The sequence below is a fragment of the Spirulina subsalsa FACHB-351 genome, from assembly GCF_026130165.1.
GTDB classification, from domain to species: Bacteria; Cyanobacteriota; Cyanobacteriia; order Cyanobacteriales; family Spirulinaceae; genus Spirulina_A; species Spirulina_A subsalsa_A.
This window is the reverse complement of record NZ_JAIHOM010000008.1, coordinates 1-57,671: the sequence shown is the minus strand read 5'-3', so window position 1 is coordinate 57,671 and position 57,671 is coordinate 1. Positions and strand designations below refer to the sequence as shown.

The window sequence follows — 57,671 nt, the reverse complement described above, 5'->3', positions numbered from 1 at the left end:
AAAATCATCGAGCGAAAAGATTGGGGGGATTGAGTCGCCCACATCGGCAACAATTTCCCCGTCCAAGAATGACCTAAAATATGGGCATTGTCCCAGCCTAAATGAGTCATTAAGCCCTGTAAATCTTGGATAATTTGGGCGAATTGATAACCCGTTTTTGGCTTTTCACTGTCCCCATGTCCCCGCAAATCTGGCGCGATGATATGATAGTGGGAGGGTAAGGCATCCGCTAAGGACGACCACACCCCACCATGATCCGCTAAACCATGAAGTAATAACAGGGGTTCTGTCCCTTTTTTCCACTCCAAATAGGATAGATTAATGTCTCCGAGTGATACCGTTTGACGAGTGGACACGCCCTTTTCTCCCTTTGTGGTGAATAATGATCTATGGTCTTTTATTTACCACAAATCGAGATTTTTGAAAAACTAATTCAACAAATCTATATACTTTTGGGTGACAGTATCTAACGTAAATTGATTTAACCAATTGATATCAAATTTTTTGGAGTTTCCCGTCAAGACTTCTACAATGGCTTGAGCCATCTTTCCCGCATCTCCTACCGGAACTAAGTGACCATATTTCCCATGATTTAAAATTTCTCTGGGTCCACTGTGACAGTCGGTAGAGACAACCGGAGTCCCACAGGTCATTGCCTCAACTAAAACATTACCAAATCCTTCACAATTGGAGGATAGGACAAAAACTTTAGCTTGTTTCATATAGGCATAGGGATTATCTGTAAAGCCCAAAAGATCCACATCATGGGTGAGGTTGAGGGCTTGTACTAATTTCTCTAACTCCCTTCTCATTTCTCCCTCTCCCAAAATAACTAATCGACAGGAGATTTGTTCTTTAACTTTGGCAAAAGCACGAATTAATGTGAAAAAGTCTTTGTGGGGGATTAAGCGACCAACTCCTAGAATAACAGGGGGTTGATCTATTTCAAACCAAGGATGTTGGATCATTTGTTGTTGTTTTTCAAAAATCTCTGGGGTAATTACGGGGTTATAAATAACCCGTATTTTCTCCAAGGGAAATTTAGCCATTTGAGCTAAATTGTTAGCGACTCCGTAGGATGGAGCGACAACGGCATTTGCCCAAGGATAGAACCACTGCATTAATAATTTAGGCTGATCAGGAGTTAAGCCTAAATGAGCTAAGGGATGTTGTAAAAAAGGGGGAGTTTTTTGTTGAGATAGATCACTATGAAGACCGAGAATAATTTTAGTTTTAACGTGGTAAAGACTCTTAGCTAAAACAGAAATTGGGTCATTGTAGGACATAAAGGAGAATAGCGCATCTGGATTTTTTTCTCGCAAATATTGCCCAAGCACTTGAATAGCTTGACGTAATCGAGGTTTTTTTAAATCGACCAGATTCACAGATGGAGGAATCTGGGACATAAACGATCCGACGGATCGAATCAAGACGAGATCAATCTGATTTTTTTGCTGAGATAAACTATAGCTTAAGTTTAAGACTAATCGTTGTACTCCACCACAGTTAAAGTTAGGTAGAAAAAAGCTAATAGTTTTAGAAAGATTTGTCATGATGAACACCGATATAAAGGTAGACTATTTGTCAGACCCAGACGTTCAAAACAGAACAGAATCAATTTCTCTTATTTGGAGAGATCAGAGAGATTTTTCTGGCAAAAATACCTGCTCTCCTCTTCCTTCCGTGGTTAATACGCTCAAAATTAGTTTAGCGAAACCGTTATGGACAATCCCCGACCTAAAGGCGCGGGGCTTCTCGGCAGGGAGCTAAATGATTGGGCAAAAACATGACTTTGCGTAGTTGTGGCTGTCGTAGCGGGGTGAGGGCATTGGGGAAACTTTCAAGAACCTAGAATTGGGCGATCGCAATAGCTTCCTTAACCCAGTAGGGGAAACTTCTCTACTCCCCCCAAGGAGCAATAATCTGGGGAGCAATAATCTGGTATCAGCTCGGGAAAGTGTTTCTCTCTCCCTCAAGATCAACAGAGAACGCGCTAGGGTCTTCACTCATTGTAATAGCTACAGAACAGATGTCCAGTCCCCATCTCCTATCCTCCTTAGTTCATTTTGCCCAGGTTCTTCCCCAATTGCCGCTAGGGGCATGACGCTATCACCATTGATCATTGATAATTAAGCCATGATCTTTGATTTCTCCTGCGCAATGACTCACCTTCCCTCCCATCTGATTACTCCCACTCCTACCCCCCCACCGCATCAGGAGTTAATGGCGCAATTGAGTTTGATGATGCGATCGCGTTATCCCCTCATTTATATCCTCTCCGTCGAAGAAGACCCCGTAGAACAACTCTTAGCACAAGTCGCCCGACAATCCATCCCCCCCCGTGAAGTGCTGATTTGGGATATTGTCCGAGGCTGGAATGATAATAGCAGTAACCGCAACTCCGTTATGGGCGCCCTCGAACGCATCCGACGGCAAGATGTAGCCAATGCTAGTATTTTTGTACTAAAAGACTTACACTTTATCCTACGCTACCCCACCAATCCCCAAAACGCCCCCGTAGTAAGAGAATTGAAGAACCTCGCTGCCGACCTCAAACGCACCCGCCACACCCTCATTTTACTCAGTCATACCCTAGAAATTCCCACGGAACTCGCCGAAGAAATCACCGTTGTAGACTTCCCCCTGCCCGACAGTCCAGAAATTATTCAGTTAATTGATAGCGTGGTGGCTCCCGAACGTCTCAAGATGTCTGAATTGGCCAAGGAACAGCTGGTCAAGGCTTGTCAAGGCCTCAGCCGGGTGAGGATTCAAAGAGTGCTGGCTAAGGCCTTAGCGGCCAAGGAACAGGTCAATGAAACCGATATTGATGGCATCCTAGAAGAAAAAAAACAGGCTATCCGTCAAACCGGGATGCTGGAATTTTTCACCTCCCAAGAATCCCTTAAAAGTGTGGGGGGTTTAGAAAACTTAAAACAATGGGTGCGAATGCGCAAAGATGCCTTTAGCGAAGAAGCAAGACGTTATGGCATTCCCAATCCCAAAGGGGTGTTATTAGTGGGGATTCAAGGCACGGGAAAATCCCTCTCGGCCAAAACCATCGCCCATGAGTGGCGTTTACCCTTGCTGCGACTGGACACCGGGCGACTGTTTGGGGGATTAGTGGGGGAAAGTGAAAGTCGGGTGCGGCAGATGATTCAAATTAGCGAGGCGATCGCCCCTTGTGTCCTCTGGATTGATGAAATTGACAAAGCTTTTGGCAATATTACCAGTGGCTCCGACGGCGATTCCGGCACCTCTCGGCGGGTGTTTGGCTCCCTGATTACTTGGATGCAGGAAAAAACCGCCCCGGTGTTCATTGTCTCCACAGCCAATAATGTGCGCATCCTCCCAGCTGAGTTGTTGCGCAAAGGTCGTTTTGATGAGATATTTTTCCTCAATTTACCCACCGAAAAGGAACGAGTGGAGATTTTTCGCGTTCACCTGCGCCGTTTACGTCCTTCTAGGGTGCGGGAGTATAATATTCCCTTACTGGCAAAACAAACTAAAGATTTTAGTGGGGCGGAAATCGAACAGGTGATCTTTGATGCCATGCACTACGCTTTCGCCACCATTGTGAATGGACAACGGAGAGACTTCACCACCAACGATATATTACGCGCTGTAGAGGAAACGGTTCCCTTGGCGGCGATCGCCCGAGAACAAATTGAGGATTTAAAATACTGGGCCGCCGAAGCGGGCGCGCGCACCGCTTCCCATGATACTGAACTCTCCGAAGCCCTACGCAGTTATATGTTAAAGCGAGGTTTAGATGAGTTGGAAGAATAGGCTGTGGAAGGCACTGTAACTGTGAACTCGCGCTTGGGAGAGGGAAGCGAGTTTGTTCTCCAATTTCCCCAAAATCTGCCTGCGAAAAACTGGCATTTCCAGCCATAGCTCAAGGCTATGGACTGGAGATTGTGCTACTGCGTAATATATACCCCAATACCATTATGAACCCGAGCCGCCGTCACCGGGGAACGATCCACTAACTGACCCCCAATATAGAGCGAGGTAGAACTCCCTCCGTCTAGGTTAAGTGCGTCTGTCATGCCTAACTGTTGGGCCAGTCGCGCTAATTCGGGCAGGGTGGGACCCCGGCCGCCTGTGCGGTTGTGGATGGCGGCGATAATCAGCTTTCCTTGGGCTGTCATGCCAATGAGACTCCGAGAAGCGGCCTGTTGGTTAAAGGCGGCACTAAACCGCTCTGCTTCACCATTGAGGACAATTTGCCGATTTTGTAACAAGAGGGGACCCGCGCCGATAATTTGGGGATAGTTGGCAAAGGTGGCGGGTACGGTTTCACTTTCTAGCGTCACGGTAAGGCCGGGGCGGAGAATTTGGGGATTCACGGCCCGACCGCGAATGGTGAGCAGGTAGCCATCCCGGGGGATGGGGAAGGGGGTTTGATTGACAGGGCCGCCGTTGTATTGTTGGGTAATACTATTGTTCTGGACTAAAACAATGATTTCGTTATCGGTCAGGGGGGTGTAACTGTTGCCCCATTCGGGAGTATAACGGGCTAGTCCGGCCTGTACATAGCCACTGTTAAGGTAGGGGATATTGAGACGTTGGCGATCGCCTGTGACCAAGGTTTCCCGTAAGTACAACCGCCCGATATTTACGTTCCCCCGGTCATCCCAAGCAATCACCCCCCGGTTCAAAATTGGCCCAGAAAACCACTTACCATCCCGTCGAATCGCCCCCAAGGGTAAACGATTATCCCGGTTAAAAAAGCCTCCGTTAATCGCCGCAAACGCCTGCCATTGTCGCCCCATGGTAATCAAGGGATCTGTACCAATCATGGAGGGCGGATTCCCCCAAATAGGACGCAGCGCAATTTTAGGATTCCGAGCATCAAATTCCAATGCAGAGATGGGAAAACGACTCTCTGCCAAGGGAATATAAGTCTGTCGCCACCGGATGCCAGGCGCCCAAACAATATCACGTTCCACTAAGCCCTCTGGGGTGACATTGACAATTAAACGGTTTGGTTGGGAGAGAGACGATAGATTAACCTGATGATTGGCAGGCAGGTTAATAAATAGTCTACCCCGTCGCCCATCTGTGCCTTCTACCTTAGACAGCAAGGGCTTAATTTCCGGTGGAGGAGGTGTCGTGCCGTTTCCTTGGGTGGTGAGGATATTTTGCAGTTTATCAAACAGGTTTTTAGGCTGTTCTTCCTCGGTGGGAGTCTCATGACGCGCTTGGATGCTCCCTTCTAACATAATCACCGCTTCTGTGGGGTTTTGGCTCATTTGCCAGAAGGTGGGACGATCTAACTGCACGATGATTTGTTTGCGATCGCCCTGTTCCACTTCTTGAATGTCCTGCACTTGGGCCGGTGGAAAGGTCAGGTTTAGGGTATTGCCTTGGGTTTGGCTGGTACTATTGACCTGATTAAGAATCTCGGTAATGTCCAAGTAACGATAGGCATTGAGGAGCGTCGCATTGAGGGTGAGGGGGTTAGATCCCCTGTGGCTAAACCAGGCGACAGGCTGTTTAGTGGGATCTTCTGTACTGAGCAATTCTACCCCTAACACCTGCCACACAGCCATATCACTTAAAGCGGTGTGTAGGGTATGGCCATCTTGCCACTGTATCCAAGGGGCAGTAAAGGTTCTACCGTTTAAGGTCAGTTGTTCCCCTTGCTGGGTGATGGATAAGTTGGCAGGAGGGGCGATGGGGGGTAAGGGAGAGGGGAGAACCTCTGCACTGTTCACCGTTTGGGCAAGGAGAGGCGGGTGTTTAAGGATGGGATGCCCGAATAGAACCGTAACGGTGAAGACAAGACACCCTAATAGCCAAAGGGGGGCGCGCTGGGAAAACAGAGAAGACAAGATTTTTCTAGGCATAGACGAGAAAAATAGGTTTCAGATTGAGGACGATTTCTCTAGCTTAAGGTTGCAGGTGAAGATGATGGATTGAGTTTTATTCTAATACAAAAGAACTGTCTTAAGTCTTTCCCAACTTTTTCACACTCTATTACAAAATGTTCACACTTTGCTGAAATAATGGAAAAGTAACAGTTTGTTACAGTCCTCGTTATCACCATGACAGAGGATTTTACTTCTCTTGCTCACGTCATGATTCAACAAGGGTTATCGGTCATGGGTTATGGGTAATAGAGGTGTGAACGCTGATCCTTCACCATTGAAGCATACATGAAAAGAATCCTTGTGATTGAAGACGAACAACATCTTTGTAAACAAATTGCGACGATTTTACAAGCTGAAGGTTTTGATGTCATTCGTACAACTTCCGCCGCAGAGGGAATTGACTTCGCTCGTCAACAAAGTCCAGACTTAATTGTTTGTGATATTCTGATGCCAGACCTGAGTGGCTATGATGTGTTAAATGCTCTACAAGCGGATATCAATACGGCTATGATTCCCTTTGTTTTTCTGTCGGCAAAAGCGAATCATTCGGATATTCGGGAAGGGATGAATTTAGGGGCAGATGATTATTTGACGAAGCCTTTTAGTGCGCAGGAACTTTTAGAGGCTATTGCAGCACGTTTGAAGAAGCAAGAAAAACTGGTGAATCGGGTGCAAGTTTTATGTCAGCAACTCAAAAATTTAGAGTCCCTGATTGAGGCAAAAGAAAACCTACTCGAAAATTTAACTCAAGAGTTACGTCGTCCTTTATCTAATGTGAATATGGCGATTATGATGCTTGAAGCTAACAGTCCTCAAGAGCGACGGCAATATTATTTACAGATTCTAAAGGATGAGTTTGAGCGAGAAATTACTATCCTCAATCAGGCGACTGAATTACGCCGATTACTTTCTCCTGAAAATATTAAGTTACTCCATCAATTTAACTTATTAAATAAGCAATGGTAGGTCTAAATTGATCGGTGGGGGTAATTCATGAATTACCCCTATGATAGGGTTTTGGATGATTTAAAATTCTAAGTTTTGGGCTTTTTTTCGTACCCAGTCCCACACCAGTTCAATGACTCGTTGATTTTCTCCCACTTGAATATGACCCTTTAGAGTCATTCCTGACCGTAGTTTTGGCTCACTATTCTGTTCTGGCTGGCTGTTATAATGGGAATTTAAATTGCTCTGGGAATCTAAATTTTCCCAATCTAAACTTAATCTCACAGGAAAATGTTCAAATGGGGATAATTCATTGGGGGGCAAACGATCTGCGCCAATTTGTTCTACTTTTGCCCTGAATTGTAAGTTTTTTCGGGCGAAGGGTTGGGAGTCTAATTGTAAACGAACGGGTTGATTTTCTTGCAACTGGGCAACGTCTTGAGTTCTGACTTTCAATTGTACCATAAAACCGTCTTGGGGGACAACTTTTCCTAATATTTTTTGGGGGTTAATGATTTGACCTGTATTGACTGATTTTAGGTCAAAAATTACGCCAGAAATGGGAGCATAGAGGGTATGGTGTTCCAGTTGCTGTGTGAGGGTGTTTTGCTGTTGGCTGAGGATGGCTAAACGCTGATGATTGGCTAACATGGTTTGGGTAAGATAGCGGTCAATTTCGGCGATTCTTTTGCTATTATCAGCGATACGATCTAAATAGGCTGTCTGCCACTGGCTGATTAGGTTTTGGGCTTGACTTTGGGATTGTGCGATCGCCAACTGGATACTTTTCCCCTGATCTTGCAGTTGTTTTAGCCGATTTTGCTGGTATTCCGCCCCCTGCATCTGTTGTAAAAAAGCTTGTTCTCGTTGGTTTCTCTGCCGCAAAAACTCCTGTTGCAGTGCGCGTACTTTTTGCTGTTGTTGTTCATACTGAAAGGAAGAAATAACACCATCTGCGAGTAAAGATTCCCTCTGACGTAAAACCTCTTCTTCCTGATTAATTTGACGCTGTAACGCTTGTAACACCTCACGATTATTATTTGATGTTCGCCGCAATTGTGCCGTTTCCTGTTCCAATTTTTGATAGGTTTCAGCCTGTTGGCGACGGTTTTGTTGTAATTGTTCTTGCAGTTGAGCAATCGCCAGTTGAATCGTTTGTTTTTGGGTTCTAAAATTGGTATCATGGACTTGTAGTCGCAAACGATCAATCGGGGGCAAATTATCCCCGCCTTGTTGGCGTAATAGTTGCTGATAGAGTTGATTTTCCGAGACTAAAAGGGCGCGATCTTGAATTAAAGGAATCAGTTGTGGGGGTAATTTAAGATCAACTATTTTGGCTTTTGTCTCCTCGGGGGAAAGATTTTGTTGCGCGAGTTGATAAAATTGGTTTTGGGCTTGTAATGACAGCATTTGTTGTTCAATTGCTGTTAACTCTGCTACAATTTGCCGATCGTCAAACTTAATTAAAATCTGTCCTGCTTCGACGGTATCCCCTTCTTGAACATGGATAGTACTAATCATCCCTGTGATGGGAGTTTGTAAGTCTTGGATAGGGGTTTTTGTTTGAATTTCTCCCGGTGCAGAAACCACTTCCTCAACAGTCGCCAAAGATGACCAAGTTATTATAAAAGCGAGAATTGTAATAAGGGTTAAAATCCCATAAGAAATGCTACGAGGAAAGCTCAATGGTTGAGTTAAAAAGGGTTGATTGACTGCATCTTCCCCTATTGTATTATCCCACAAGTTGAGGTTTGTTTGCAATTTCCACTGTTGTACTCGCCCTTTATAAGTCCAGATTAACATTAAACCTGTAGCTGTACTGACTAAGCTAATCCATAACCATTGATGTGTTGTGTGGAATGATTGCTGATTCTGGGAAAATTCTGGTGACGGGGTGGGATTGGCTATGGTTTTTGTTCCCTCAGTGATTAACTCGGGAGGAGTGATATTAAAATCAGAGGGGAGACTATTTGAGATAGTCACTATGCTCTGTTGTAAATATTCTACATTGTTTATCTGGCTGAGGAGCAAGGATACTGGAGCGGACATAGTTTCCTCCTGTTAGGAAATAATCAACAGTGTAGGGTGGGTTAAATATAACCCAGCTAAACTTGCACCCAGATATTGAACAATGACGCACCAGTTATATAGTATCTCAATCCCTTGGATAAAATATCTCGGACAAAATCTAACTACATTTAAACCTAAACGTTGAACACCGACACACCATCTATACAGTCTCCCCATCCACTGGATAGGATATCCCAGATAAAACCTAGCTACATTTAAACCTAGATACTGAACATTGACACACCATCTATACAGTCTCCCCATCCACTGGATAGGATACCCCAGATAAAACCTAGCTACATTTAAATCTAGATACTGAACATTGACACACCATCTATACAGTCTCCCCATCCACTGGATAGGATACCCCAGATAAAACCTAGCTACATTTAAATCTAGATACTGAACACCGACACACCATACACACAGTCTCCCCATCCAATCGATAGGATACCCCAGATAAAATCTAGCTACATTTAAACCTAGATGTGGATAACTTAAACACCCTACGAAAAATTCCATCTCGTTTCCCCATTCTATATATAGCGTTTCCAAATCATTGATCAACTCTCAGAGAAGTTTCTCATAATACTTCAAGCTCCTTATAACCCTTGTATACTATTCCCTATTCCCTGTTCCCTATTCCCTTATTCCCTGTTCCCTATTCCCTATTCCCTATTCCCTGTTCCCTTGTGGATTACAAAACTCAAATAGAAACGCTATAACTTAAGGCAAACTTTTAGTAGAATTGGATTGCAGTAAAACTTTAAAAGAATTCCCTCCTCGTGGTATTTCCTCAATAACTGCCCCATAATCCATCACTAAGATTCTATCGGTGTGCTGCAAACAGTCTGCATAGCGAGAAACCAGAATAACTGTCATCTTCGGGTAAAAATAGCGCAGATTGTGCATAATTTCCGTCAGTTCCTCTGGTACAATAGCCTGGGTAACTTGATCTAAAATTAAGAGACTAGGATTTTGCAGTAAACAACGAGTTAAAATGATTTTTTGCTGTTCCGCTTCTGAGGGAAGTAACCCATTTTTGCCTAAGAGGGTGTCATACTGTTGTGGCAATGTCATCACCCAAGGATGGAGTCGGGTGATTTGGCAAATTTCCTCAATTTGTTCTAAGTTCATTGGGGGTTGAAAGGGAGCTAGGTTTTCGGCTATGGTGTGGGGAAGGATGGGCAATTCTTGGGACGCAATGGCAATATGATGGTGTAATAATTGGGGGTTCATTTGGTTAATATTTCGCCCATCCCAGAGAATTTGACCTGTTGGGCAAGGACGGGCTAAACTGAGAAGTTGAATGAGGGTGGTTTTGCCTGCACCACTTTTCCCTGTAATGCCTAACCATTCTCCTGCACGAAGGGTAAAGTTAATCGGTTGTTGTTTCGGATAAAGGTCGATAAAGTGGGGGAGGATGATATTTTTAAGTTGTAGGCTATGGTGAAGGGTAGAAAGGGGAGATTTGCCGGAGTTTAAGCTGAGGGGAGAGGAGGAAATTGTGGTGTCTTGAATAGATTGCCATGGGAGTCCATTTTTTAGCCATTGATACCCCACTGCTATCCCTTGGCTGAGGGCAATAAAGAGGGATTGACTAATCAACCCAAAGGCTATAAATTGTCCTAGGCTGAGTTGTTGGGTCACTACGAGATGAGAACCTACCCAGAGGATAACTCCCACTGTAATTTGACCGATACTTTGATAAAGTTTGAGGTGTTGGCTTAGGGTATAATCTAAGTTCTGTTGTAGGTTTAATTGTTGTCGCCACGAGAGGGAGAGTTGTTGCTGGATTGTCTGCTGTAGGGTATCCCGTTGGTGGAGAGAAGGGGGGAGTATTTGCAGGCTGAGTAATGACTGAATCCAGTTTTGCTGGAATTGTTGTTCTCCGTTGCTTTGGGTGTCTATAGACTGCCGCGCTACACTGAAGAGAAAGCTACTCAACAACAAGCAGAATAATAAACTAAATAAAACGATTAGGGTCAGAAAAATGCTATAGAAGCTGAGGAGAATTACCCCCAGCAGGCAAAAACTGCTGTTGAGGAGGAGGGGGATTAACTCACTATCCAGAAAAGAGGTTATAAGTGACACTCTTTTCCCATTATATAATACCTCACCTAATTTGTTTTTGTCAAGGGGAGATTGAAAAAAATCTGAAAAATGCTGAAACAGAAAGCGGAGAATTTTCTGATTGATTTTATGGGCAAAGGCGCGCCAAATTTTTAGGTTAATCTGATTAATAGTGATCTGACCGATGATGAGGAAAAGGAGGAGGATGGCTAAACTGTTGAGGGCAGCAAGCCGTTGTTGAAAAAAGACTTGATCAATGAGGATTTGTAGGATAATGGGGGGACTGAGGGAAAAAAGGGTGCTGATGAGACTGAGTGAGAGCAGGAGGAAAAAGGGGGTAAAATGCTGTTGAATTTGCTGACCGAGTAACTGTTTTAATGAACCTAAAGGGGAGGGATGGGAGGGGGACTCTAAAGAGAGGATTTGCTGGTGTCGTTGCTGTTTCCAGTTACTTTGAAACTCTTGGGGGGAATACTCTAATAAACCAACGGGAGGAACAGCCAGAGTAATGGTGGCTCCGACTTGATAGAGAACGGCCAGGTGATCTCCCCAATAGAGGAGCGCGGGGGGTTTGAGGTGGGGGAGGGGGGAGTGGGAGGGGGTGAGGAGAGTGGGGGTAAGGCCGAGACGTTGGGCGATCGCACGATAGAAAGACCAAGACAGATCCCGACGTTGGGACGCGGCCTCTAGCACCCGCTTTAAGGGTTCTCGGGGACAGGCTACCCCGAAATAATCGGCTACCATTTCAAAACAGGCGATCGCATTTTCCACCGCCCCCCCGGTACTACTGACGAAGGGATAGGAGGGGCGAGGGGGAGTCAAGGGCAAGGGAAAATTCAATAAACGCACCTCCCCTTCCGATACAAGTCCCCCCATTTCCAAGGGGAGGGGAAGGTCAGAATAGGGGGTGTAACGATCTGTTAACGAGGCCACCGCTCCCCCCGTGACAAACCAACTCCCCTCGGGAGCTAAATCCGAAAAAACATGGGGAGGACAGTGGTAGACCAAGGTTTGAGGGGAAATTTGCCCCACAAACTCCGCCAACGTGAGAGGGGAAAGTTCTTCCGACTGCCAATAGTGCCGTAAACACCAATACACCTCCCCCTCCCTCACCTGTTGCTGGAAATACGCCGCAAAGGGGGGATATTGGGAGAAGAGGGGGAAAAAGGCATCCGGGGGTATAGCGAGGGTCAAAACGGCAGTCGTTGCGATCGCCTCTTCATACCTTACCCCTCCCCAAAGCTCCAACCACCCCCAACAACACCCCCGTTGCTGTACCCTTAACGGAACCGATTGCTCCGTGAGGGGATCATGACCACAGAGTTGGATTGTCCCTTGGTAGAGAATTTGTATAAAATGGGGATCAATAAAATCCCCTTCCCCATAGGATTGAACCCGACAAACCGCCGCTAAACCGTCCAAGATTGGCATTGGCAAGCGGTCAAAAGGGGGAAGACGGCTTAAAAAGGGGACAATTTCAGCAGAAGACACCATGAGCATCTAAGGAATGAGAACAGTTTAAGCAGTAGATCCCTGCACTACCTTCTCTCCTCCGACCTCAAAACCCCCGAACCGGAAAAGTCATTAATTTTTCGCCTTCAGTCGCTTAGTCACCTGCTTAATCAGCCCACTCAGGAGAGCGCCGGCCATTAAAATCCCAATAGCTGGGGTAAACACAGGTTCCCAGAGACTGTACCAAAGCTCCCACCCCAAAGGGATTCCCGTGGATTTTCCCAATAAGGCGATCGCAAACCAAAAAAACGCCGCCAAGACTAGAAAAATATCCAACACTAACAAGCGGTCAATCCAATCCATCCATTGCTCAAACCGTTCTTTCATAAAAATCCTGTGATCCTCTATGGCCTTATTTGAGCTTAAGAAGGGGAGAGGCAAAAGGCAAGAGGGATATCTAGGGCTTGCTGAATAACTGTGGGGCTAGGGAATAGGGAATAGGGAATAGGGAATAGGGAATAGGGAATAGGGAATGGGGAATAATTATCAATTGTCAATTATCAATTATCAATTCCCCCGCTCCCCCTCTCCCCCGCTCCCCTGCCCCCCTGCTCCCCTGCTCCCCTGCTCTCCTATTCCCACATCCTTAGTGTTTACGGATCACAGTCCCCATCACTCCCAGCGCGACCAATCCTAACAACAGAGACGGTTCCGGTACCGATTTAGACACCAGAGGAGTCACCGGATTCTCGATGGTTCCATTGTCCGTATCTGCATAAAAGCGTAACGTCCCCGTAAAACCCTGATCCCAAAACAGAGACAACGACCCGAACACATCTCCCACCGAAATATCAATGGGAGTCCCATATTCAAACACCGTGGGATCTTGACCCGAAATCGGTTGAAACGTCCACCCATTAGCAGATCCCGGAGTCCCGGGGAACGTCGGCCAGTGAGTATCAAAGACCGTATTTCCGGGGACACCATGAATGGTTAACGAGGCAATGCTGGCCCCAGTATTCGTAAAATTCCAAGGAATGCCGAAGGTGGTACTTCCCACAAAAGACAAAGACCAATCCCGACCAAAAGCCCCCCCGGCATTGTATCCCGTCGTTCCCCAGATTTGGGTTTCCGATCCCCCTCCCAACCAGTTCACCGTGATTTCCATGCCGTTCATATCAGCGCCTCCCGTAGAGAAGGAGCTTAACACCGTTTGACCCAGCACCGGACCGGAACCCGTCAAGGCGATCGCACCAGTTGCCGTCAGACCAAACAGGAGTTTTTGCAGGGAGTAGAAAGACATCATTAGCTGAAAGTCCCAAAACGAAAGAGTTGATTTATCAGGAGGAGAACATTCTGTCAACCGTCCTTTCTCTACTCTTATCATGAAAATTTTGCCAAAATATCCCATTTCTCGGTAAAATTTCCCAGCTTTACCAAATCTTCACAAAATACCCCTTACAGCCTGTTTATCCCTTCAGGCCGTCTCGAAATTTCTTAACTGTTCTAAATTTTTGTGAATAATTCTTGCTTTAAAAAAAGCTTAAATTTACAATGAACTCCCCAACTTAGGAGAAAATATCAAAATTGGTTCATTGTGGAAATTCTACAACTCTTCTATTTTTTTCTTAATCTTCTCTAGTTCTATAGCGTTTCCATTTGAGTTTTGTAATCCACTTAACATTTACATAAGTAAAATAACGAGGTATTTTCATGACAGATCAACATCATTTTGAAACCCTACAAATTCATGCCGGACAAGAACCCGCCCCCGGAACAAATGCCCGAGCCGTTCCCATTTATCAAACCACATCTTACGTCTTTAATGATGCCGATCATGGGGCTAAACTCTTTGCGCTACAGGAGTTTGGCAACATTTACACCCGCATTATGAACCCCACAACCGATGTGTTTGAAAAACGTATCGCCGCCCTAGAGGGGGGAGTCGCCGCCCTAGCCACAGCCAGTGGACAAGCCGCGCAATTTTTGGCGATTAATAATCTAGCCCAAGCCGGAGATAATATTGTTTCCACCAGTTTCTTATATGGGGGAACCTATAATCAATTTAAAGTCGCCTTACCCCGTTTAGGAATTGGGGTAAAATTCGTCGATGGGGATGATCTCAAAGACTTTGAAGCGGCCATTGACGACAAAACCAAAGCCCTTTATGTCGAAACAATGGGCAATCCTCAATTTAACGTCCCCGATTTTAAAGGCCTCTCTCAACTCGCCCATCAACATGGGATTCCCCTAGTCGTAGATAATACCTTTGGTTGTGGTGGGTATCTCTGCCGTCCCATTGAATACGGGGCGGATATTGTCGTGGAATCAGCCACCAAATGGATTGGGGGACATGGAACCTCCATCGGTGGGGTAATTGTTGATTCAGGCCACTTTAACTGGGGGAATGGCAAATTCCCCATGTTTACCGACCCCGCACCGGGCTACCATAACTTAAACTTCCAAGAAGTTTTTGGACCCGAGGGACCCTTTGGGAATATTGCCTTTATTATTCGCGCTCGGGTCGAAGGATTACGAGATTTGGGGCCTTGTTTAAGTCCCTTTAATGCCTTTTTACTCCTACAAGGATTAGAAACCCTTTCCTTGCGCGTAGACCGTCATGTAAGCAATGCCTTAGCCTTAGCTCAGTGGTTAGAATCCCATCCGAAAGTGGAATGGGTGAGTTATTTAGGCCTGACCAGTCATCCCTACCATGAACGGGCGAAACAGTACCTAAAACGGGGGTTTGGCTGCGCGCTCACCTTTGGCATTAAAGGGGGTGTGGAAGCGGGACGCAAGTTTATTAATGGAGTCCAGTTAGCCAGTCATTTAGCCAATGTCGGGGATGCCAAAACCTTGGTCATTCATCCAGCTTCCACCACCCACCAACAGTTAAGCGAAACCGAACAGTTATCGGCCGGGGTGAAACCCGAATTAATCCGGGTTTCAGTGGGTTTAGAGCATATTGACGACATTAAGGCGGATTTTGACCAAGCCTTTTCCGCTTAGGTCTTCCGGACGCAGCTGCGCCCAGAACCGTGAAGGAGGGAGAAAAGCTAGAGAGAAATCGCTAAGATAAATTAGCAGGTTGAATGATCCTCCCTGTTCCTTGCTTTTCGCCCCATTGTGCCGATTGCGTTCTACTCCAGCCCATGAATTATCAACAGCTAATCTCTCCCCAAACCCAGTTTTATCGTTCCTCCCACCCTTTTCCCTTGGTGTTAGGGGGAGAGTTGCCCGAGGTACAGGTGGCCTATCGCACCTGGGGCCGTTTGAACGAGTCGCGGGACAATGGGGTGTTGATTTGCCATGCCTTCACGGGCTGGGCGGATTTAGAGGCGTGGTGGCAGCCTTTGCTGGGGCCCGGGAAAGCGTTAGACCCGACCCAAGATTTCTTGATTTGTAGCAATATTTTGGGCAGTTGTTACGGCACAACGGGGCCGACTTCCCTGAATCCTAAAACGGGAAAACCCTATGGGGTAGACTTCCCGGAAATTACGGTGCGGGATATGGTGCATTTGCAGGCGCGTTTGTTGGAGGAGTTGGGGGTGCGATCGCTCCGTTTGGTTATTGGGGGATCTTTGGGGGGGATGCAGGTGTTAGAATGGGCGGCCTGTTATCCCGACTGGGTAAAGGCGATCGCACCTATTGCCGCCTCCGGTCGCCATTCCGCTTGGTGTATTGGCTGGAGTGAAGCCCAACGTCAAGCCATTTATACCGATCCCCTCTGGCAAGAGGGGCATTATTCCCCCGCTGCACCCCCGAAACAGGGTTTAAAAGTAGCCCGGATGATTGCCATGAGTACCTATCGTTCTTGGGGGAATTACTCCATCCGCTTTGCCCGGAACGAACAAGGGGAAGAATTTGCGATCGCCCATTATCTCAAATACCAAGGCGATAAATTAGTAGAACGCTTTGATGCCAACACCTACATCGCCCTCAGTCACGCCATGGATCAGCACAACTTAGCCCGTCCTGACCAAGACTATGAAACCGTCTTACAGAGCATCCCCCATCCCACCCTAATCGTCGGCATTGATTCCGATATCCTTTACCCCCCCGTAGAACAACAAGAACTCGCCGAACTCATCCCCAACGCCCAACTCGCTTGGCTGCACTCCCCCCACGGCCACGATGCCTTTTTAATTAACATGGACGAACTCAATCAGTTAGTCCTCACCTTTCGCCAGAGCCTACACACCAATTCCATCTTTCCCTCCCCTTGTTACCCTTGAGCAACTAACAACTCCCACCAGCAAAACAATGAGTCTTAAGTCCATTGAATTTGGCAACTATAAAGCTTTTTATCACCCAACAAATGGTGGAGTTGTACAAACAAGATGAACTTGATGATTTTTTGCAAAAAAGAGATGAATATTTAAAATCAAAAGAACAACAATTTGTAGAAAAATTGGGGATTAAGTTTATTTGCTCTAACTAACGTCAGTTTGGCTTAACCCGAACTGACGTTAATCATCAATTATCAATTATCAATTATCAATTCCCTGAGCAATTATTGAGTCTTAACGATTGGGAGGATATCAACCCCGTTGACCCGTCACAATATAAGACACACGCTGGCCGATATTCGTGGCATGGTCTGCCATACGTTCCAGATGACGAATCACTAAGCCTAACAGTAAAATCGGCTCTACCACCCCTTGCACATCCTTGGCGTGGGCTAATTGGTCATAAAGCTTATCGTAAGCATCATCCACCACATCATCCATCCGCTTAACATTCTTGCCAGCCGTTGCGTCCAACTCCGCCAAGGCCTCCAAACTGGCCGCTAACATTAACTGCGCTTGTTGGGACATTTCGGCAATTTCCGGCAGACAATCATGGCGACTGTAGGGAAATAACTTAATGGCAAACTCCGCTAAATCTTGGGCATAGTCCCCAATACGTTCCAAATCCCGCACCAAGTGCATAAAGGCACTTAAAAGGCGCAAATCTTGAGCCACTGGGCGCTGAAGCGTCATAAATCGCGCACAATCTAACTCAATCTGGCGATAATATTGGTCAATTTGGGGTTCAAGTTGGTTAATCGCCTTGAGTGCATCTAGATTTTGCTCAAATAGGGCTTGGTGACTAAGCCGAAAGGATTGTTCTACTAATGCTCCCATGCGCAGCACTTCCTGTCCTAAACTCTGAAGAGAACGTTCAAAGTGAGTGGGGGTATGGGCTGCGTCATAGGTGGAAGAAGTAAGGGAAAAGAGTGTCATCTTAACAGGGGCTGGGTGATGGGATATGCTGCTATAGTGCTACGTTTAAACAAGGGAATCAGAAAAACCACGAAACAAAACGGCTGAGTCCAAAATAATCTTCTAGATGTTATATACTAAAGTTCCTCTGTTTTTAATGTTCCCTTCAACAATCTGGTGATGAACACAGATTTGATCCTGCACGGCCAAAGACCAAATCAAGATCACAAGAGCAAATAACGTCTACAACACTTAACGCCTAAGACTCTGTGATAACAAGGGAAGATTAAGATTTAATGAACGTTTGGTAATTTAATTTGTAACCATGCTCCCCTTGTCTCAGGATGATTGCGTGCTGTAATGGTTCCTCCATGAGCCTCAATAATCTGTTGAACAATGGATAGTCCCAGACCACTCCCTTTACGGAACATTGGAGAATTTCCCCTGTCCTCCTCTGAGGTAGAACGTTCTGATGAGGAACGTTGTCGAGAAGGATCCCCACGATAAAGTCGCTCGAAAACATGGGCAATGTCCGACTCTAGGAAACCTGGACCAGAGTCTATTACATTAATTGTAATCCAAGAATCGGGGTCAGAGCAGTGGCTGAGGGTAGATTGATTGACTTGGACTTGAATGGTTGTGTTGGGGGGGCTATGTTTAATGCTGTTGTCGAAAATATTCAGGAAAACTTGGGTCAGACGGGCAGAATCGGCGTAGAGTTCTAAGGTGGCATCTCCTTGATAGGAGAGGGTGAGTTGTTTGGGTTGGCTGAGGGGTTCGAGACTGTGCCAAACGGAGTCAAGGAGGGGTTTAAGGCGAACAGTTTCCCGGTTCAGGGTTTGGTGGGGGTTGGTTTGTAGTTTACTAATTTCGAGACAGTCTTGAATCAGGGAAATCAGACGGTCAATTTCTTTGAGCATCTTCTCGACCCAAGTTTTCTCCGGTGGGTTGAGGCGACTTTGTAGGGCTTCGGCGACTAAACTAATGGAGGTGAGGGGGGTGCGGAGTTCGTGGGTGAGGTCTGAAAAGGCGCGATCGCGTGCTTGGGTTAAATCCACCATAAACTGTTGATCTTCCAAGAAGACAATCACCTGACCATCTTGGATGGGTAATGTAGAGGCTCGAATCGCCAGACTGTAAGCATAGGTTTGGGAGGCCGGTTGAGGGGAAGATAAACTAGACCGGGTAGACAAAACCGAACCACTGGGGAGGTGGGTGGTTTTAAACACCCATTCCTGACTTTGGGGGTGTTGACTTCGACGGGTTTCTTGGATCATTTGATCCAGTTCGTAGGAACGGACTAATTCTAACAATAACCGCAATTGATCCGGTCGCCAGCGTTCAATGCGCAACATCTGACGGGCTGTACTGTTGCACCATTGGAGTTGGTTGGAGGGGTCAATTTGTAAGTAACCAATGGGCGATCGCTCCAACACCCGTTTCCACATCTCTAACTCCCTCTCCACCTGCTGTTGATGCTGCACCAACAAGTTAATCGCTCGTCTTAAACGAGACACCAACGCTAACGAAGACTCCTCATTAAACCGACGGGGAAACAACCCCAACATCTGCCGAACTTGTCGGTTAAAGCGATATCGCCTTAACTCACATACACCCAGACCTAGCACCAACCCCGAAACAAATACCAACAGATTCATTAACGTTAAGTGCCATTGATTGACCCTAAGCCACTACCCGAAACGATAGCCAAAACCTCGCACCGTCACAATATATTTCGGTTTACTCGGGTCTTGTTCCAGTTTCTCCCGTAACCAACGAATATGGACATCTACCGTTTTCGTATCTCCCATAAAATCCATCCCCCAAACTTGATCAATTAACTGTTCTCGTGACCAAACTCGCCGAGGATAACTCATAAATAATTCCAACAAACGGAACTCTTTCGGGGAAAGATTGACCTCCTCCCCCCCCACCGTCACCCGACATTCCTCGGGATAAAGCAGAATGTCCTTAAACTGAAGGACAGCATTTTGTACCGTGGCTGCAAAGCGTTGACGACGCAACAAAGCACGACAACGAGCCACTAACTCCCGCATACTAAAAGGTTTTGTTAAATAGTCATCCGCCCCTACTTCTAAGCCTAAAACCCGATCCGTTTCACTCGCCTTCGCACTCAGAATTAAAATCGGAATCGTACTCCCTTGATAGCGCAACAGACGACACAAATCTAAGCCATTGACTTGCGGTAACATCAAGTCCAACACAATCAAATCGAATAATGGAGCGTGGGAATCTGCCTCTTGTAATAAATTTAGGGCAGTCCGTCCATCAATCGCAGTGACTACATCATAGCCTTGTTCCTTAAGCGCCAAAACGACCATTTCGCGAATTAACTCTTCGTCTTCCACAACCAGAATTCGAGTAACGTAGGTCAATTCTGACTCGGAAGGACTTTTTGGTATATCAAGCGACAGCATAAAATAGAAAAATTTGCAGGTCTACGCCAACATATACACTATAACAGGGGGCTTTGACCTAAAAATCCCTTAGTATTTAAACTTAACGCTTGTTTGGCTTCCGTTTTTTCCTTACAATAAAACAAGTCATTTGTCAATCAACATAAAGATATATCACAATTTCCCCCAACTTGACAAAATTTCAGGAATCAGCAGGGCTGCTCTTGAGGGAGGGGAGAAGACTTATCTGGTAAGCCCTACGATGAAGACTTTCCTCCATGTCAGTTATTACAGCATTTTCTGGTTGTGGAATCTCCTGTTTTTAATGGTAGTTTATTTGGGAATTTTCCCGCTTATTGGAGTTTCACTCATTGCCGCGATTGTAGCCGGAGAAATTGAACCGGAGTTTCTAATTGCTTTACTAGCAATTCTCCTGACTCCTCCCCTTTGTACCTTGATTGGTTTGCTGAAGTTTCAGCGTCGTCCTTTGGAATTGATGCGGCTTTTTTATGGGGTAGAAGCACCAATTTTTACCTTAGCGATCTTACGGCTTTTTACCCTACGAGAACTCACCGGAGCGAGTTATTTAATCGTGGGGAGTCTTGGCATTTGCATGATAGCCTTTGGGGTAGAACTTTTAGTGGGCTATTTAGGTCAATCGGACTCTAAATCGACTCTCGTTACACGACAGAGAAAAATCCTCGCAATGGCTCAAGTCGCCCTTCATAGTTTGATGTTATTAATCGGGCTATATTTTGGTGCAGTTTTATTCTTTTATGCGGTTCCAGTAGCTGGACAGTTAATTATTGAGTTCTTCTCGTTTCGGTGGGTTTCTGCTTTATGGTATGAGTTAACGCACTACTTTTTCTCAACGCTCTGGTATATTGCTTTCTTTTCCCTCTTTTTTGTCCTCAGTACAACCTTATTTGTTTTAGTGCCTTCTAGTTTTACGGCACTTTATATCCATTCAGGACAGCGCATTTTACGCGCTTTTTCGGCACAGTATGGTAAGAAGCGCACCCTCTCGATTACATTGGGAATATTAACGACTTGGTTTGTTCTGTTCTTTTCGCTCCAGAATCAACCCCAACTGAAAGCTTTTGAACTGTTAGATCAACCTGTTACTAATAATGCGGATCGTCAAGAGATTATCAATCAGTCTCCAGCGATCAAAAAAGGCTTATTAAATGCCTACTTACAAGCCTATCGTTATTTGGGCAATGCTCAAGACAATGATGGAATAAAAGTCTTGTATAGCAATGTATTTAGCTTACCTGAACCTCTGTTAGATGGACTGCAAGCGGTTCATAATCAATTACTCTCTCCTTTTCTCTATCAAGGCAGTCCAAGGGATGAGGAAAAGGCGGCTAAACTTTATGCCCAAGTGTTTGATACTTCTATCCAAAAAGGAGAGCAGGCCGCCATTATTAAAGCTTTACAATCTACGGCAATGATTGATGAAGCAAAAGCGGGGGTTTTGAATATTAATCAACACCGGGTTTTGTTAGAAAAACAAGCGGTTACGGTGAAGGAAGAGGGAGATTGGGCAGAGGTTGAGTTATATGAAGTCTATCAAAATGTGACCAATGATGTGGAGGAAATTTTCTATTCGTTTACGCTGCCTGAAAGTGCGGTTTTAACTGGAATTTGGCTAGGAGACACAGAGAATTTAGATCAACGTTTTCCCTTCCAAGTGTCCCCAAGGGGAGCAGCCCAACGGGTTTATAATGCTCAAGTGCAACGGGTGAATCCGGTTGATCCAGCTTTGTTAGAACAGGTGGGAACAAGACATTATCGGTTACGGGCTTTTCCCATTCCTGAAAAACGGCAAACTTGGGAAACAGAACCTGTTGAGCGTCCTTTAAAAATGCACCTCTGGTTAACCTATCGGGTGATGAATCAAGAGGCCGGATGGGCGCTGCCGAAGTTAGGGGAAAAACGCAATATTTTCTGGACGAAGAAGACGGAACGATGGCGGAATGGAGAACGGGTTAAGGGGTTTGATCAAGATTGGTTAGAGGGGTTTTTGCCTGCTTCTGCTCAGGGGGTTAAACAATCTCATCAAGGGACGTTAAATGGTTATACGGTGACAGCAAAACCTTTAAGTGAGGGGGATTATGTATTACCCCAAGGACAGCATTTTGCGGTGATTTTAGATAGTTCTTACAGTATGGAAAGCCAACGTCAGGCGATTAATAAAACCTTAGACTGGCTGAAGAAAGAAGGGTTTACGGATGGGAGGTTAGAAAATAATGAGGCGGATTTATATTTGACGGCAACGGCGGAAGAAGAGCCTCAATCTTTCACGAAATGGCAGGATTTTAACCTGAACAAACAGGTTTTTTACGGCACGTTGCAACTGGATGAAATGCTGGCACAATTTAAGGCGTTAGCGGGCAATAAACCTTACGACGGGGTGATTGTTTTAACCGATGAGGGGAGTTATGAGTTGGCGAAAGATCAGGAAACGGTTCCGGTGATGAATGCACCGTTATGGGTGGTACATTTAGGGGGGTTTCCCGAGGCCTATGAGGATGGGGTATTACAGGAGATTCAGCGCAGTGGGGGAGGTGTAGCCCAGACGCTGCCGGAAGTTTTGCAACGGATGGCGACGACGGGGAAGTTGGGGGAGGATACCATTGCGGTGGTGGATGGCTACGCTTGGCAAAAAACAACGACGCTGGCAGAAGATAGTGAGACGGGATTTATGCCGTTAGCGGCGAGAATGTTGATTAAGGAGTTGACGAAAGGCTTTACTGCGCCGACGGTTGAGGATTTGGATGGGGTTCATGCGATCGCTAAAGAAACGGCCATTGTTACGCCCTACTCTTCCATGATTGTCTTAGTCAACGATGAGCAACGTCAAGCCCTACGGGAAGCGGAAGCATCAGAAGATCGTTTTGAACGCCAGGTGGAAGATGGCAACCAAACCCTTGATAAACCTAACAATCCTCTCCAGTCTAATCCGAGTGTAGGGGTTCCCGAGGGCAGGATGGCGATCGCACTCACCCTTGTCCTCCTCTTCTTTTTCCTCAAACGCCGCCCTCATTGATGCTCTTGAGACAGCCCCTGAAACCCCCAGTTAGGGGCTGTCTAGGAATCAATCTTACTTTTGTGGCCGCCATGAAAGCGAATGCCAATAAATACATCATATAAAAAGCCCCAGAAGTCCTTGCCCCCTTGGAAAATGCCTAAACAGAGGGGACTGCCTTTAGACTCTAATAAGGGCTTAGTGGCAGCATAGGCGGCCTGATATTTGTACCAAGGAATAGAAGGCCAAAGATGATGGACTAGATGGTAATTTTGCCCCATAATCAGCAAATTTAACAACGGACTGGCATAAACCCGGGCATTTTTCCAACGGTTGCGTTCTTGAAAGGGACGATGGGGTAAATAGTCGAAAAATAGTCCTAATGCTACCCCTACTACTAAGGCCGGGACAAACCAGTAATTGACAATATATTCAAAAAAACCGTATTGCAGGGACAGCCAAATAATCCCCCCAAAGACTAAACGACTCAGAAACCATTCTAATAACTCATAGTTCCGCCAGAGACGACGCTGGAAGAAAAACACCTCATGGTAGAAAAAGCGGGGGGCAATTAACCATAAAGGGCCACCTGTCGAAACAAAATGGTCTGGGTCGTTTTTGGGGTCGTTTACATGGGCATGATGTTGCAGGTGAACCCTTGTGAAGACGGGGAAGGCAAAACCTAAAATCAGGGCGCTGATATGTCCTAAGGTGGCATTGACCATCCGATTGGCGTGGGCTCCGTTGTGGGAGGCATCGTGAATGACTGAACCGGAGAGGTGTAACGCCAGTACATTGAAACTAAAACACACCCAATGCCACCATCCCCAAGTGTAGTATCCCAACGCTGAACAGGCCAACAGGCCGACGGCGGCAATACACATCCAAACATCTGGGTTCATTCCCCCCGGTGGCTTCAAAAATTCCTTGGGGACTGTTTGCAGAGGCTTTTCTACAGCCTGCATCGTGGCTCTTGCTCCTAAATTTCTAAAGTTTTATTGCGTATTTTAAGATAGATTGCGTACCCAAGGGAAATGTCTTTGCATTTCCCAATCAATGAACGGGTTAAGTTCAAGTTAAGTTAATCATGAGGGGAAAGTAGGATGGCAGCATGGCAAGGGTTTATTTTCGATGTGGATGGGACTCTAGCGGAAACGGAACGGGAGGGGCATCGTGTGGCGTTCAATCAGGCGTTTCGGGGGGCGGGTCTGGATTGGGATTGGTCGGTGGAGTTGTATGGTCAATTATTAACGGTGGCGGGGGGAAAGGAGCGCATTCGTTACTATTTAGAGCGGTTTCGCCCGGAGGAGGAGCGGAGTGAGGTGTTCATCCGCCAATTGCATGGGCAGAAAACGGAGTATTACCGACAGTTGTTAAAAGAGGGGGCGATTCCTCTGCGTCCGGGGGTGGGACGGTTGTTAGGGGAAGCGCAACAACAGGGGATTCGATTGGCGATCGCAACTACTAGCGCTTATGATAATGCGATCGCCCTCCTAGAACAACATCTCGATCCCCAAATCTTTGAAGTTATCGCCGCCGGAGACATAGTAGCGGCTAAAAAACCTGCCCCAGACATTTATCACTATGTCCTCCAGAAAATGGAGTTATCCCCCCGAGAATGCCTCGTTTTTGAAGACTCAGAACAAGGGGTAAAAGCCGCTAGCCAAGCCGGATTACAAACCCTTGTCACCGTGAATGACTACACCCAAAACCATGACTTTACAGGGGCTTGGCTGGTGGTAAACCATCTCGGGGAACCGGAACACCCTCTCACTGTTCTACAGGGCCATTGGCCCGCCCCCTATATTAACGTTGAGATGTTATTCCAAATTTCTCCCAAAGGGTAACAGGGCAATAATCATCAACTTAAAATGTTGTTTGGCAAATGGCAACCCGATAATTGTAATCGCCAAAATTAGCCCATGAATTAGGTGGACAAGGGCAATTTCCCAGCCGAAGAAGATTAACCAAATGACATTAAAAATTGTCGTCAGTGTACTATTAGCTTTCTCGTCCTCGACAATTTTTCGCCCAAAAGGGGTAAAGGTGGCAATGCCCAGTTTAACTGCTTGTAAGCCAAACGGAATGCCAATAATGGTCAAGCAAATAGTCAAACCCCCCACAATATAGCCCACACCACTGATAAAACCACCAAAAACAAGCCAGATAATATTACCCAGTAAACTCATGGAACTTTTTCCTCCTCGTTGCTAGAAAATGGTCTATTTGTACGGAAGCTTAACGAACTTTTGGTCAATTTTCTAGTCCAGCTTTACCGAGTCCTTTTCTCCCAATGAAGGAAACAGGTAGCCGCCAGCCCCATCTAGGTGGGGCTTGCTGAATAACTCGGGGAGCGGGGGAGCAGGGGAGCAGGGGAGCGGGGGAGCAGGGGAGAGGGGGAGCAGGGGAGAAATTCCCTATTCCCTATTCCCTATTCCCCTGTTGAGTCTAGCGTTGGTTTTTTTCAGCAAGCCCCACTTAAGTGCGATCGCGCTACTCAAAATTGCTTGGGAACGGTTTGGGAGGGTGTCAATTCTCTATCACTTCAAAGGATTGCACTTCAAACACCGGGCCAATCATGGCGAAGGTCATAATATCCCCTCGTACTTCCCCCTTGAGTTTCACTTTTAAGCCCTCTTGACACAGTTCAGAAGGGGCATTGCGCAGTTCATAGGTTTCCCCGGTGTCTGCGACGAAGGCCCAAGCGCCGGGACCCATGCCGCGATATTCAATTCTGCCTGTGGTTTGCATAGTCATGTTGGGGGGTAGAGGAAGATTTTGACACTCCTGGGCCCAAAGGCGTGAGGATTCTTAGATCAATAAATTTTCGGTAGGATAGGACAAGCGGTGAGATTTGGGGGGGCGGCTTCAATCTCGACTTGTTCATGACCGGATAGGGTTAAAAGTTCTTTGACTGCTAATTCGGCGCGATCGCCTGCTTGGACTAAAACCCCCTCCTGACAGGCGCTCGCGATCATATGATGTAGGGTTTCTTGGGCCGCCTGACTTTGCAGTTGTGGCCCCACATCTGGCCCAAGACTTAAAAACCCTCGACTATAATCATAGACCCGTGAACGGTTGACATCAATCTTACTATCTAAAATCACAGGAGCGGGCAAGGTGACAATCACCCTATCATTTTCCACCCGAATATCCTCCGCCGTCAGTTGGCTGAGATCCACCCCCGCTTTCACTTCCCCATAGGCCACATAGAGCAGCCTTGTAGTACCTAGGGTAACGCCCAAAATTTGCCGACTTTGCTGGGCGGGAACTACCGTTTCCATCGCATACACTGCCGTTGTTAACTCACTGGCATTGCGCAATTTTTCAATCAGAATGTTAGAAATATCAATTTCTGGTTCTGTTTTTTGGAATGAGAGGAATTTTCCCACCTCATTCACTAAACGGCTGCCAGACTGCCAAACTGTCACCGTTAAAATAACTAAAAAAATATTAATCCCCGCCTTGCCTAAACTGAGCAGCAATTTTTGAGGTAAACGAGTGGGAGGGCTAGGAGTAGTGTTCATGGTGTATCTAAGGGTAAGTTTGGGCTTGAAGTTCAAATCATCACATTTGGGCGGTAATTCCTCAATGGGCAATGATGCCAGATAGCCACTATTTTAAGACTTTTCTTAATTATGAATGTGCGATCGCAAAACTTCAAACGGTATCTTGCCGACCATTGCTATTCCCGGAGCGTTCCGTTAGGCATATAAGTCTGGGAGTCCAGTTCGTAGTTGCGCTTTAGCGCTAAATCGGGAGCAGGGGAGGGGCTGTCGGTTCTTCCTTACAACCAGTTCGTAGTTGCGCTTTAGCGCTAAATCGGGAGCAGGGGAGAGGCTGTCGGTTCTTCCTTACAACGTAAATTCTGCAAATTCGTCAGAATGATGATTCATTTCTACCGCTTCTAGTTTAAATTCTGGACTGTGAATAAAGTCCCTAAAATTGACTTGAGGATTTTGTTGTAAAATATTTAATAAACTCATAAAATCGCGGACTAATTCACGAGGGGTAAAAAGCTTATCTGCTCCTAAGCGATTGGTCACTTCTTGTTTAAAATCTTCAATTTCGGCTGTGCTTAATGGGCTTTGATATTTAAAATGTTGGGCATGAACTTCTATCAAGCGTTGCAAGAGTTGGGAGAGTTGTTCAGAGGTGAGGGGTTCTAGTTCTATCACTGGACCAGAATAGTCTTGTAAACCGTCTTGGTGAAAGCGACTTTTAGCTAAACGGGTTCGCCATGCCTCATCACTATATAACCCCCGTCGTTTATCTTCTATGAGTTGGGGAGTTCCGCCGACAATTACGCCTAAATATTCCGCTTTCCCCTGCATGGTGTCATTAAACATGGCCAAGAGTCGATCATAGTTCCCTTGCCGAGAACGGCTATGAGAGATTTTATAGAGATGAATGGCTTCATCTAACAGGATTATTAAGCCTTTATAGCCGATATCTGAAGCAAATTTAGCCCAAAGTTTTAGGTAATCATACCAAGTTTCATCGTCAATAATCACCCGCACATCTAAGGCGGTTCTGGCTTCGGTTTTGCTGCTAAATTCCCCTCGTAACCACTTTAAAGCACTGTCTTGTTTATCTTGATTATCTTCCCGATAGCCCCGCCAATAGGCAATAATAACGTTGGCAAAATCAAAGCCATGTACTAATCCTTCTAGATGATCTACGACTTCCCGGATTTTTAGTTCTACTTGATCATCAAATCCTTCCTCTCCGGGTCGTTTTCCGGTAGTTTGGGCAACTTGGGAGAGGATGCCACTGGTCCATTTTTCGAGGATTAGGGAAATAGCCCCCCCTTTGGGAGAGGTGCGGGTGGCGATGTTTTTCATTAATTCCCGATAGGTGGCTACGGCTTGGTTTTTACTGCCTGCTAAACGCAATTCTGGGGAGAGATCGGCATCGGCTACGACAAATCCTTGTTCCATGGCGAGGTGGCGGATCAGTTGCAGCATAAAGCTTTTCCCGGCTCCGTAGCGCCCAACGACGAAGCGAAAACCTGCCCCCCCTTCGCTGATGTTTTCTAGGTCTTGGGCGATCGCACTAATTTCCAATTCTCGACCGACGGCAATATGTTCTAACCCAATCCGGGGGACTACTCCGGCCGCTAAAGCGTTGATTAAGGCAGTGGAGACTCGTTTAGGAATTTTCTGCATGGGTTGAATGGATCAGGGTCAAAAGGTCTTGCAATTGCAGGGTGATGGGTTGGCTAAACAGGGGTAGATATTCTGGATCAATGGTGGGTAGAAGGGTTAATGTTTGGCGGATTAAGAAGGTGTCGCCGATGGTATTTAAGGCTTTTTCATTCAGAGCATCAATTAATACTTCGGGCATGGTTGTCATCTGATCCGCTAGTTGTTTTAAGTGGTCTTCATCCTCGTCTAAAATCGCCTTTAAGGTTTGCTGTTCTGGTAAGCATAAATTGTGTAAAAAGTCAAGCCATTCTTCGGGAAAAGAATTGGGTTTTGTTGGGTTGGAAGTCGTTAGAATGGGGGTTGTGAGTTGGTCTTCTAACTGGGCAAGTTCTGCACTTAAACTCTGCTTTTCTTGCCCTAACTGACTCAGTTCTGAGCTTAGACTGTGCTTATCTTCCGCTAACTGATGGAGTTCAGTGGTCAAGGTAGATTTATTTTGTTCTAACTGATTCAGTTCTAAGCTTAAACGGCGCTTATCTTCCGCTAACTGATGGAGTTCGGTGGTTAAACTAGATTTATTGTTCTCAAGTTTGACTACCTCTGCCTGTAAACTTTCCAATTGTAGCATTTTAGGCTCAATATTTTGCCAAGTTTCCTGTTTTTCTAGCAAAATTTTCTCTAGATTTTCTATTTCTAACTCTAGTCCTTCTCGTCTTGCTTCTTTGTGAAAAAGCTGCTCATCATTATATTCACGTTGTAGTTCTAATTCTGCTAGGGATTGACTTAATTTTTCCTGAAAGTTTTGCAGGTCTTTCACTTCATCCTGTAAGTTTTGCAGGTCTTGACTCAGTTTATATTTTTGCCGACTGAGTTGAGTTAACTCAGGAATCAGTTGCTCCCGCTTATTTTGTTGGGCTAAAATCTGCTTTTGTAACTGATCATATTCACTTTGTAGCTGTTCTAAGCGGTCTTCGCTTTTCTGGACTAAAATCCTATGTGCTACTCCTCCCCGCTTAAATTCTACGGGATGATCGGGGGCTGCTTGAAGTTGGGGGGACTGCCAAGGACTTGTTCCCTGCAAGGTTTTTTGCTCTGGAGTGGGGAGGGACTGATACAACTCTTTCCGGTATTGATGAAGTTCAGCCACGCGCATTAAAATCTGTTCTCGTTCGCTGTATAAGGCATGGAGATTAGATTCTAGGTTTTGTTGTTGATTGAGTGCGATCGCCATTTCTTGATGACAAGACTCCCGTTGTTGTCGCAGCAACTGGATTTGATGGTGTAGACCTTGTTTAAATTTCTTGTCCTGTTGTACCCGTTGGCGATAAAGTGCGATCGCACAGCCATAACTCCCCGGCAGTGCTGCAATCCCCGTTAACACCCCCTGCTTAAACTCCCGACTCAGCAAGAGTCCCAGTCCAAAGCTGAGAGAGAAAGCAATGGACCCTAAAATGACCTGATTGACCAGCTTATTGTTTCTAGATGGCATTGTACTGGAATTCCAGAAAACGGAAAAATTCCCCCAGAAAGGTTCACCTCTTCATTGTGCCACTACACCGACCCAATTCACGACTTAGCTTCACGACTTAGATTCACTACTTAGTTGTCATAATATGAATCCCATCCCAACTCTCTGGGGGAGGTGTTTTTAAATATAACTGACAACGCTGAATATGAATCTCCGTCGGATGATCTTGAGGTCGTAAACTTGCCGCTTCAGTAAATAATCTTAACGCCCTTTGAAAATCCCGTGCTAAATAAGCTTCTCGTCCCTGATGATAAATATTTAAAAAATGCTCCGTTTGAGGGTCAAGATAAGCAGGTTTTAAGCCAATTAACTCATAAATTCGCACCGCTCTACTTTTCCCCTTAACCCGCGTTTTATCTAATTCTCGGGTTAATAAACGCGCCGCCCCCCCACAGGAATCATAAGTATACTCGCTAATAATAATATCACAGGCATATTCCTTCGTCAGACTCTCCAAACGAGAACTTAAATTAACCGCATCCCCAATCACCGTATAATCCATTCGCTTATTCGAGCCAATATTTCCCGAAACCACTTCCCCCGAACTAATCCCAATGCCAAAACGAATCTGAGGTTGATTTTCAAACACACATTTTTGATTAAACTCTGCCAAACGATGACGCATATCTAACGCCGATTGTACCGCTAACCAAGCATGATTTTCCGCCAACGGTAGCGGTGCGCCAAAAACCGCCATCAAAGCATCCCCAATAAACTTATCTAACGTCCCTTGATAATTAAAAACCGCCTCCACCATCGTTTCAAAATACTGATTTAATAAAGCCACCACCTCCGTCGCTTCCACATTTTCCGTCATAGTCGTATAGCCACGAATATCAGAAAACAAAATCGACACATCCTTTCGTTCCCCCACCATCATTGACTGTTCCCCCAAAGCAATAACTTGTTCAGCCACACTGGGAGTCATATAACGGTACAGTGTCGATTTAATTCGTTTTTCATTACTAATATCCTCTAAAACCACCAATCCCCCCCGAACTTCTCCCTCGGGATTGGTTAAAGGATTCACCGTTAAATTCACACTGCGCTCAATAGGAACAATTTCATCTTGCTCTTCATCTAATAACTGTTCTCGCGGACAAGGAGTTTCATTCCAAGGAATATAAACCTTCGGATTGTCAGGACTCGGAATCGCTAAAATACAAGGTAAAATTGACGTATCTCCTGGCCGTTTATGAGCAATCCCCACTTTAAGAGTTTGTTCCGGTACATAATGCCTTGCACCCGTCGCTAAACTATCCTGCAAGCGGAAATGAATATTATCCACAGGTAGCACATCCCAAACATGGCGACCTAATAACTTATATTCCCATAACTGCCGAATTTTTGGATCACGAATTTGTTCTTCTGGACAGCCTAATAATTCCAAAGCCGCATCATTAATTGTAAAAATGCGACCCATAAAATCCGTTGAAATCACCGCATCCGATAAACTTTCTAAAATATCCTTCTGATATTGCTTTTCCGTTAAAACCGTTTCAAATAACTTAGCATTCTCTAACGCAATCCCTGCCTGAATATTGAATGCCTGCATAAACTCTTCATCTGAACTGCTAAAACTTCCCCCATTTTCCTTATTAATTAACTGAGTCACCGCAATTAATTCCCCACTGGAATTAAACACAGGCATACATAAAATACTTTGGGTACGATACCCCGTTCTTTTATCCGTTGAAGGGTCAAAACGACTATCTTTATAAGCATCGGCAATATTAACCGTTTTCCCCGTTGTTGCCACATAGCCCGCAATTCCACGATTGGCAGGGAGACGAATCTCCATCATAGTTTTGCCATCTGCCTTAGCAATTTTACTCCACAATTCGCCTTTTTCTCGGCTTAACATAAATAGCGTACTGCGATCGGCTTTCATTAAGCGCCGCGCTTGTTCCATCACCGATTTTAAGGTTGCTTCTAAATCTAAACTTTGTCCTAAACTTGATGTTGCCCGCAATAAAGCCGCCGCACCCCGTTGATTACGAGCCGCCATATAAAAGGATTGACAAGTTTCTAGAATAATGCCAATGGATGACGCAAAATCTCGAAATCTTTCCTCATCTTCTGCATCAAAAGGCACTTCTCCCGATTTGTTTAATAACTCCACTACTGCAACAACTTGTTGAGTGCTGCTTAAAATGGGCATACATAACACATTTTGAATAGGATAATTGGGAATGCCATCAATATCTATATTAAACAGAGGATGATCTTTCGTGTCTTGAATATTTAATAATTCCCCGGTTGCTGCCACATAACCCGCAATTCCTACATTCAAAGGTAAGCGAATATCTTTCGCTTCACTGTCCCCTTGTTGATTAATTTTGCCCCAGAGTTGCCCTTTCGTACTATCTAATAGAAAAATAATCGTCCGATCGGCTTGTAAAATTTGCCCAATTTTCAGCGTAAATGCGTCCATAACTTGCTCTAGCATCGTTTCTAGAGCTTCGTTATTAATCATGTCAATGGCACGCAGAAACTGCTGAAATTCCGCCGTAATAAAATCTAATAAACAGATAAATTCAGCAATCGAAAGATTCTTGACGCGATCCGTCAAGACGGTAGTGCGATTTAATTGAGTAAACTGGGTGAGAGAAGCTAAAATGCTCCCAGTATTCGATAGGGGCATAGGATCAGCGTGTAAAATAAACGCAGGGATCGGCGTTTAAGTGGGCTATAACATCAGGTTCAGATGGCTTTAAAGCAACAAGGCTCAATGGCAACGAGGGGAAATCCCCGTCTAACAGCAGTAGATGCAGGTCTGACTTATAGCGTAGCAGGATTAGAGTCGATCGGTTGTGATTCTAGTTACTGGTTTTACGGGGTGTTTCCCTCCCCTCCTCAAGAAGTTGTCTTGTTCCCACCAGTGGGGAGCAAAAACTCCGTATCTGCCCGAAAACCCGCCTGATTTAAGGCCATTTTAGCCACATTTTGATCTTGTACCCAAAACTCCCGCCCGAAACGGATTAAGCGCCGTTGAGAACCTTTCCCCAAGGAGGCAATCACAGGGATTTTTGCCTTGTCCTGCTCCCCGGAATGTTGGGTTAAAATGCCCCGGAGATTATCTAGTTCTTTTGTATTTATCCCTTGTTCCGTTGTCAAATCTACCCGCACCATCTGCACTGTATCTACCCATTCCATATCCTCTACTACCAGTTGCATTTTGTCCTGTTTTGGCTGGGGTTTTCCCCAAATAATCAAACGTGCATCGGTTTGGAGATAGTCCTTAACGCGCTCAAAGACACTGGAAAACACCACCCCTTCCGCTATACCGCTTAAATCTTCGAGTTGGACAAAGGACATGGGATCTCCGGTTTTGGTGGTGATTGTCTTAACGCTGTTCACCATGGCGATCGCACTTAACTTAGTTTTCCTGTTATAATTCCCCAACTCCGCCAAGTTCACCGGAGCGAAAATCTGACGCGCCACTTTCAGCGAATCTAAGGGATGTTCTGACACATAAAACCCTAATAATTCCTTCTCCTGATTCAGTTTTTCTGGCGGGGAAAAATCCACCACATTGGGCAAATTCGGCGCAGAATCAAACTTAATTTCATCCCGATTCCCCTTATTCTCATTTTGGCGAGTCACCCCCCACTCAAAAATATTCATCTGTCCACTATCCCGTTCTTTAGCGCGATTTTGCGCCCAAGCAATCACCGCATCTAAATACTGTAACAACTGATTGCGATTGGCATTAATCTTATCAAATGCCCCGCACTTAATCAGCGTTTCCAACGTCCGACGATTCACCACTCTTAAATCCACCCGCGCACAAAAATCCGCCATGGATTTAAAAATTCCCCCGGCTTCCTCCCGTGCCTTCAGAATCACATCAATGGCATTTTCCCCCAAATTCTTCACCGCCGATAAGCCAAATAAAATATTTTGACCGTCCGGTGTAAAATCAAACAGAGAACGGTTAATATCGGGCGGTTCAACCTTAATACCCATCTTTTGGCAGGTGTCAATATAGTTCTTTACCTTATCGGTATTACTACTATTTCCCGTCAACAAGGCCGTCATATATTCAACGGGATAATTTGCCTTTAAATAAGCTGTCTGATAGGTGACATAAGCATAAGCGGTTGAGTGAGACTTGTTGAAACAATTCGACGCAACTAACCCATTCTCCAACAAGAAATTATGATCTCGACTTACCCCAATATCATAAACAGGTTGAACTCCTAAAGACGTTCTCTTAATAATTTTCACCATAACACCCTAACTCTCTCCCTCTAGTCGTCTCCGCCATTCTTCGTCAATTTTATCCACCTGCTGCAAATTCTGGTCTAACAGATCCGTTTCTGTTGTATAGGCTAAATCTTGCTCACTCAGAATGTGCTGACTGGCAAACTGTCTAGCCTGAACCAGTTTCTGCTTGATTTTTTGATTCGCATTTTTGAGGATTTTAAAATATTGCGATCGCTCATTATTCCGTTGATTGATCACCTGATTTTTACGCTGAATCCAAAAATACCGCACAACAGGGATTAACAAAAATAACGCCCCATAGCCCAAGAGTAGCCAAGAAATGGAATTAATCCAAGCCAAAAAGCCAATCTCAGCCACTAAGGCAGGATTTTCATAAAGCAGAAACATTAAGACCAATCCACCCAAAATATTAACAAAGCCTAGACCTCCAGCTAAATTGAGTTGCTCCCGAGTAGCACTACTAAAACGCCAAGGTTTTTCCTGTAAATACTTATCCGGTTTGCTGATATTGGATTTTTTCGCCGTAACTTGTAACTCAGGAAAATAATAAATTAACTCCCCTTCTTCCGACACTTCAGGATAGCCATTGAAACGGGCTAAAACTGGCAGCATATAGCTTTCATCCTCTAATACCACCCGATCCAGTCCTTCAAAATAGGGCGTAATTTGTTCAGCAATGACCGCGCCCTTATTGCGTTGAATAACTGCCCCAATTTGCTGCCAGCGTCGTTCCTCTAAATCATAATTAGGATCACCTTCTCCGAACAAAAATGAGAATACCGACTCTAGAAAACCCATCTCTTGCTGTTGACTAGACCTAGCTAATTGTCTTTGTCTGTATCTTTTTTGTTGACCAGTGCTATAGTTAGCTCGGGGATTCAAGAGCCAGAATACATCCGAAACGTACCAAAATCGGGGAACAAAGATAAACCTTAATCCCCCATAACTCGACGAGCGAGAATTTCTTGATCCGCCATTTTCTTTGCTATTTAATGCGATTAAAATAACAATAATTGCCGTAACAATTAAAACAATAGAAATAATTAATAAAATTCCAAAGGAGATGCGAATGAGATAAAATAAGAACTGCCAAATTTTGCTTAAAGTCTCTTGCCATCTCAGTTTCCAGTCCTTATTGCGCAAAATTGCCCGAAAGTTTTTCGGAAAAACATAGGCAATTTCACCGGACTCGGAAACTTGTAAATTGGCTCCGGCATCAGAGGCTAAAACTAATAAACCTTGTTGAGCTAAATTAACATTTAATCCTGCTTTGGCCGCAACATCGCCGACTGTGACTCGGTAGCCCAGTTGTTCGACGGTTTTCATTAAAGTTGTTGCATTAGGAGTCATCACAAAATAGAGGGAATTGCTTCCTATCACGAAGGTCTGAACTAACCCATATTCCCCTTATAACATAAGTCGATGGGGAGATGGGGGGGATTCACGCCCAGGGAGTAGGATTACTTACTTTCCCTCACCATGGCACGATGACTGATCCGTTAAGCCCCCACACCCCCCTTGACAACAGGTCAGAGCGCGTGAAATGGTCAAGATTGGCTCGTTTTTTGCCCGAATTATCCCCAAAACCCGGTTTTTTCTATTCTGGGATCTCTTGCACCCCCACATTCAGCAAGAAATTCGCCGACTCTGAGGCTATGACATCAACTTGGTACAATCCCCCCGTAGGAACTTGCCCTTCCCAAGAGAGAATCCCCTCCGCATCGGGAATAATACGACCATCAGGACGGCGAATCTGCAATGTCACCCCTCCGCGCATGACTTCCACTTTTAACACCTGGTTGGCCTCCACTTCCACTAAATACCGCTTAATGGTGGTGGGACTGGTTTCACCTCGCACCGCAATGGGAACTCCCTCCGAGGTGGGGGGAATTTCTAAGGTTTGGCTGTCATAGGTGGGTTCTTCTGGGGAGGGAGAAGGGGAGGGGGAAGGTGAGGGTGAGGGGGAAGGTGAGGGTGAGGGAGAAGGGGAAGGGGAGGGGGCAGGGGCGGCCTCTAAACGGATTTCCACCCGATAATTCCGTTCTGTCGCTCCTGGAATGGGACTTAATTGAACAATATAGTCCCCCGTGGTGGGAAGGGACCCCTGCCAACTTTGCACCCGTCGAGCGTTGGGGGCTATCAGTTCTCCTTGAGGATTCAAAACGCTAAACCACACGCCGTTACTTTCGACAAAGGCGGTTAGGCGTTGGTTATTTTCTCCCCGTAAACGGTAATTTAAGGTCATATAGTCTGCCAGTTGTCCCCGTTCGGAGAAAACCTCGCCGGCCCGTAATTGAACGGCTTGCTCGATGGTTTCTGGGGAGGGTTCAGGTTCGGGACTGGGGCTGGGGGAAGGGCTTTCTGTGACTGGGGGAGGGGGAGGAGTGGGACGATTGAATACCATGACAATGCCCCAAGTGGTCAATCCTGCGATCGCACCAATTAACACCGTTAACCCCACAATGGCGGTGGAACTGCTGAAGGGGGAGTCGGTTTGAGGCTGGGGAATAACCGGATCTGGGCGAGCGGGAGGGGGAGGAGTGGGACGAGAGGGCGCCCCCCCCACGGCAATAGTCGCCACTTGGGACACCGGGGCCATCGTGGGCGCGCTCCCGGTTGGTGGAGGCTGTGGTGCTTCTGCTAAGGCACTTTGCACGGCCTCCACGGAAGAAAAGCGATCGCCGGGCCGATAACTTAACATCCGATTGAACACCCGAGCTAAGGGCTGACTCACTTCAACCTCCCGTTGCCATTGCCAGCGCAAATTCACCCCATCAAACAACTCATTGGGCGGTTTCCCCGTCAACAACACTACCGCCGTCACGGCTAACCCATACAGGTCGCTGTTGGGATAAACTTGACCCGTTTGGATCTGTTCTGGGGGCGCGTAACCGACCTTTCCCACCGTCGTTAAGGCCGTTTGACCATCAGCCGAACGAATACGACTAGCCAACTCCTTCACCACCCCAAAATCAATCAACACCGGAAGGCGATCGCGCTCTCGTAAAATCACATTCCCCGGCGACAAATCCCGGTGAATAATCCCCTGGCCATGTAAATAGCCCAAAACAGGTAACAACTGCTCCACCAGTCGCCGGACTTCCTCCTCCTCAAACCGTTTCCCCTCCCGTCGTCGCTCCTCCCACAACTCCTGAAGGGTTTTCCCCTCCACATAGTCCTGGACAATAAACAAGCGTCCATTTTCCCCAAACGTCGCCTGAAAGCGGGGGATCTGATGGTGCTGGATTTTATACAGGGTACTGGCTTCCCGTTGGAACAATTCTTTAGATTTGGCGATCGCATCGGGATCACTTTGATTAGGAAATAGCTCCTTAATCGCACACAATTCATTAAATCGACCCTCATCCTGCGCCAGATAAGTGCGACCGAAACCGCCTTGACCTAAGACCCGTAAGACCCGATACCTTTGATTGAGAACCGTTTGAGCTTCAAGAGGAGACTGCATAACAAAATAAACCGCAGAGAGTACAATCGCTTTTTCATTTAGAATAGAAAATAGTCCGTCCGCCTAGGACATTACATAATCCTTAGTAACTATCTAATCCATCTTATCGAGATGATAAGATTGCCCTGAAATGAGGTTCAAGAGTCTGCCGTGAGCCGTACTGCAACGATCAATCTTCAGCAAATGCTGACCCCCCTATCCGATAATAACCGCCTCCGGTTATTTTCCGGTTCGTCCAACATCCCCCTAGCCCAAGAAATCGCCCGCTACCTCGGGTTAGAACTCGGACCCATGATCCGAAAACGCTTTGCTGACGGGGAACTCTACATTCAAATCCAAGAATCTATCCGAGGCTGTGACGTTTACATCATTCAGCCCTGCTCCTACCCGGTCAATGATCATCTCATGGAACTATTGATCATCATTGACGCTTGTCGCCGCGCCTCCGCCCGACAAGTCACCGCCGTCATCCCTTACTACTGCTACGCCAGAGCCGACCGGAAAACCGCCGGACGGGAATCCATCACCGCCAAACTCGTGGCCAACTTGATGACCCAAGCTGGAGCCAATCGCATTGTCGGCATGGATTTACACTCCGCCCAAATTCAAGGCTACTTTGACATTCCCTTTGATCATGTTTATGGTTCACCAGTTCTACTTAGCTATCTCGCCAGTAAACAACTCCCGGATTTAGTCGTCGTCTCCCCCGACGTTGGGGGAGTCGCTCGCGCTCGTTCCTTCGCCAAAAAGCTCAACGATGCCCCCTTAGCCATCATTGACAAACGTCGTCAAGCCCACAACGTCGCCGAAGTGTTAAACGTCATCGGAGACGTAAAAGGGAAAACCGCCGTCCTCGTCGATGACATGATTGACACAGCCGGAACCATTTGTGAAGGGGCAAAACTCTTAAGAGAAGTTGGAGCGCGGCAAGTTTACGCCTGTGCCACCCATGCCGTCTTTTCTCCCCCAGCTATTGAACGGCTCTCCAGTGGAGTCTTAGAGGAAGTTATTGTCACCAATACCATCCCCGTCTTGCCAGAAAATCGTTTTCAACAGTTAACGGTGTTATCTGTAGCCAACTTAATTGGCGAAACCATTTGGCGAATTCACGAAGACAGTTCCGTAAGCAGTATGTTCCGTTAAGTGTCTGTTTTTATCTGCAATGTCGGGTGAAGACCCTCGGTTTTACCGACGGGATGAAACCCGACCCGTATAGAAACAGCGAAGCACGACTCTTTAGCTAAGGCTCAGGGATCACTCTTAGCATGACAATTTGTGCTGTATATGTTAGTATCCATCTAGTTGTTTGAGGTCGATAAACAAGGTGTGAAGGGCAAAAAAGGCTATCCTATCCAAAAAAGCTAGGAAGAGATAGGCCTTAAAACATTTAAGAGTAAGTAGACAACGTAAAGGCTTTGTCCAGAGAGAGGCATTGCGCGTCATTAAATCTAACGATTTTATCGCCTACGAAGACTTAAATGTTAAGAGATACCAACGCCGCTATTAACATTTTGAAAAGGGGACTAAGTACGGTAGGGCATACCGGAACTCACGCTTGGGGAGAGATTCCCTCTGGCTTGGTTGGATACGTCCTGCCAAGTTAAGGAAACTCGTTGAACCAAGAATCCCTCGCTTTTAGTGATGGGAGTGTCAACAGTAAACAGTAACGGTAAAGGGTGCGTCGGAAAGAATAACTTAGGTTAAACAAAAATAACTCCAATCCTGACGCACCATCTTTTCACTCTCCCCCACGCTACATATCACCTTAAAAAGTGTCAACAGACTTCCAACTCAGTGTTCCTGCTCACACAGACAAGACTCCCCCGAAAAATCAGGTTATCATTGATTTAATGACCCTCTAGAGTTTGCTTTTTGCTCATGGCCCCGGAAGTGATGATGACCACTAACCCCCCTTCTCAAGCAAGGTTAGAGCTTGAACTCGAAAGACTCCGTGCGCAGGTGATAGTTCTAGAACAAGAAAACGCCGATTTAAAAATGTTGCTAGAAAATGTCACCAGCCATGCTGACTTTATCGAAGCAGAGTTACACGCCACTAATGAACGTTTACAAGAAGAAGTTGGTCAACGCATGAAAACCATGCGGGCTTTGCAATTTTTAATCGGGATGGTGGCGCGAGATATTTCGGATTTACAAATTTTGCTGGAAACCACCACAGAACACGGGGACTTAGTGGAACAATTACTCCATAATGAGAGTATTCGAGATCCTTTAACGGGTTTGTTTAATCGGCGCTATTTAGACCAGAATTTTGAGAATATTTTGCAGGGAGCGCGCCACTGGAAACAATCCGTTGGCGTGGTTTTAGGCGATATCGACTTTTTTCGCACCTTTAACACAGAATTTGGTCACAAAGCCGGGGATGTTGTGTTAAAAGAAGTCTGTGAGTTTCTCCAAAAAAATGTCCGAGATGTAGACAGTGTTTATCGCTATGGAGGGGAGGAAATTCTGTTACTGTTACCGGGGGCATCTTTAACGGATACGGTGAGAATTGCTGAGTCTCTCCGGGAAGGTATTTATAAGTTGAGTTTATCTTATGGGGAACAAAATTTAAGCCAAATTAGCATTTCCTTTGGAGTAGCTTGTTTTCCTAAACACGGAACAACAGTAGATGAATTAGTAATTGCCGCCGATACGGCATTATATCAAGCCAAAGCAGCCGGACGAAATTGTACAATTGTGGCAACTCTTGACTCAGAGAGTTCTAGTTAACATTCCTGTTGGGGTACTGAGGATCAGAGCAAATTCTATAAATCGACTGAAATTTGAGGCAATAACAAGTTAAAAACATATCGCTCTCTGCACGACTCATTAGCATTAGGAAGATTGCCAAAATATAGCCTCTTTGGGGGTGCGAAGATGTCTAGTTCTCAGGTTTGGAATGTATTGATTTTGGGGCGAGATGTCCAGTTTATTCAAAGCTTGACGCTTGCCCTACAGTGTTTTAGTTCAGAACCTCAATTCTCCCGAAAAACCAGTTTAGGTAAGGGGCAAAAATCCCCCCGGAAACCTCGCATTCTTTCCTCTATCTTTCCCCGAGGATTGCCCTCTCCTACGGGGTCATCTTCCACCAACTCAAAGACGCTTCATGCCCATAAATTTCAAGGGGTTGTTTTCTATTCTGTTCCTGATGTTGCAGAACGACTACGGCAAGATGCTAATGGATTTGCTCTTTGGATTGATTATACTGGAATTACCCCTCAAGACAGTCTTAATTTAATTCGTCATATTCGCAAGGATATTCATAACCCCTTTTTGCGTATTGTGCTTTATGTTCGCGAAAAAGATCCAGCTGTATTACCAATTAATTGGTTATGCCGTTATGATGTAAGCGACCTATTTTATGAAGAAGATTTAGTGATAGAAAAAATCTATATTCGCTGTCAGGAGCATTTTAGGATTTATCATGAAAAAATTACAGCATTTGATTCGTATAAAACAAAAGTAGATTTAGGAAAAACTGTGAATTATTTGAGGTTGATTTTAGAAAAAATTCCTCAACAAGTTTTTTGGAAGGATGCAAATTCTAAATTTTTAGGGTGTAATACCAAGTGGGCAACGGCTGCCGGTTTTGATAATCCTCAACAAGTGGTAGGTTTAAGTGATGAGGATATTATCCCCGATCCTGAAGTGGCGAAACTGTTCCGCCAAGAAGACCAGAAAATCATTGAACAAAAACAGCCAAAATTACATAGTATTGCCACAAAATACCGGGAAGGAGTACAAGGGAAAAAGGTTTGGTTAGATATTAGTAAAATTCCCCTTTATGATAGCGATGGCAAACCGTTAGGCATTGTGGGGGTGCTGGAAGATATTACAGAACGGAAGAATGCAGAGGAAGCATTAGAGCGTTCTTTGTCCTTATTGCGGGCGATTTTTGAATCCATTGCGGATGGGGTCTTAGCAGTGGATCGGATGGGAGAAATTATTAGTTATAATCAAAAGTTTTTGGAAATGTGGAAGTTGGAGGAGGGAGATTTTAATTTCCCCAATCCTCGTCAACGGACTTTCAGGTTGGCGGATCAATTGGAAGATCCTATGGGATTTATAGCACGGGTGATAGAAATTTATAGTCAGCCGGAAAGTCATAGTTATGATGTTTTATTGTTTAAGGATGGACGGATTTTGGAACGATATTCCCAGCCGCAACGTTTGGGGGATTTAATTGTGGGGCGGGTGTGGAATTTTCGGGATATTACCTTAGCGAAACAGTCAGAGGTGGCGTTACAGCAACAAATGCGTCGGGCTGTATTACTGGGTGAAATTACCCAACGAATTCGTTCTTCTTTAGACCCCAAGGAAATTTTTCAAATTACGGTGAATCAGGTGGGGCGGGCTTTTGGGGTGAGTCGCTGTCATTTGCGGCTATATGTGCCGGGAGAGCCTCCCCAGTTGCGTCAGGTGGCGGAGTATGTGGAGGGCGGTGATTCTTGTTCTGAGGCTATGCTTGCGATCGCAGATTATGGCTATGTAGAAGAGGCCTTGAGGGAAGATCGGGCGATCGCATCGGATCAGATTTCGCAGCCGGGATTATTGCCCCCGGATAACCAATCCTTATTAATCGTCCGTACCTCCTATCAGGGCGCACCCAATGGTTTAATTACCTTGCAACAATGCACTCACCCCCGGAGTTGGACTCCCGACGAAACCGAACTCTTAGAAGCCGTCGCCGCCCAAGTGGGGATTGCCATTGCTCACGCCCAACTTTTACAACAAGAACAGCGTCAACGGGCGAAACTGGATCGACAAAATCAGCAACTTCAGCAACAAATTGAACAACGGCGACAGATGGAGGTCGAATTACGCCACAGCGAGCGCAAATTACGAGCCATTACCGCAAGTGTACCGGGGATGGTCTTTGAAGCCATCAGTCAAGGCACCCAGCAACACCAATGGACCTTTATCAGTGACGGGGTACAGGAACTCTATGGCATCACCCCCCAAGAAGCCCTAGAAACCAGCGCCCTGTGGGAAAGAGTCATCCCAGAAGACCGAGAAACCCTCTTAAATGCGATCGCCCACTCCCAAGACCATTTAACCCCTTACGACCTCTTCACCCGCATTTACCCCCGTCAGGGCGGCGAAAAATGGATTCGTTCCCTCGCCCAACCCAAACAACTCCCCAACGGCTCCATCCTCTGGACTGGCGTGCAAGTCGATGTCACCGAATCCAAACACCAAGAACTCGCCCTCATCCAAGCCCGAGAAGCCGCCGACACGGCCAACCGCGCCAAAAGCGCCTTTCTCGCCAACATGAGCCACGAACTCCGCACCCCCCTCAACGCCATCCTCGGCTTTACCCAACTCCTCAGTCGTATTAGCACCTTAAAACCCGAACAACAAGAATATCTCAGCATCATTAACCGTAGTGGAGAACATTTGCTCACCCTCATTAACGATGTCCTAGAAATGTCCAAAATCGAAGCAGGACGGGTCATGTTCCACGAAGATCACTTTGACTTGTACCGTCTGTTAGACTCCTTAGAAGACCTCATGCAGATCAAAGCCCAAACCAAAAGCTTAAAACTCATCTTCCACCGCGACAATGCCCTCCCCCAATACATCCACACCGATGAAAGCAAACTCCGTCAAGTCCTGCTGAACCTCCTCAGCAACGGTCTAAAATTTACCGAAAGGGGACAAGTCACCCTCACCACCACCCGCCTCACCAAAAATCCCCCCATCCTCAAATTCACCGTACAGGATACAGGCCTCGGAATTTCCCCCGAAGAACTCACTCTGTTATTTTCCCCCTTCGGACAAACCGAAACCGGGCGCAAATCCCAACAAGGCACCGGTTTAGGACTCGCCATTAGTCGTCAATTTGTCCAACTCCTCGGGGGAGAACTCACCGTACAAAGTCAACTCGGCCAAGGGTCCACCTTCAGCTTTCAAATCCCCGTGCGACTTGCCTCTCCCTTACCCACTCCCCCCTCCACTCCCCCCCGTCAGGTCATTCGTTTAGCCCCTCAGCAACCCCCCTATCGTATTCTGGTGGTGGAAGACCGTTTAGACAGTCGGCAACTCCTCGTTACCCTCCTACAAAAACTCGGTTTTGAACTCCAAGCCGCCGAAAATGGTCAAGAAGCTATTCATTTATGGGAAACCTGGCACCCCCACCTCATTTGGATGGACATTAGAATGCCCATTTTAGACGGTTTAGAAGCCACCAAACAGATTCGCCGTCTCGAACAAAATCACCCCCACCGCACCATTATTATCGCCGTCACCGCCAGCGCCTTTGAAGAACAACGCGCCGAAGTTTTAGCCGCCGGATGTGATGATTTTGTCCGCAAACCCTTTCAGGAGTCCATGCTGTTAGATAAAATGGCACAGTATCTAGGGGTGCAATATATCTATGCGTCCTCCGAGGACGCAACCCAAACCGTCAACCTAAGAGCAGAAAATTCCGTTTCCAAGCTGGAAACCATCCAAGCCGATTTATTAACCTTAGATCGGGCTTGGGTTGAAGAATTACATCTCGCTGCCATGCAGTGTAGTGTGGAACAACTCTTACCCGTCTTAGCAAAACTACCTCCAGACTATTATAACTTAACGGAGGGTTTGAAACAATGGGGCAATAACTTTGAATTTGAAACTATTGTGAATCTCACACAACAGGTTTTAGATACTCCTTAATACACCATTCCCTATCCAGTGTAGCTCAGTAAATTTTCGTGTTTTTCGCTGAATTTACCCTTAATCTTTTCCTTTTGCCTACCCCTAGGTTTGCCTACCCTTATGACAGTTTTTCCGGTGCATCCCAGTATTTTTATAGTGGACGACACACCCGATAATTTACGACTACTTTCTCAGTTGTTATTAGATAAAGGGTATGCGGTGCGCACAGCCTTAAGTGGGGCAATGGCCATCCGTTCAGCCGCCGCTATGCCCCCAGACTTGATTTTACTAGATGTTAATATGCCTCAGATGAATGGTTATCAAGTCTGTGAACACCTGAAACAACAAGACCGGACTAAAGACATTCCCATTATTTTTATTAGTGCCTTAGATGAGGTCAATAATAAAGTCCAAGCCTTTCAAGTTGGAGGGGTTGATTATATCACAAAACCGTTCCAAGCCGAAGAAGTTTTAGCCCGCATTGAAACCCATTTAACCTTACGGTTTTTACAGCAAACTTTACAAGAACAAAATGAAAAATTTCAAGAAGAAATTCACGAGCGGCGACTGCTAGAAAAAAAATTACGCACTTCTGAAGGAAAAATGCGGGCAATCTTTAATGCTATGACAGATATTGTTCTCATTTTAACCTTAGAAAATAGCAAGATTGCAGGAGTGGAAGTCATTCCAACTCATGCCACCCACAATTTAGAGCAAACACTGTTAATTGATGAAACTATTATGCAGTTTTTGCGTGAAGATGAATATAGTCAACTTTGGACTGAACATCTGATTCGAGTTTGTGAAACCCAAGAAAGTATTACCCTGGATTATGAATTAACCTGTGAGGAAAGAATTCATTGGTTTTCTGCCACTATCTCCCCTATGCCCGATCATGGTGTGATTTGGGTAGCACGAGATATTACCGATCGTCAACAGGCAGAAGTGGCATTACGAGCGAGTGAAATTCAATATCGGGATTTAGTCCAAACGGCTAATTGTATCATTTTGCGCTGGGATAAAAGCGGCTATATTCGCTTTTTAAATGAGTACGGTCAGACATTTTTTGGTTATACAGAACAGGAAATTGTAGGTCGTCCTGTTGTGGGGAGTATTGTCCCTTCTCAAGGGAGTTCAGGTGAAGATTTAGCAGCACTTATCACCGATATTTGTCAAAATCCTGAATCTTACAAATCCCATGAAAATGAAAGTATCTGTAAAAATGGGGAGCGTGTTTGGCTGTCTTGGACTCATAAACCACTGGTGAATAGTCAGGGGGAATATTTTCAAATTCTTTCGGTAGGAACGGATTTAACAGCACGAAGAAAAACGGAAGAAGCGTTACGCTTGGAACAGGAAAAGTCAGAACGACTCTTGTTAAATATTTTGCCCCAAAAAATCGCTACTCGTCTCAAACAGTTTGAGGGTTCTTTAGCGGAACAATTTGCAGAGGTAACAATTCTTTTTGCGGATATTGTAGGATTTACTCCCTTTTCTGCCCAAACACCTCCTATCGAGTTAGTGAATGTTCTTAATCAAATTTTTTCCCGTTTTGATCATCTAGCAGAACAGTATCGTCTGGAAAAAATCAAGACCATTGGGGATGCTTATATGGTGGTGGGAGGATTACCGACTCCTTGTGAAGATCATGCGGAAGCTATGGCACAAATGGCGTTAGATATGCAGGAGGAAATTACTAAATTTAAGCGAAAAGATGGAAAACCTTTTGAATTACGCATCGGCATTAATACGGGATCTGTGGTGGCTGGGGTGATTGGAATTCGTAAGTTTAGTTATGATTTGTGGGGGGATGCGGTTAATGTGGCTTCGCGGATGGAATCTTTAGGAGAACCGGGTAAAATTCAGGTGACAATGGCTACTTATGAGCGGTTAAAGGATAAGTTTATTTTGGAGGAACGAGGTTCTATTGTTGTGAAGGGGAAAGGGGATATGAAAACCTATTGGTTATTAGAACGACGAGCAACGGTTTCTTAAGTGGGGATTGTTCAATTTATAGCAACTTCTAGACTGGTTCTGAGTTCTTGGTTTGAGGGAATAGGGAATAGTATACAAGGGTTACAAGGAGCTTGAAGTATTATGAGAAAATTCTCTGAGAGTTCATCAATGATTTGGCAACGCTATCTGCTGAAAAAAACTAAAATTCCAGAACTCTCGGTGAATCAACAGCAAGGGAAGGCTCAAGATTCTCTCTCGCATCCCGAAAGATCGCTGCTTTGGGCTAGTTGCCTAGGGAATAGGGAGCAGGGAACAGTATACAAGGGTTACAAGGAGCTTGAAGTATTATGAGAAACTGGTCTTAGAGTTCATCAATGATTTGGAAACGCTATATACTGGTACTAACCCCTAGATATTTTTCCCGTATGCCCCTGAAAATCAAAGAAATCTATCTCAAAAACTGGAAAGTCTATCAAGAGGAAATCCTGCAATTTGACCTCACCTCCCAGCAAAATATTTGGATTATTTTTGGTCAAAATGGTTACGGAAAAACCTCACTTTTAGAAGCAATTCGATGGTGTTTATATGGTGATCTTGTGGTTAAAAAGAATATCCTTTTGAGTTACTTTAACCGCCTTGCCGTCCAGAGCGATCCCAACTTAGAGCTTCGTGTAGAAATAACCTTATCAGCGAGTAATCAACCTTCTTGCAATACCCAGACGGAAGGAGAAGACCCAGAAGGGGATATTTATTTAATCACCCGTTCAGCGCAACAGAAGTTACGGGAAGAAACCGTTTATGTGGAAGTCCAAGACCCTGTTCTATACCGCAATGGGGTTAAGCGCAATGATTCCCAAGAGTGGATTGATTATCTTTTGCCGCGAATGTGTCGGGAATTTTTCTTTTTTGATGGGGTAGAAATTCAACATTATGCTAAGTTAACCCACACTCCAGAAACGAAGAACGCCATTGAACGAATTTTAGGCATTCCTGAACTAAAAAACTTGCGAGATGATAGTAAGAAGGCGGTTGCAGAATTCCAAAAGGAACTAAACCAGGCTAGTGAACGGAATCAACAATTACAGGCTAAAAATGCTGAATTGCAGGAAATACGGGATCAGTTAAGCACGAAGCAGGAACAAAAAAACCTGATGCAGCAAAACCTAGAGGCAGCGCGGAGGAATTATCAACAGGCCCAGGGGAGGGCGGCACAGGTAGAGGGATTGAAGGGTCAGTTAGAGGAGTTAGGGCGTTGTGAGTTGGATTGTAAGCGTTTGAAGCAACGACTGTATGAGGGGGAACGGAAAGTAGAGGAAACCTTGAGAACGGCTCCGATTCCCTTACTATTGGGTTTGGTGGATGAGGTGGTGCAGGATTTGCAAGGTCGGACGGTGACGACGGCGCGACGGTCTGGGTCGGTCAAGCATTTGCGGGAGTTGTTAAAGTCGGAGATTTGTGTCTGTGGTCGTTGTTTGGATGAGGAGGCGCGGGGGCATATTCTGCGGGAGTTGGAACAGTTGGAACGGGTGATGGGGGCGGGCAGTCCCACGGATTTGGAGCAAGATGAGTTAAGAAATCGTTTGGTGCGTTTATCGCGCTATCGGGATTGGAGTTTGGATCGGGTGTTGGAGGATCGCGATCGCCTTGAGGAAGACCTTGGGGAATTAGAACAGCGTATTAACCGCTTGAGGCGGGAGACACAGGGAGTTAGTGAACAGGAGGCCCAAGAGATTTGGCGTAAGGTTGCCCAAGCGCAGAGGGATGGGGAGGAATATGAGCAGAAGTTACGACACATTGAACGGCAGTTAGAGGATTTGAGCAAGCGGGAAAATCAGGTCTATCGGGAGGTGGAGCAGTTGGCCGGGCGAGATGAGGAAACGGTGACTTTAGCTCAACAGTTGAAAATGGCGCTGCGTTTATATGCGGTGGCGGAGGAGTTGATTCTGTGGCGTATTGGGGAACGCAAGGCCACGATTGAGGAGAAGACTTCTGAAATACATCGGCGGGTGACGAACAAGCCGGAGGAGTACAATGGGATAGAGGTACGGCCGGATTATACTTTAGGGGTTAGGACGGTGTTGGGGCGGATTTTGAGTCCAGAAATTCTGAGCGCGGGGGAGAAGGAGGCTTTAGCTTTTGCGTTTATTACGGGGTTAAATTTGGCTTCTAATACGGCGGCTCCGTTGGTGATGGATACGCCTTTTGGACATTTGGATGTGGAACATCAGCGTAATATTGTGGGGGCATTGCCTCATCTTCCTTCTCAGGTGATTCTTTTGGCTACGGATCGGGATTTTCAGGGGGATCTGTTCCAGCAGATTAAGCCCCATGTGGCGGAAATTTTCCACATTCATCGTTTAGGCGCAACGGAAGACGCTTCTAAGATTGAGAGGGAGGGGTAATGTATCATTTAGATGTTACGACTAGAATTCGATCTAGCTCTAAGGCCAATGCTTATCTCAAGGTTTTAGTTGATAAGCGGGTTTTTGCCAGAATGGTTGATGGTTATTTATTCGCGGCCGCTTATGCGATGAAACAGAATCTTGAGAGGGTTTCTCTGGTGGGTGGTGGTCGTCACGAAATTATCGTTTTTGGTAGTATTGATCGCGATGTACGGTTAGCGTTGGAAGCGGGAGTTTATGCCCTTTGTAAGCAGAATGGACAGTCTGAACCTCGGGATAGTCAGGAGTTGGCGGAACGGGTCATGGAGTATGCTGAGGCAGGTTTAAGGGTTTTACAGAAGCGTTGGGAGGGAAAGATCGGGAGTCAGATTCAGAATGATATTGTCAAGTTATTGCAGGTTGTAACAATAACTTGACTTTTTGGAGAGATTGCTATTTATTGCCAGCCTAATGCTGCTTTTGCTTCTTGAACAGCCATCCTAATTGGACTAGCATTTGCGGAAATTTTGTAGGGTTTTTTGGGATTATTAGGATCTCTTCTAACAATATTATCACGCCATAACAAACTACCCATTGACCAATCTAACTGAGCTATTTTTGAGATTAAGTTAGGGTTAAACATATCGAGATCAGAATCGTAGATACAATGTAATAATCGACCTAATACTTCTAATCCAGCACTTCTCCCCAATATACAGGTATTTTTGAAATTAACTACATCATCAACGGTCAAGTTTTCCCAGTCGGTTTCAAATATGTACCGAGTCAATGTACATTCTCCAAAAAACTGATTAAAACAGTTAATTAAGGCTTCTGATGAATGATCAACATCAATATCTTCTAGAGTATGATCTGGAGTTCCAGAAAAGATATAACTTACAGCCTTTGCAATGTAATTAGTAGTGTAAATTAGCTTTTGTTTAGAAGATGGAGTTAATTTAATTCGTTCAGTCTTTTCATAAAACATTGGGACTTTTTGTATCAAGTTCTTTGTAATTCCTATAGTCCCTTCAGAAGCACCAAATGACAATAAAAGTGATGGATCTAGAGAGCGTGTTTGTGCCATATCTCTAAAATCTGTTTGACACTGATTAAAGTCACCTTCTAAAACTAACGTGATCGGAAAATCATTATCACCAATCATTTCACTATCAGCACTTTCTATGAGGTCATGAATTGCACTCTTTCTATGCTGACCATCAGTAATATCAAGTTTAACACCACGAGGAATCACAATAAAGCAAAGTCCTCTTCCCAATTGATGTATGTGTATTTTACTGGGATCGACATTGGCTGTTAATGTTCCTAAAATCCAGGGCTTATTTTTTCGGACACGCTTTAAAATATATTCTTTCACCTCTTCTGCATGACCTTTCACTTCCGGGCGATTTTTCCCGGAGTCGGGATCATTACCAGTAGATGGTTTAGCTTGTAACAGAACTGGTAAATCATGCGCAGGAATGTTAATTTGTATCATTTTGCGCTTCCCTTGCTGAAATACAAGGCCTACATAGCACTTCTCCCGATGATATTGGGAAAAGTAATGATCCAGTACATTATCAAGACGGGGTTCTGTTATATTGTGGGGATGCTGAGTATCAGACATATACACTTAATACATTTGTATAAATACTCAGCATAGTTTACACCTTTTTGGTCAAAATTACCAGTCAATAAAACAAAACTTTAAAAAATTGAGATTCGTAGGTCACATGATAAGCATTCAACCGTCCATATTTCCACCTAGAACCCTAGACGAACTAATCGAAGATATAGCAAGATTATCTCAAGAAGTTAAGGATTTATATTTATTAGATCAAATTCCTTGGGTTATTGGTTATTCAGGCGGTAAAGATAGCACAGCAACCCTTCAACTAATATGGAATGCAATTTCCCAAATACCTAAAGAAGGAAGGATCAAGCCAATTTATGTTATATCTACTGATACTCAAGTTGAGAATCCTATTGTTTCTCAATGGGTTAGAAAATCATTAGAGACAATGAAAGTATCGGCAAAGAATCAAGGTATGCCCATTGAACCACATTTGCTATTTCCTGATGTTAAAGATAGGTTCTTTGTTTGCTTAATTGGTAAAGGATATCCAGCACCTAGAAACCAATTTCGTTGGTGTACTGAACGGTTAAAGATCAATCCTGCTAATCGTTTTATTAGAAATATTGTCAGATTAAATGGAGAGACAATCCTTGTTTTAGGAACGCGAAAAGCTGAAAGTTCGCAGCGTGCAAGAACAATGGAAAAGCATCAACTTAAGCGTGTTCGGGAGCGTCTTAGCCCAAATGCTAGTCTAACAAATTCATTAGTTTATACACCTATTGAAGATTGGAGAAATGATGAAGTTTGGGTGTATTTAATGCAATATCAAAATCCTTGGGGAATTGACAACAATGATCTATTGTCGATGTATCGAGGTGCAAGTGCTGATAATGATTGTCCTCTAGTTGTCGATACATCTACCCCCAGTTGTGGAAGTTCGCGGTTTGGTTGTTGGGTTTGCACAATGGTGAGTAAGGATAAATCAATGGAGGCTATGATTCAAAATGATCATGAAAAGGAATGGCTACAACCCCTTCTAGATATACGGAATGCTTTAGACATTCAGGATGATCGAGAAAAAAGGGACTTTCGGCGCTTGCATGGACGAGTAGAACTATTTGAGCGAAATGTTAACGGAGAAATATCTGTAGAACCGATTCCGGGGCCTTATACTAAATATTGGCGAGAACATTGGCTCAGACGAGTCCTACAAGCCCAAGAAACCATCCGTCAAACGGCCCCCGATGATATGAAAGATATCATCCTGATTACCACCGAAGAACTCAGCGAAATTCGACGGATTTGGGTAGAAGAAAAATACGAATTTGATGATAGTGTCCCCCGCATTTATAAAGAAGTTACCGGAAAAACTTTTGTAGATCCTCGCCCCGGAGCCGATGATCATAGTATCCTCGGCCCTGACGAATGGGCAACTCTCGCGGATATCTGTGGGGAAGATGCCATGCACCTTGAACTGATGAGCAAACTACTAGGAACTGAACGCAAATATTACACGAAAGCCCGCAGATCCGGAATCCTAGGCGACCTTGAAAAATGTTTTGAAACCTCCTCTCGTTCCAAAGAAGAGGCTATCCAACACGCTCACTATAAATGGGATATCAAAGAAGCCATCGAAAAGGAAGATATGGCCAAACTGAAAGAAACCCTCGTCCGCGCTCAGGCCATTCCCCCCAGCAATGACTGGGCTAACCTGAAATTTGGATCTTCTGAGGAGAATTAGGGTTTCCTGAATAAGTCCGGGAGTCGGAAGAGGGAAGCAGGGAAGCAGGGGAGCAATTATCAATTAATAATTAATAAATTATTAATTATCAATTATCTATTCCCTATTCCCTATTCCCCTAATCCAGAGAAGCCAAACTCTGCCAGTCTGCGATCGCCGATTCCGTCCATAACCAATCTTGGGCCAATCGCGTCACCTGAAACCCCAACGGATCTTGATTCATCACCGTTTGACGCAACTTATAGGCCTTATTGAGCAGAGTAGTCCGAGCATCCCCCGTTTGATTCTCCGCCAGTTTTTGCAAACCTAACGCCAATCCAGCATAAGTGTTGAGCGTTGTCCGATCCCCCGTCTCATCAACACTTCCCACCATTTGCGGATCCAGCAATTCTAGGGCATCATACCAAGTCTGATTAGCTTGGTCATAATTGCCCTCCGCATAGTAAGCAAAACCGAGAGCATTGTAATACTCAACCCTCTGAGGAGCTTTCTCAATCGCCGTAGACCAGTAACGCCGCGCATCAGAAACACTGTAACGACTATCCCCAATCTGCACCGACTGCCAAGCTAAACGACCCAATAAAAAGAGAATTTCGGGAGCATCTCGTTGTTCCGGTTTCACCCCAGCCAACACCGAAGCCCCATGACTCAAGACATTGCGATCTAACAACGTTTCCACCGCGATCGCACCCTTCCCAATCTCCCCCCGATTAAACTGCTCAATGGCAAAACTCGTCAACTGTTCCGTACTGACAGCCGTTAAATCCAAACGATCCAGATCCACCGGATCATCCCTCGTCAGTAAAGCATCCAAAGGATTAGAAAAGAAACTTGGGTAATAAATCCGCCCCCAAATCCAAACGACCCCCCCAAACATTAACACCATCGCCAACATACCCCCCCACAAACCCGCCAGAGAAAAACTCCGTTGAGGGGGACTATCAGGAGTTTCCCTCGGGGGAGGAGTCACAGGAGAGGGAGGAGTCACCACTGACGGCGTTTCACTCAGCACATCTTGAATAAAACTTAAATCCTCCTCATCACTCTCAGCCTTGGCCGGACGCAAAAAATCATCCTCTTCCTCCCGAGAAGTTATCCGTGCCGTAGCCACCAAATCCGCCAAAAATTCCTCATCCTCCTCCTCCGTTTCCAGAGGATCCAGATCCTCCAAATAGGGGTCATCCTCCAAATAGGAATCCCCATCCATCTCCTCCTCATCCCCCGTCAAAAACCCCAAGGGCAGATCATCAGGATCCTCCAAATCAAAAGGATCCGGCAGTGCAGGAGAGGGAATCAACACCCCATTAAACTCTGGATGCAAATAGAGGACTGGCAGCGCCCAATAGAGTTGATTAGACCCATAGGCCGAAATTAAACCCTGTCGAGCGCGACTGAGGCTTAAATCAATGGGATAACCCTGGTCAAGGTTGCGGTAGAATAACCGCGTGAAGGTCAAGGCCACCTCATCCGGGATGCGCTCCGCCATCGCCAAAACCGCCGGAATCCCCCGATTGACCAAAGCCTGAGCCAGATTCGTTTGATTATCGTCCTTGGGATTTAACGCCGTATCCGTCCCCCGACAGGAATTAAACACCGCCAATTGAATCCCATTATTCACCAATAACCCCGCCAAATCTTGACCATAGAGTTTTTCCGTCAAGCCCGTAGTGCGACTGACTAAATAAACATCCCCCCCCGACTCCCCTAAATTGCTATGTCCAGCATAGTGAAATACCTGATAGTTCCCCTGTTCTAACGCTTGAGTTAATTCAGCCCGTCCCGGTTGTTCCAAAAGGGTGAGTTCAATATTAGGAGGGAGATCCGGATCTGGGGGTTGGAGTTCCGCTTGTAGCTGTAACGCTTCTTGGTGAAGGGCGAGACTGTCTTGATCCTCCGGACTCGCGATCGCCATCAACACCCGTAGAGGTTGCCGAGGCTTTTGGGGGAAACTGAAACGATCCGAGCCTAAAGCTGTGCCAATCTGGTAACGAGAAAAGGCAATATCCGGTCCCGTAGACAACGGACGAAACACCCCACCCGTGTCCCGACTGCCCCCATGTAACACCTCCCAAGGCAAACGCAACAGCCGAGAACCCTTAAGACCCAAGCGAAAACGTAACACCGACCGTTGATTATGGGCGATCGCCTGAGCCATCATCCAACTATCCCGTAAACTGCCCTGCAACAGCGCATCATAAAGCTGTTGGCCCAACTCCACCAAACTCGGACTCACCTCCTCCGTCGCCCCCGCAGGCAACTGTCCCGTAATAAATAAAAACTCCGTCGCCAGAGAATCCTGATCCTGAAACAAGCGGAACATCGGATCATCCATCAACTGTCCTGCTTGTTGTAACCAATCCTCAACAGACCAGTAGACCTGTTCCTCCGCCAGAGGAACACCCGATGCAACCTGTTCCGTGCGTACCAGATAGTGATCTTGACCCAAAGGCGTAACGGAAAGTTGGAATTCCTGAAACATAGTAAGTGGCTATTGGCTAGGCGCAAATGTCCCAAAAGAACCAGACAAAATGCTGATAGAAGCTTTGATGAACTTTAAACGGGAAATGTTTCCACCCGTCAGTCGATTAACGAGCGACAATATCTTCTATTCTACCGATGAGCAAACTATATTGTTCCGGAGCAGTGAGGCGATCGCGCACATGATACTCCCGACCCTGCAAAATCACATAAAACTGCTCCCCCTGATGATTCATAAACACAAAATTACTCCAAGTTGCAGGAGCTTCAGGTTGATTCCCCAGAGGGGGTAACTCATAGGTTTTACGAGGCGTTAACTCATTGTAAGACCACCAAGACAAACGATTAAACTCCTCGGGATTCATTCTCTCCCCATGTAACCCCAGTAAAATCTTCTGCCGATCCGACCCAATCCAGCGAGTCCGCACATTAAACATCGGACTTTGCGCCCCCTCCAACTTCTGCACCTCACGCACCTCCCCCGTCGGAGCAACCCCCAATAAAACCCCATTACTGGTCAATAAACGACCATCCTGTAAAAACCCCACAGGTTGCCCCACCGGAACATCCGCCCGAATCGGCGTATCCCTGCCAAAAACAGGCCCACCTTGGGCAATATTCACCTGACGCAAAATCGCACTGTTGCGGTCCTCCCCCTTCACAATCCCATAGAGATTATTTTGTGAACCATCCAACACATACACCGTTTCCCCATAATGGCGCGAGTCAGACAGTAAAATCTCCTCCCCACTATTCAAATCAACCGCAAACAACGGCTGATGATTCGCCAAAGACCCATAAACCCAATTCCGATCCGTCAAAACCAGATGAAACGGCGGATGGGGAAGGGGCAGAGTTTTCTCTATTTGTTCCCGTTGTAAATTCACCCAAGACAAACTATCTTGATGCCCCACCACCGCAAACTGTCCATTCGGACTAATCGACACCATCAGAGGCGCCCCCGGCAAATTAATCCTCACCCTGCGCCGCGAGCGAGGGTAATACAAATACAATTGATTGGGATTATTCCCCACCACCACAATCCCCTCCCGCATAGTGTATTGAGCATCCACCACCTCCTCAAAGGGTAACGCCACCATTTGCCGACTCGGAAGTTGGGGCAAGGTCATAGTTTCGGCCCCCCCTTCCCCAGACTCCCCACTACCAGCTTCCTCCACCGGATTCGCCGGACTCAAATTCAACTCCGGAGCCCCCGGAAAAAGAGACAAAGCCAAAAACGCCGAGGCCAGGGCAATAATCGCCATGCCAATCCCCCCCAACACCCGATTATCCTCTAGCCAGGTTAACCAATAAGTCAGGGAGATAACAGGTTTATTGGGATGAGCCAACAAATCATCTAAGGCCGCCAGCGCTTCCGTCGCCGAAGGGTAACGGTGACGGAAATCATAACGCACCATTTTGTTAATAATTTTCGCCAAATAGGGGCTAACCGTCGCATGATCTCGCCAGCGCAACTCCCCGGTTTTTTTGTGTTCCTTTAAATATTCGGGATTCAATCCCGTTAAGGCTTGAATGCCAATAATGCCCACAGAATACACATCACTAGACAGTTTTGGCTTCCCCTGGGCCTGTTCCCCCGGAATATAGCCCGGAGTGCCGATACTCACCGTTAGCAAGGTTTTATCAAAGGTTTCCAGATGTTCCCCAATCTGTTTGACTGCCCCAAAATCAATCAAAACAATTTTTCCGTCCTCTCGTCGTCGAATATTAGCGGGTTTAATGTCTCGGTGAATGACCTTTTGATCATGCACAAACTTGAGAACTTGTAGGATATCCCGCAACAGGGCAATCACCGTTAATTCATCCAGTTTATGACCCAGAGGGAGTTCTTTCTCCAAGTCGTGACCTTCGATGTATTCCTGCACTAGGTAAAACTCGTTATTTTCCTCAAAGTGGGCTAAGAGTTGGGGAATTTGGGGATGTCGCCCCAATTGACTTAAAACTTGAGCCTCACTGTCAAAAAGACGACGAGCGAGTTTTAAGGCCGCTGGTGTCGTGCGATAGGGTTTAAGCTGTTTCACCACACAGCGCGGATGACCTGGCATTTGGCGATCTTCCGCTAAAAAGGTCGTGCCGAAACCCCCTTTTCCTAAAGATTCTAAAATCCGATAGCGTCCAGCTAACAGGGGAGGCTCTTTGGGGTCTTCTCGCAGTAATTCCGCCACCGTGAGGGGTGGGGCAATGAGGGGGGAAGCGGTGGGAACTTCAATTAATGTGTCGTCATTGGAAGCGACGGTAATCACCGTCCCCCGTAACCACTGTAGGGCATCACTGGCCGAAGGATAACGCTCTTGGGGGTCTGGGGCGACCATTTGGGCTAACACTTGGGCGAGGGGGTCACTAATGGTCAGATGCTCCCGCCAGAGAATCTCGCTAGACTCGGGAGAGGGTTTCGGTAGGTCTTTCAGTGCAACCCCCATTAAGGCCTGTAACGCCATCACCCCTAAGCCATAGAGATCACTGCTACAGGTCGGTTTGCGCCGTTCTGAACCCGGGAAATACCCCGGATGGCTCAGGAGCCCTTTCATGCCAATTTGACCTTGAGAATTGACCGCTAGGGCGCAGATTTGGCGCATTCCTCCGAAGTCGATCACGGTCCACTGTTGATCACTTTGGCGCTGGATTAAGTTACTGGGCTTGAGGTTCCGATGGATAATATTCTGTTGATGTGCGATCGCCAACCCCTCTAAACTCGACAGCAGAAACCCCACCACTTGGGATTCTGTCCAAGGTTGACCCGGCACCAATTGCTCCCCAAAACTTTCCCCTTTAATAAACTCCTGCACTAAAAAAAAAGTGTGATCCCCTTCAAAAGCATCCAAAACCTCCGCAAAGGGCGACTCCTGCCCCAACTGCTTCAAAATACCCGACTCCTGCTCAAAAATCCGCCGGGCCAACCGCACAATTTTCGGGTGTTTGGCCTGTAAGCGAAACACCTTCACCACACACTGGGGATTCCCCGGTAACTGCAAATCCTCCGCTAAGTAAGTTTGACACAACCTTCCCTTACCCAAACGATGGGTAATCCCGTAGCGTTTCTTGAGAATCTGCCCTAGTTTCATCGCAGTCTAAACATAAAGACAATCAGCAAGGTTTCAAACCATCAGGAATCAAACATTTTCACGAGTCGGGACTCTACCTAGGGTCTGCTGAATAAGCCCAACGCTAGACTCAACAAGGGAATTGACAATTGACAATTGACAATTATTTCCGACTCCCGAGTTATTCAGCAAGCCCTACCTAGGCATCGATCAGCCCTTGGGATCAATCCGCCTCTATTCTAAGAGTATTCTTGAATTAAGCTATCAGGGGACGAACAAACGGCCGAAACTTCGGAACGCTCTACACTGTGGGGAAACGTTAATCTGGTAGAGATACCAGAAAAGTCCCCCGCTCCCCTGCTCCCCTGCTCCCCCGCTCCCCTGCTCCCCCGCTCCCCC

The 57,671-nt window shown here is 45.9% G+C and carries 37 protein-coding genes and 3 pseudogenes (1 of these 40 running past the window's edge); 16 read left to right on the top strand and 24 right to left on the bottom strand.

The window, feature by feature from the left end:
- Positions 1-356, bottom strand: the start of a protein-coding gene (locus tag K4A83_RS02700) for an alpha/beta fold hydrolase (protein WP_265262848.1). It extends 478 nt beyond the left edge of the window; only the first 356 of its 834 coding nucleotides appear in the window; its start codon is at positions 354-356; its stop codon lies off the left edge, out of view.
- 72 nt (positions 357-428) lie between these two features.
- Entirely contained in the window at positions 429-1,553 is a 1,125-nt protein-coding gene (locus tag K4A83_RS02695) for a glycosyltransferase (RefSeq protein WP_265262847.1), read from the bottom strand.
- 607 nt (positions 1,554-2,160) lie between these two features.
- Here K4A83_RS02695 and K4A83_RS02690 point away from each other — a divergent pair.
- The gene (locus K4A83_RS02690) at positions 2,161-3,786 is read left to right on the top strand and encodes an AAA family ATPase (protein WP_265262846.1); all 1,626 of its coding nucleotides are present in this window, start codon (positions 2,161-2,163) and stop codon (positions 3,784-3,786) included.
- 134 nt (positions 3,787-3,920) lie between these two features.
- Here K4A83_RS02690 and K4A83_RS02685 read toward each other — a convergent pair whose 3' ends face one another.
- Positions 3,921-5,852, bottom strand: a complete 1,932-nt coding sequence (locus K4A83_RS02685; protein ID WP_265262845.1) for a phosphodiester glycosidase family protein — start codon at positions 5,850-5,852, stop codon at positions 3,921-3,923.
- A gap of 309 nt (positions 5,853-6,161) precedes the next feature.
- Between K4A83_RS02685 and K4A83_RS02680 the strand changes: the two genes are divergently transcribed.
- Positions 6,162-6,842, top strand: a complete 681-nt coding sequence (locus K4A83_RS02680) for a response regulator transcription factor (RefSeq protein ID WP_265262844.1) — start codon at positions 6,162-6,164, stop codon at positions 6,840-6,842.
- 60 nt (positions 6,843-6,902) lie between these two features.
- On the opposite strand, the gene K4A83_RS02675 is transcribed toward K4A83_RS02680, so the two are convergent.
- The 4 genes from K4A83_RS02675 to K4A83_RS02660 form a co-directional block, all read right to left on the bottom strand.
- A complete protein-coding gene (locus K4A83_RS02675) occupies positions 6,903-8,870 on the bottom strand; it encodes an HlyD family efflux transporter periplasmic adaptor subunit (RefSeq protein WP_265262843.1) in 1,968 nt (655 codons plus the stop codon).
- 747 nt (positions 8,871-9,617) lie between these two features.
- Positions 9,618-12,458, bottom strand: coding sequence for an ATP-binding cassette domain-containing protein (locus K4A83_RS02670; RefSeq protein WP_265262842.1), 2,841 nt, complete (start codon positions 12,456-12,458; stop codon positions 9,618-9,620).
- 90 nt (positions 12,459-12,548) lie between these two features.
- A complete protein-coding gene (locus tag K4A83_RS02665) occupies positions 12,549-12,803 on the bottom strand; it encodes a hypothetical protein (RefSeq protein ID WP_265262841.1) in 255 nt (84 codons plus the stop codon).
- A gap of 259 nt (positions 12,804-13,062) precedes the next feature.
- A complete protein-coding gene (locus K4A83_RS02660; protein ID WP_265262840.1) occupies positions 13,063-13,722 on the bottom strand; it encodes a PEP-CTERM sorting domain-containing protein in 660 nt (219 codons plus the stop codon).
- A 407-nt stretch (positions 13,723-14,129) separates the two neighbouring features.
- Here K4A83_RS02660 and K4A83_RS02655 point away from each other — a divergent pair, with 407 nt between their 5' ends.
- From K4A83_RS02655 to K4A83_RS02645, 3 genes are all read left to right on the top strand, one after another.
- Positions 14,130-15,425: an O-acetylhomoserine aminocarboxypropyltransferase/cysteine synthase family protein gene (locus K4A83_RS02655; protein ID WP_265262839.1), complete on the top strand. Its 1,296-nt coding sequence runs from the start codon at positions 14,130-14,132 to the stop codon at positions 15,423-15,425.
- A gap of 143 nt (positions 15,426-15,568) precedes the next feature.
- Positions 15,569-16,651, top strand: coding sequence for a homoserine O-acetyltransferase MetX (metX, locus tag K4A83_RS02650; protein WP_265262838.1), 1,083 nt, complete (start codon positions 15,569-15,571; stop codon positions 16,649-16,651).
- A 50-nt stretch (positions 16,652-16,701) separates the two neighbouring features.
- Positions 16,702-16,857, top strand: a complete 156-nt coding sequence (locus K4A83_RS02645; protein ID WP_265262837.1) for a hypothetical protein — start codon at positions 16,702-16,704, stop codon at positions 16,855-16,857.
- Positions 16,858-16,957: 100 nt separating this feature from the next.
- Here K4A83_RS02645 and phoU read toward each other — a convergent pair whose 3' ends face one another.
- The 3 genes from phoU to K4A83_RS02630 form a co-directional block, all read right to left on the bottom strand.
- Positions 16,958-17,641, bottom strand: a complete 684-nt coding sequence (gene phoU / locus K4A83_RS02640; protein ID WP_265262836.1) for a phosphate signaling complex protein PhoU — start codon at positions 17,639-17,641, stop codon at positions 16,958-16,960.
- 272 nt (positions 17,642-17,913) lie between these two features.
- On the bottom strand, positions 17,914-19,278 hold the full coding sequence (locus K4A83_RS02635; protein ID WP_265262835.1) for a sensor histidine kinase: 1,365 nt from the start codon (positions 19,276-19,278) through the stop codon (positions 17,914-17,916).
- Positions 19,279-19,311: 33 nt separating this feature from the next.
- Positions 19,312-20,058, bottom strand: coding sequence for a winged helix-turn-helix domain-containing protein (locus tag K4A83_RS02630; protein WP_407809795.1), 747 nt, complete (start codon positions 20,056-20,058; stop codon positions 19,312-19,314).
- A gap of 241 nt (positions 20,059-20,299) precedes the next feature.
- Here K4A83_RS02630 and K4A83_RS02625 point away from each other — a divergent pair, with 241 nt between their 5' ends.
- Positions 20,300-23,089 (top strand): TIGR02921 family PEP-CTERM protein, encoded by a 2,790-nt coding sequence (locus K4A83_RS02625; RefSeq protein ID WP_265262833.1) that lies wholly within the window; start codon positions 20,300-20,302, stop codon positions 23,087-23,089.
- Positions 23,090-23,130: 41 nt separating this feature from the next.
- On the opposite strand, the gene crtR is transcribed toward K4A83_RS02625, so the two are convergent.
- The gene (crtR, locus tag K4A83_RS02620) at positions 23,131-24,033 is read right to left on the bottom strand and encodes a beta-carotene hydroxylase (protein WP_265262832.1); all 903 of its coding nucleotides are present in this window, start codon (positions 24,031-24,033) and stop codon (positions 23,131-23,133) included.
- A gap of 138 nt (positions 24,034-24,171) precedes the next feature.
- Between crtR and K4A83_RS02615 the strand changes: the two genes are divergently transcribed.
- Complete coding sequence (locus K4A83_RS02615; protein ID WP_265262831.1) at positions 24,172-24,915, top strand: HAD family hydrolase; 744 nt, start codon at positions 24,172-24,174, stop codon at positions 24,913-24,915.
- Here the strand turns inward: K4A83_RS02615 and K4A83_RS02610 are convergent.
- From K4A83_RS02610 to K4A83_RS02570, 9 genes are all read right to left on the bottom strand, one after another.
- Entirely contained in the window at positions 24,889-25,257 is a 369-nt protein-coding gene (locus tag K4A83_RS02610) for a YccF domain-containing protein (protein WP_265262830.1), read from the bottom strand. The genes K4A83_RS02615 and K4A83_RS02610 overlap by 27 nt on opposite strands.
- Positions 25,258-25,597: 340 nt before the next feature.
- Complete coding sequence (locus K4A83_RS02605; protein WP_265262829.1) at positions 25,598-25,819, bottom strand: hypothetical protein; 222 nt, start codon at positions 25,817-25,819, stop codon at positions 25,598-25,600.
- A gap of 65 nt (positions 25,820-25,884) precedes the next feature.
- A complete protein-coding gene (locus K4A83_RS02600; protein WP_265262828.1) occupies positions 25,885-26,595 on the bottom strand; it encodes a DUF4230 domain-containing protein in 711 nt (236 codons plus the stop codon).
- Positions 26,596-26,922: 327 nt separating this feature from the next.
- Positions 26,923-28,236, bottom strand: a complete 1,314-nt coding sequence (locus tag K4A83_RS02595; protein ID WP_265262827.1) for an ATP-binding protein — start codon at positions 28,234-28,236, stop codon at positions 26,923-26,925.
- Positions 28,220-29,704, bottom strand: a complete 1,485-nt coding sequence (locus tag K4A83_RS02590; protein ID WP_265262826.1) for a tellurite resistance TerB C-terminal domain-containing protein — start codon at positions 29,702-29,704, stop codon at positions 28,220-28,222. The genes K4A83_RS02595 and K4A83_RS02590 overlap by 17 nt, the downstream gene beginning before the upstream one ends.
- Before the next feature lie 106 nt (positions 29,705-29,810).
- Complete coding sequence (locus K4A83_RS02585; RefSeq protein WP_265262825.1) at positions 29,811-32,387, bottom strand: adenylate/guanylate cyclase domain-containing protein; 2,577 nt, start codon at positions 32,385-32,387, stop codon at positions 29,811-29,813.
- A gap of 212 nt (positions 32,388-32,599) precedes the next feature.
- Positions 32,600-33,976 (bottom strand): helix-hairpin-helix domain-containing protein, encoded by a 1,377-nt coding sequence (locus K4A83_RS02580; protein WP_265262824.1) that lies wholly within the window; start codon positions 33,974-33,976, stop codon positions 32,600-32,602.
- Between the two features lie 6 nt (positions 33,977-33,982).
- Complete coding sequence (locus K4A83_RS02575) at positions 33,983-35,323, bottom strand: ANIS5 family metal-binding protein (RefSeq protein ID WP_265262858.1); 1,341 nt, start codon at positions 35,321-35,323, stop codon at positions 33,983-33,985.
- A 247-nt stretch (positions 35,324-35,570) separates the two neighbouring features.
- Entirely contained in the window at positions 35,571-37,439 is a 1,869-nt protein-coding gene (locus tag K4A83_RS02570) for a serine/threonine-protein kinase (protein ID WP_265262823.1), read from the bottom strand.
- Between the two features lie 150 nt (positions 37,440-37,589).
- Between K4A83_RS02570 and K4A83_RS02565 the strand changes: the two genes are divergently transcribed.
- The 8 genes and pseudogenes from K4A83_RS02565 to K4A83_RS02535 all read left to right on the top strand — a co-directional run bounded on the left by K4A83_RS02565 (position 37,590) and on the right by K4A83_RS02535 (position 48,852).
- Entirely contained in the window at positions 37,590-38,582 is a 993-nt protein-coding gene (locus tag K4A83_RS02565) for a ribose-phosphate pyrophosphokinase (protein WP_321160990.1), read from the top strand.
- Between the two features lie 211 nt (positions 38,583-38,793).
- A pseudogene (locus tag K4A83_RS22965) lies at positions 38,794-39,043 on the top strand (hypothetical protein); the annotation flags it as partial.
- 289 nt (positions 39,044-39,332) lie between these two features.
- Positions 39,333-40,169, top strand: a complete 837-nt coding sequence (locus K4A83_RS02560; RefSeq protein ID WP_265262822.1) for a GGDEF domain-containing protein — start codon at positions 39,333-39,335, stop codon at positions 40,167-40,169.
- Between the two features lie 147 nt (positions 40,170-40,316).
- Positions 40,317-44,096 (top strand): PAS domain S-box protein, encoded by a 3,780-nt coding sequence (locus K4A83_RS02555; protein WP_265262821.1) that lies wholly within the window; start codon positions 40,317-40,319, stop codon positions 44,094-44,096.
- Positions 44,097-44,198: 102 nt separating this feature from the next.
- Positions 44,199-46,073 carry an adenylate/guanylate cyclase domain-containing protein gene (locus K4A83_RS02550; protein WP_265262819.1) on the top strand — a complete coding sequence of 625 codons (1,875 nt, stop codon included), beginning with the start codon at positions 44,199-44,201 and terminating at the stop codon, positions 46,071-46,073.
- A gap of 129 nt (positions 46,074-46,202) precedes the next feature.
- Complete coding sequence (locus tag K4A83_RS02545) at positions 46,203-46,385, top strand: hypothetical protein (RefSeq protein WP_265262818.1); 183 nt, start codon at positions 46,203-46,205, stop codon at positions 46,383-46,385.
- A gap of 74 nt (positions 46,386-46,459) precedes the next feature.
- Positions 46,460-48,436, top strand: coding sequence for an AAA family ATPase (locus tag K4A83_RS02540; protein WP_265262816.1), 1,977 nt, complete (start codon positions 46,460-46,462; stop codon positions 48,434-48,436).
- Positions 48,436-48,852 carry a hypothetical protein gene (locus K4A83_RS02535; RefSeq protein WP_265262815.1) on the top strand — a complete coding sequence of 139 codons (417 nt, stop codon included), beginning with the start codon at positions 48,436-48,438 and terminating at the stop codon, positions 48,850-48,852. The genes K4A83_RS02540 and K4A83_RS02535 overlap by 1 nt, the downstream gene beginning before the upstream one ends.
- 20 nt (positions 48,853-48,872) lie before the next feature.
- On the opposite strand, the gene K4A83_RS02530 is transcribed toward K4A83_RS02535, so the two are convergent.
- Positions 48,873-50,042, bottom strand: coding sequence for a DNA sulfur modification protein DndB (locus K4A83_RS02530; RefSeq protein WP_265262814.1), 1,170 nt, complete (start codon positions 50,040-50,042; stop codon positions 48,873-48,875).
- 106 nt (positions 50,043-50,148) lie between these two features.
- Between K4A83_RS02530 and dndC the strand changes: the two genes are divergently transcribed.
- Positions 50,149-51,732, top strand: a complete 1,584-nt coding sequence (gene dndC, locus K4A83_RS02525; RefSeq protein ID WP_265262813.1) for a DNA phosphorothioation system sulfurtransferase DndC — start codon at positions 50,149-50,151, stop codon at positions 51,730-51,732.
- Between the two features lie 118 nt (positions 51,733-51,850).
- Here the strand turns inward: dndC and K4A83_RS02520 are convergent, their stop codons facing one another.
- From K4A83_RS02520 to K4A83_RS22955, 3 genes and pseudogenes are all read right to left on the bottom strand, one after another.
- The gene (locus K4A83_RS02520) at positions 51,851-54,211 is read right to left on the bottom strand and encodes a CHAT domain-containing protein (protein ID WP_265262812.1); all 2,361 of its coding nucleotides are present in this window, start codon (positions 54,209-54,211) and stop codon (positions 51,851-51,853) included.
- Between the two features lie 1,324 nt (positions 54,212-55,535).
- A pseudogene (locus tag K4A83_RS22960) lies at positions 55,536-56,357 on the bottom strand (protein kinase domain-containing protein); the annotation flags it as partial.
- Between the two features lie 147 nt (positions 56,358-56,504).
- Positions 56,505-57,293 (bottom strand): annotated as a pseudogene (locus tag K4A83_RS22955) (protein kinase domain-containing protein); the annotation flags it as partial.
- Positions 57,294-57,671: the final 378 nt, after the last annotated feature.

Coding starts and splice junctions, on each gene's coding strand:
- K4A83_RS02695 (WP_265262847.1), bottom strand. CDS start 1,553: ATGACAAATCTTTCTAAAACTATTAGCTTTTTTCTACCTAACTTTAAC.
- K4A83_RS02690 (WP_265262846.1), top strand. CDS start 2,161: ATGACTCACCTTCCCTCCCATCTGATTACTCCCACTCCTACCCCCCCA.
- K4A83_RS02685 (WP_265262845.1), bottom strand. CDS start 5,852: ATGCCTAGAAAAATCTTGTCTTCTCTGTTTTCCCAGCGCGCCCCCCTT.
- K4A83_RS02680 (WP_265262844.1), top strand. CDS start 6,162: ATGAAAAGAATCCTTGTGATTGAAGACGAACAACATCTTTGTAAACAA.
- K4A83_RS02675 (WP_265262843.1), bottom strand. CDS start 8,870: ATGTCCGCTCCAGTATCCTTGCTCCTCAGCCAGATAAACAATGTAGAA.
- K4A83_RS02670 (WP_265262842.1), bottom strand. CDS start 12,458: ATGGTGTCTTCTGCTGAAATTGTCCCCTTTTTAAGCCGTCTTCCCCCT.
- K4A83_RS02665 (WP_265262841.1), bottom strand. CDS start 12,803: ATGAAAGAACGGTTTGAGCAATGGATGGATTGGATTGACCGCTTGTTA.
- K4A83_RS02660 (WP_265262840.1), bottom strand. CDS start 13,722: ATGATGTCTTTCTACTCCCTGCAAAAACTCCTGTTTGGTCTGACGGCA.
- K4A83_RS02655 (WP_265262839.1), top strand. CDS start 14,130: ATGACAGATCAACATCATTTTGAAACCCTACAAATTCATGCCGGACAA.
- metX (WP_265262838.1), top strand. CDS start 15,569: ATGAATTATCAACAGCTAATCTCTCCCCAAACCCAGTTTTATCGTTCC.
- phoU (WP_265262836.1), bottom strand. CDS start 17,641: ATGACACTCTTTTCCCTTACTTCTTCCACCTATGACGCAGCCCATACC.
- K4A83_RS02635 (WP_265262835.1), bottom strand. CDS start 19,278: ATGAATCTGTTGGTATTTGTTTCGGGGTTGGTGCTAGGTCTGGGTGTA.
- K4A83_RS02630 (WP_407809795.1), bottom strand. CDS start 20,058: ATGCTGTCGCTTGATATACCAAAAAGTCCTTCCGAGTCAGAATTGACC.
- K4A83_RS02625 (WP_265262833.1), top strand. CDS start 20,300: ATGAAGACTTTCCTCCATGTCAGTTATTACAGCATTTTCTGGTTGTGG.
- crtR (WP_265262832.1), bottom strand. CDS start 24,033: ATGCAGGCTGTAGAAAAGCCTCTGCAAACAGTCCCCAAGGAATTTTTG.
- K4A83_RS02615 (WP_265262831.1), top strand. CDS start 24,172: ATGGCAGCATGGCAAGGGTTTATTTTCGATGTGGATGGGACTCTAGCG.
- K4A83_RS02610 (WP_265262830.1), bottom strand. CDS start 25,257: ATGAGTTTACTGGGTAATATTATCTGGCTTGTTTTTGGTGGTTTTATC.
- K4A83_RS02605 (WP_265262829.1), bottom strand. CDS start 25,819: ATGCAAACCACAGGCAGAATTGAATATCGCGGCATGGGTCCCGGCGCT.
- K4A83_RS02600 (WP_265262828.1), bottom strand. CDS start 26,595: ATGAACACTACTCCTAGCCCTCCCACTCGTTTACCTCAAAAATTGCTG.
- K4A83_RS02595 (WP_265262827.1), bottom strand. CDS start 28,236: ATGCAGAAAATTCCTAAACGAGTCTCCACTGCCTTAATCAACGCTTTA.
- K4A83_RS02590 (WP_265262826.1), bottom strand. CDS start 29,704: ATGCCATCTAGAAACAATAAGCTGGTCAATCAGGTCATTTTAGGGTCC.
- K4A83_RS02585 (WP_265262825.1), bottom strand. CDS start 32,387: ATGCCCCTATCGAATACTGGGAGCATTTTAGCTTCTCTCACCCAGTTT.
- K4A83_RS02580 (WP_265262824.1), bottom strand. CDS start 33,976: ATGGTGAAAATTATTAAGAGAACGTCTTTAGGAGTTCAACCTGTTTAT.
- K4A83_RS02575 (WP_265262858.1), bottom strand. CDS start 35,323: ATGACTCCTAATGCAACAACTTTAATGAAAACCGTCGAACAACTGGGC.
- K4A83_RS02570 (WP_265262823.1), bottom strand. CDS start 37,439: ATGCAGTCTCCTCTTGAAGCTCAAACGGTTCTCAATCAAAGGTATCGG.
- K4A83_RS02560 (WP_265262822.1), top strand. CDS start 39,333: ATGATGACCACTAACCCCCCTTCTCAAGCAAGGTTAGAGCTTGAACTC.
- K4A83_RS02555 (WP_265262821.1), top strand. CDS start 40,317: ATGTCTAGTTCTCAGGTTTGGAATGTATTGATTTTGGGGCGAGATGTC.
- K4A83_RS02550 (WP_265262819.1), top strand. CDS start 44,199: ATGACAGTTTTTCCGGTGCATCCCAGTATTTTTATAGTGGACGACACA.
- K4A83_RS02545 (WP_265262818.1), top strand. CDS start 46,203: ATGATTTGGCAACGCTATCTGCTGAAAAAAACTAAAATTCCAGAACTC.
- K4A83_RS02540 (WP_265262816.1), top strand. CDS start 46,460: ATGCCCCTGAAAATCAAAGAAATCTATCTCAAAAACTGGAAAGTCTAT.
- K4A83_RS02535 (WP_265262815.1), top strand. CDS start 48,436: ATGTATCATTTAGATGTTACGACTAGAATTCGATCTAGCTCTAAGGCC.
- K4A83_RS02530 (WP_265262814.1), bottom strand. CDS start 50,042: ATGTCTGATACTCAGCATCCCCACAATATAACAGAACCCCGTCTTGAT.
- dndC (WP_265262813.1), top strand. CDS start 50,149: ATGATAAGCATTCAACCGTCCATATTTCCACCTAGAACCCTAGACGAA.
- K4A83_RS02520 (WP_265262812.1), bottom strand. CDS start 54,211: ATGTTTCAGGAATTCCAACTTTCCGTTACGCCTTTGGGTCAAGATCAC.